This window comes from Nocardia sp. No.11 (assembly GCF_038752175.1).
Lineage (GTDB): Bacteria > Actinomycetota > Actinomycetes > Mycobacteriales > Mycobacteriaceae > Nocardia > Nocardia canadensis.
The window spans coordinates 1-41868 of record NZ_JBCGFB010000050.1 but is presented as its reverse complement, the minus strand read 5'-3'; the positions used below and the strand labels follow the sequence as shown (position 1 = coordinate 41868).

At 66.3% G+C, this 41868-nt stretch carries 38 protein-coding genes and 2 pseudogenes; 17 read left to right on the top strand and 23 right to left on the bottom strand.

The window, feature by feature from the left end:
• The first annotated feature begins 378 nt into the window (after positions 1 to 378).
• On the top strand, positions 379 to 735 hold the full coding sequence (locus V8688_RS17345; RefSeq protein WP_342801230.1) for a hypothetical protein: 357 nt from the start codon (positions 379 to 381) through the stop codon (positions 733 to 735).
• A 622-nt stretch (positions 736 to 1357) separates the two neighbouring features.
• On the opposite strand, the gene V8688_RS17340 is transcribed toward V8688_RS17345, so the two are convergent.
• Positions 1358 to 1639, bottom strand: a complete 282-nt coding sequence (locus tag V8688_RS17340) for a WhiB family transcriptional regulator (RefSeq protein WP_218719542.1) — start codon at positions 1637 to 1639, stop codon at positions 1358 to 1360.
• Between the two features lie 169 nt (positions 1640 to 1808).
• Here V8688_RS17340 and V8688_RS17335 point away from each other — a divergent pair, with 169 nt between their 5' ends.
• Entirely contained in the window at positions 1809 to 2498 is a 690-nt protein-coding gene (locus tag V8688_RS17335; protein WP_342801229.1) for a sigma 54 modulation/S30EA ribosomal C-terminal domain-containing protein, read from the top strand.
• Here the strand turns inward: V8688_RS17335 and V8688_RS17330 are convergent.
• Positions 2479 to 3147, bottom strand: coding sequence for a response regulator transcription factor (locus V8688_RS17330; RefSeq protein ID WP_316576018.1), 669 nt, complete (start codon positions 3145 to 3147; stop codon positions 2479 to 2481). The genes V8688_RS17335 and V8688_RS17330 overlap by 20 nt on opposite strands.
• Positions 3144 to 3650 (bottom strand): sigma 54 modulation/S30EA ribosomal C-terminal domain-containing protein, encoded by a 507-nt coding sequence (locus tag V8688_RS17325; RefSeq protein WP_342801228.1) that lies wholly within the window; start codon positions 3648 to 3650, stop codon positions 3144 to 3146. Before V8688_RS17325 ends, V8688_RS17330 begins: the two co-directional genes overlap by 4 nt.
• An 820-nt stretch (positions 3651 to 4470) precedes the next feature.
• Between V8688_RS17325 and V8688_RS17320 the strand changes: the two genes are divergently transcribed.
• The 4 genes from V8688_RS17320 to V8688_RS17305 all read left to right on the top strand — a co-directional run bounded on the left by V8688_RS17320 (position 4471) and on the right by V8688_RS17305 (position 7998).
• Positions 4471 to 5334: a response regulator transcription factor gene (locus V8688_RS17320; RefSeq protein ID WP_342801227.1), complete on the top strand. Its 864-nt coding sequence runs from the start codon at positions 4471 to 4473 to the stop codon at positions 5332 to 5334.
• A gap of 61 nt (positions 5335 to 5395) precedes the next feature.
• On the top strand, positions 5396 to 6442 hold the full coding sequence (locus V8688_RS17315; RefSeq protein WP_342801226.1) for an AsnC family transcriptional regulator: 1047 nt from the start codon (positions 5396 to 5398) through the stop codon (positions 6440 to 6442).
• Positions 6443 to 6559: 117 nt separating this feature from the next.
• Positions 6560 to 7282 (top strand): hypothetical protein, encoded by a 723-nt coding sequence (locus tag V8688_RS17310; protein WP_342801225.1) that lies wholly within the window; start codon positions 6560 to 6562, stop codon positions 7280 to 7282.
• Positions 7283 to 7299: 17 nt separating this feature from the next.
• Positions 7300 to 7998, top strand: a complete 699-nt coding sequence (locus V8688_RS17305; RefSeq protein ID WP_342801224.1) for a class F sortase — start codon at positions 7300 to 7302, stop codon at positions 7996 to 7998.
• A 46-nt stretch (positions 7999 to 8044) separates the two neighbouring features.
• Here V8688_RS17305 and V8688_RS17300 read toward each other — a convergent pair whose 3' ends face one another.
• Positions 8045 to 8716: a sigma 54 modulation/S30EA ribosomal C-terminal domain-containing protein gene (locus tag V8688_RS17300; protein WP_218719550.1), complete on the bottom strand. Its 672-nt coding sequence runs from the start codon at positions 8714 to 8716 to the stop codon at positions 8045 to 8047.
• Positions 8717 to 9209: 493 nt separating this feature from the next.
• Between V8688_RS17300 and V8688_RS17295 the strand changes: the two genes are divergently transcribed.
• The 3 genes from V8688_RS17295 to V8688_RS17285 all read left to right on the top strand — a co-directional run bounded on the left by V8688_RS17295 (position 9210) and on the right by V8688_RS17285 (position 15057).
• Entirely contained in the window at positions 9210 to 10169 is a 960-nt protein-coding gene (locus V8688_RS17295) for an acyl-ACP desaturase (RefSeq protein WP_342801223.1), read from the top strand.
• A gap of 346 nt (positions 10170 to 10515) precedes the next feature.
• Positions 10516 to 14553 (top strand): hypothetical protein, encoded by a 4038-nt coding sequence (locus V8688_RS17290; RefSeq protein ID WP_342801222.1) that lies wholly within the window; start codon positions 10516 to 10518, stop codon positions 14551 to 14553.
• 240 nt (positions 14554 to 14793) lie between these two features.
• Positions 14794 to 15057 (top strand): hypothetical protein, encoded by a 264-nt coding sequence (locus V8688_RS17285; protein ID WP_342801221.1) that lies wholly within the window; start codon positions 14794 to 14796, stop codon positions 15055 to 15057.
• A 922-nt stretch (positions 15058 to 15979) separates the two neighbouring features.
• Here V8688_RS17285 and V8688_RS17280 read toward each other — a convergent pair.
• The 4 genes and pseudogenes from V8688_RS17280 to V8688_RS17265 form a co-directional block, all read right to left on the bottom strand.
• On the bottom strand, positions 15980 to 16522 hold the full coding sequence (locus V8688_RS17280; RefSeq protein WP_342801220.1) for a hypothetical protein: 543 nt from the start codon (positions 16520 to 16522) through the stop codon (positions 15980 to 15982).
• Between the two features lie 447 nt (positions 16523 to 16969).
• Entirely contained in the window at positions 16970 to 17779 is an 810-nt protein-coding gene (locus V8688_RS17275) for an LLM class flavin-dependent oxidoreductase (RefSeq protein ID WP_342801219.1), read from the bottom strand.
• A gap of 163 nt (positions 17780 to 17942) precedes the next feature.
• Positions 17943 to 18200: pseudogene (locus V8688_RS17270) on the bottom strand (LLM class flavin-dependent oxidoreductase); the annotation flags it as partial.
• Between the two features lie 46 nt (positions 18201 to 18246).
• Positions 18247 to 19440: an FAD-dependent monooxygenase gene (locus tag V8688_RS17265; RefSeq protein ID WP_342801218.1), complete on the bottom strand. Its 1194-nt coding sequence runs from the start codon at positions 19438 to 19440 to the stop codon at positions 18247 to 18249.
• A 114-nt stretch (positions 19441 to 19554) separates the two neighbouring features.
• On the opposite strand from V8688_RS17265, the gene V8688_RS17260 reads away from it, so the two are divergent.
• On the top strand, positions 19555 to 20277 hold the full coding sequence (locus tag V8688_RS17260) for a TetR/AcrR family transcriptional regulator (RefSeq protein ID WP_218719558.1): 723 nt from the start codon (positions 19555 to 19557) through the stop codon (positions 20275 to 20277).
• A gap of 45 nt (positions 20278 to 20322) precedes the next feature.
• On the top strand, positions 20323 to 20742 hold the full coding sequence (locus V8688_RS17255) for a limonene-1,2-epoxide hydrolase family protein (protein WP_218719559.1): 420 nt from the start codon (positions 20323 to 20325) through the stop codon (positions 20740 to 20742).
• Between the two features lie 13 nt (positions 20743 to 20755).
• Here V8688_RS17255 and V8688_RS17250 read toward each other — a convergent pair whose 3' ends face one another.
• Entirely contained in the window at positions 20756 to 21028 is a 273-nt protein-coding gene (locus V8688_RS17250; protein ID WP_218719560.1) for a hypothetical protein, read from the bottom strand.
• A gap of 306 nt (positions 21029 to 21334) precedes the next feature.
• On the opposite strand from V8688_RS17250, the gene V8688_RS17245 reads away from it, so the two are divergent.
• The 3 genes from V8688_RS17245 to V8688_RS17235 all read left to right on the top strand — a co-directional run bounded on the left by V8688_RS17245 (position 21335) and on the right by V8688_RS17235 (position 24452).
• The gene (locus tag V8688_RS17245; protein WP_218719561.1) at positions 21335 to 22708 is read left to right on the top strand and encodes a PhoH family protein; all 1374 of its coding nucleotides are present in this window, start codon (positions 21335 to 21337) and stop codon (positions 22706 to 22708) included.
• Between the two features lie 186 nt (positions 22709 to 22894).
• A complete protein-coding gene (locus tag V8688_RS17240) occupies positions 22895 to 23518 on the top strand; it encodes an esterase (protein ID WP_316576004.1) in 624 nt (207 codons plus the stop codon).
• A 79-nt stretch (positions 23519 to 23597) separates the two neighbouring features.
• A complete protein-coding gene (locus tag V8688_RS17235; RefSeq protein ID WP_308248555.1) occupies positions 23598 to 24452 on the top strand; it encodes an acyl-ACP desaturase in 855 nt (284 codons plus the stop codon).
• Between the two features lie 51 nt (positions 24453 to 24503).
• Here the strand turns inward: V8688_RS17235 and V8688_RS17230 are convergent, their stop codons facing one another.
• From V8688_RS17230 to V8688_RS17210, 5 genes are all read right to left on the bottom strand, one after another.
• On the bottom strand, positions 24504 to 25910 hold the full coding sequence (locus tag V8688_RS17230; RefSeq protein ID WP_342801217.1) for a class II fumarate hydratase: 1407 nt from the start codon (positions 25908 to 25910) through the stop codon (positions 24504 to 24506).
• Positions 25911 to 25991: 81 nt separating this feature from the next.
• Entirely contained in the window at positions 25992 to 26393 is a 402-nt protein-coding gene (locus V8688_RS17225; RefSeq protein WP_342801216.1) for a PIN domain-containing protein, read from the bottom strand.
• Positions 26381 to 26503, bottom strand: a complete 123-nt coding sequence (locus V8688_RS17220) for a hypothetical protein (protein WP_342801215.1) — start codon at positions 26501 to 26503, stop codon at positions 26381 to 26383. The genes V8688_RS17225 and V8688_RS17220 overlap by 13 nt, the downstream gene beginning before the upstream one ends.
• 100 nt (positions 26504 to 26603) lie before the next feature.
• A complete protein-coding gene (locus tag V8688_RS17215; protein ID WP_342801214.1) occupies positions 26604 to 27293 on the bottom strand; it encodes a hypothetical protein in 690 nt (229 codons plus the stop codon).
• A gap of 260 nt (positions 27294 to 27553) precedes the next feature.
• Positions 27554 to 27907, bottom strand: coding sequence for a hypothetical protein (locus V8688_RS17210; protein WP_342801213.1), 354 nt, complete (start codon positions 27905 to 27907; stop codon positions 27554 to 27556).
• 126 nt (positions 27908 to 28033) lie between these two features.
• Here V8688_RS17210 and V8688_RS17205 point away from each other — a divergent pair.
• Positions 28034 to 28114 (top strand): annotated as a pseudogene (locus V8688_RS17205) (IS5/IS1182 family transposase); the annotation flags it as partial.
• Positions 28115 to 28323: 209 nt separating this feature from the next.
• On the opposite strand, the gene V8688_RS17200 reads toward V8688_RS17205, so the two are convergent.
• The 5 genes from V8688_RS17200 to glpX form a co-directional block, all read right to left on the bottom strand.
• Positions 28324 to 28596, bottom strand: coding sequence for a hypothetical protein (locus V8688_RS17200; protein ID WP_342801212.1), 273 nt, complete (start codon positions 28594 to 28596; stop codon positions 28324 to 28326).
• Between the two features lie 8 nt (positions 28597 to 28604).
• Complete coding sequence (locus V8688_RS17195) at positions 28605 to 33920, bottom strand: putative T7SS-secreted protein (RefSeq protein ID WP_342801211.1); 5316 nt, start codon at positions 33918 to 33920, stop codon at positions 28605 to 28607.
• A gap of 3 nt (positions 33921 to 33923) precedes the next feature.
• The gene (locus V8688_RS17190; protein WP_342801210.1) at positions 33924 to 34523 is read right to left on the bottom strand and encodes a hypothetical protein; all 600 of its coding nucleotides are present in this window, start codon (positions 34521 to 34523) and stop codon (positions 33924 to 33926) included.
• Positions 34523 to 34924: a hypothetical protein gene (locus V8688_RS17185; protein ID WP_342801209.1), complete on the bottom strand. Its 402-nt coding sequence runs from the start codon at positions 34922 to 34924 to the stop codon at positions 34523 to 34525. The genes V8688_RS17190 and V8688_RS17185 overlap by 1 nt, the downstream gene beginning before the upstream one ends.
• A 102-nt stretch (positions 34925 to 35026) precedes the next feature.
• Positions 35027 to 36070, bottom strand: coding sequence for a class II fructose-bisphosphatase (glpX, locus tag V8688_RS17180; RefSeq protein ID WP_218719566.1), 1044 nt, complete (start codon positions 36068 to 36070; stop codon positions 35027 to 35029).
• Positions 36071 to 36194: 124 nt separating this feature from the next.
• Between glpX and V8688_RS17175 the strand changes: the two genes are divergently transcribed.
• Positions 36195 to 36761 carry a DUF4245 domain-containing protein gene (locus V8688_RS17175; protein WP_218719567.1) on the top strand — a complete coding sequence of 189 codons (567 nt, stop codon included), beginning with the start codon at positions 36195 to 36197 and terminating at the stop codon, positions 36759 to 36761.
• Position 36762: 1 nt separating this feature from the next.
• Here the strand turns inward: V8688_RS17175 and V8688_RS17170 are convergent, their stop codons facing one another.
• The 4 genes from V8688_RS17170 to V8688_RS17155 form a co-directional block, all read right to left on the bottom strand.
• A complete protein-coding gene (locus tag V8688_RS17170; RefSeq protein ID WP_218719568.1) occupies positions 36763 to 38199 on the bottom strand; it encodes an FAD-binding oxidoreductase in 1437 nt (478 codons plus the stop codon).
• Between the two features lie 83 nt (positions 38200 to 38282).
• Complete coding sequence (locus tag V8688_RS17165) at positions 38283 to 38534, bottom strand: exodeoxyribonuclease VII small subunit (RefSeq protein WP_218719569.1); 252 nt, start codon at positions 38532 to 38534, stop codon at positions 38283 to 38285.
• A complete protein-coding gene (xseA, locus tag V8688_RS17160) occupies positions 38531 to 39835 on the bottom strand; it encodes an exodeoxyribonuclease VII large subunit (protein ID WP_316575998.1) in 1305 nt (434 codons plus the stop codon). The genes V8688_RS17165 and xseA overlap by 4 nt, the downstream gene beginning before the upstream one ends.
• Before the next feature lie 92 nt (positions 39836 to 39927).
• Positions 39928 to 40530, bottom strand: a complete 603-nt coding sequence (locus V8688_RS17155) for a lipid droplet-associated protein (RefSeq protein WP_218719571.1) — start codon at positions 40528 to 40530, stop codon at positions 39928 to 39930.
• 114 nt (positions 40531 to 40644) lie between these two features.
• On the opposite strand from V8688_RS17155, the gene V8688_RS17150 reads away from it, so the two are divergent.
• Complete coding sequence (locus V8688_RS17150) at positions 40645 to 41664, top strand: 4-hydroxy-3-methylbut-2-enyl diphosphate reductase (protein ID WP_218719572.1); 1020 nt, start codon at positions 40645 to 40647, stop codon at positions 41662 to 41664.
• The last annotated feature ends 204 nt before the right edge of the window (positions 41665 to 41868 follow it).

Below are 41868 nucleotides of genomic sequence, written 5' to 3'. Positions count from 1 at the left end.
CCCGCTCTACCAGGGCCTGGAGGACTGGCGCCTGCTCGGCTGAGCACCCACCCGCATCGAAGCCTCCTCGGTGAGCGAGCCACTCGCCCACCGAGGGCGCTTTTCGCGTGCTGGTCAGGCCGCGTGCTGGCCGGATCACGATGGAGACCGTCGGCTGGACGCGCCGGAGCTCGGCACGAACGTCCTGGCTCTCAGTGACATGAGCACCGGCCGGAGCGACCTCGGCGATCAGCTACTGCCGGGTCTTTCGTCCTGAGCGGCCCGGCGACTGTCCCCGTGTGACCGATGAATATGTTCGCGGCTGCGAACGTATTGATAGTTTTCGCTCGGCGCTGTAGACGCCACCGAATTGTCGCCGAATCCGGTCACACGGCCTGGATGGCTATTCATGGAAAGGGTGGTCGCATGGTTATTGCGCGAATGTTGAGGAATTCTGTTGCGATTCTGATCGGTGGGGGAATTTTGCTGTCGGGTGCGGGACCAGCGCTTGCTGCAGCCGACGTCGGCGCATTCGGATCGTCGGAACTCGTGGATGCGGGAACGGGTTCGGCCCGCTCCGGCATATCACTTGGTGCGCAGATCGTGAGCTCGGGCAGTGCGGCGGCATCAGACGCTTCGAAGTTGTTGTCACAGCTTGTCGAGAGCGGGGGCACCGTGGTGTCCGGCGGCAGTTCTGTTGCAGGTTCGATGCTTGAATTACTGGCTTCTTGGGTCGATCTGATCGGCCACCGGTGATCGGGTCCGAAGAAATGACAATTGTCCCTACTTGCCCGGCGAGTGTCCCGTCCGGGCAGGCGGTCCTTTTTTCGGCGCTGAATTGTAGTTAGCGTTCGGCATGTTCATCCGGATATCACACCGGATGTTCGCAAGGCGGCATCGGGGGCTGCTCAGGCGGCCAGGAAACGTGTGTCGTGAAATCCGGTACATCGCAGAGGAGTGGACCATGAAAAGGAAGCGCGTCGGTTGGGTAGCGGTCGCCCTCGCTGTCGGAATGGGTGTTCCCGCGGTGGGTGCCTCGGTGGCGTATGCCGATTCCGGGTCGGGAGGTCCGGCAGCGGCGGAATTGGCCGAAGCGGGTAGTTCGGTCGGTGGCGAGATCTTGGGCACCGGCAGTGGGATCGCGTCGGAGGGGGTGGGCATGCTGCTTCCCGCTGTGGGACTGGGCAGCTCATCCGCGAAGGCGCTGGCAGGACTGCTCAGTTCCGGGAGTACGCGAGCGGACGAGCCGCCCGCGAGTGCGTCGCCGGGGCAAGGGTAGTGAGCGGGACTTGCTGACTCGTTGAGCGTGGGGTGGCGTCGGTCCGATGCGCGGTCGGACCGGCGTCGCGCTGCTGCCCGAGCACGGGCCTGGCGGTGGTCAGCTCGGTGGTCCGCTGTCGTCGGTGCCCGCGATCTGTCTGAGCGCTTCGATTGCGGCCGGTCGCGGATCGGCGCCGTAACCGATCAGGACGCCCGCGTAGATGCCGCATTTTATCTTCTCGTCGAGGACGAATCGCGCGCACTCCTTGATGACTGGGCAGTGCAGGCACACTCCCCGTGTCCGCGCGATGGTGAGCTTTCTTGTCTGCAGGGAAGGGAAGAACATCTCGGGGGGCACGGATCGGCAGTTGGCCTTCTTGATCCACTCATTTCTTGCCATCAAGATTCCATTCTGTTGTGCATCGAAGTCATGTTGATCGAATCATTTGTAATACCAGAGGGGCAGGGGTGGATGTCCCGGAAAAGCTACTTACCTCGAGGGTGATGTTGTGCGAGTGCGTCGAATCAGAGAAGACCCTATCGACATCGAGTGGTGTCGATATACAGACATGCGGATCGTCGTCGCTGCGAAAGCTGCCGCAGTGGATCTTTGTACACATTTGGAAAATGTCGAGCGAGTGCGTATTCGGTTCACCGGCCGAGCCCGGAACGAGACGCTGGCCGAGGCGACGGTTCAATGCGGTGTTCGCGTGCTCCGGGTGCAGCTGGTGGCGGCAACGGACTCGGTCGTCCAGATACTCGTCGGACGTCTCGAGCGGAAGCTTGTCAGCGCTGCGGACGGGATTCCTTCGTGGTGGTCTGGTTCGATAGATCCGCGCCTGACCTGTGCCAGCGACACGAAGCCGATTGTGCGCCGCAAACTGGTTCGCCTGCGCCGATGCGCTCCGTGCGATGCCGCGTGTGATCTCGAAGCGAGTGACTACAGCGCCCGCCTCTTCACCGACTCGGATACGGGCGAGGACGCCGTTGTCTTCCGTCCGGGCAGCCGGTCTGCGGACCCCTCGGCGCTGGTTCTGCAGCGTCGGCGAGCACGACGGCAACCGGTGGATGACCCCGCGCCTTACCTTTTCGTTGTAGCCGCCCCCGCGAGCGTGATGACGGAGGCGGCGGCAATGCGTGAGCTGTGTGAGAAAGGTCTGGCGTCGCTGTTCTTCATCGACGATTGCTGGTCGCGCGGGCGCCTGCTCTACCGCCGGTATGATCAGCGGCTGGGATTGGTCATACCGACCTCCGGATGAGCGGGAAGTCCTCGGCTCCGAGGCCGAGTGCATGGGCGACCACGGCAGCTTGGGTACGGTTACGCAGGTCCAGCCGGGTAAGCAATCCGGAGACCGCGTTGCGGATCGTCTTCTCGCTGAGGAAGAGCCGAGCCGCGATCTGCCGGTTGGTCAATCCGGCTCCGAGCATGGCCAGCAGTTGTCGTTGCCGCTCGGTCAACCTGACCGTCTCGATGTCACGATGGCGGCGGACCTCGCTGATCACGGTTTCGCTGAGCCGGTCATCGAGCAGCGCGCAGGGCGAACCGAGTCGTTCGACGAGTGCGGTCAACTCGGCCATCGTTGCCGACTTGCACAGTACCGCGGTGCGCCCTCTGGACACTGCAGACACCATCGTTCGGTGGCTGGGGTTCTCGGTGAAGATCAGGCAACCGATGTTCGGTGGCAGCGCCGCCAGCGCTGCTGCCGTGCTGACCACTTCGCCGCGCAAAGACTGCGGATCGATCACGACAACGTCCGGCTGGACCCGGTTGATCAGCTCTAGCGCCGCGCTCATGGAACTCGCGACACCCGCGAGCGTAAGATTCGCCGACTGTACGCAGAGGCTGCGGAGCCCTTGCTGCGCGATCGCCCAACCGTCCACCACGACAACTGTGGTCGTCGATGTCATGGGCGATCGTGTGGTTCTAGAACGGCCAGGTACCCGTCGAATCGCCGGTACAGCAGCCGTCCGCGTGCCGTCCGGGGATCGGCGAAGAACAGGAAGGGCAGGCCGTTGCGGCACAGTCGTTCTGCGGCGACGGATTCCGGAACAGCCTCGGCAGCGCTGTTGTCGACAGCGATTCGATACGTATCGGTGCAGGGCAAGCAGGCCCGGGTCCGACGGATCAACCCGACCTGCTGAGCGCCTGTTCGATACACCACGGCGCTGTCGCCGGTGTCCGCGTCGCGGAAGAGGAACGTGGCGAAGTCCATCCGGTACATGACCTCACTGGCCGCGGCCGGGTCCAAAGTCAGCAGCTGGACTGCCTTTCGTCGGACGACAGGCTGCGGCGGTGTAGCTGTGTGCAGAACGCTGTTCTCCGGATAAGGAAGGAACCGGGCGGCTCGACCGGTGCGTACACCGTCGACATGACGGCTGAATCGCTCGACCGCCGCCGACGCTGGTCCCATGATTTGCACTCGGCACGGCCGACCGTTGATATCCGCGTTGGCCTGGTAAAGGACGCCTCGAAGGTGGCGCCGAGAGATGCGCACACACCCGGTGGACGATGCGGATGCCGCCCGTAGCGCTCGGCTGACACCGGCGATCGTGTGCATCATGTCCGCGGCCGGCACTGCCCCGTGCGTGCGAACCACCAAACCCGGCCATGTCTCCCGTGCTGGCGCATCTCGCCACACCATGTCAGACCCACTGTGTCCGCAGCGGGACGTGGGTGCGCTGCGTCCATGGGCGAGCGGGGTGCGCCGTGCGGGTACCGTTGGCGGCGCCGATGTGCGGCGAAGAATTTGTTGCTTTCTGCGGTTCGGAACTCGCGCAAATCTCGAATGTCATATTCAGGACCTTTGATCTCGGGTATCAATTCATCTCCGGCGCATCCGAATCTATTCGGATTCGTCGATTCGAAAAAAGGGCCGGACGTCCTGGTCGGCGTTGTGATGACGGACTCCTCGCCCGGCTTCCAGCTATCGCGGTGAAACCCACCCACGCATTTCAGCTGGGCTCGCCCAGCTGTGAGACCATGGTGGCCAGCCGCGGCGCAACTGTGGGCTGAGTCACGACCGATGAATTCGTGCGAGGATCTCACATTCTGCTCATTCGGCAGGTACTCCGGGTCGCGTACTCGCCGTGGCGGGATGTGTGGTTTTCGTGGTCCAGGTCTGGCGGTTCCCAGCAAATAGCCATCAAATGTGGCGAATCTGAGGCAACTTCTAGCCATCTGGCATCGACATCAGAGACTGGGTTTGCCGGTTCGCTGTGTGCGTCCCGGTCATGACCGACAATTCGCGCCAAGTGGAGAAGAATCAGATGCGATCGAGAACCGAACAAGGCTACCGAGCAGAGCTACCCGGTCCCGGGCAACTGTGCCGTGGCGGGAAGGCCATGGCGATCTCGTCAGGCCACGGTGACGGCACACCGACCGAATCGCGTCGCCGGGGATCCGGTCGAACGTTGGCAGAGCGACTGCCGCGCGGCGAGTCCCCCGCGGCGACCGATATCCGGGTGTTTCTCGTGGACCGTCAGGAGATCGTGCTCCGCGGTCTGAATGTCGCACTCGGCGGCGAGCCCGACATCAGCATCGACGGTGAGGCGGTGAACGTCCTGCAGGCGATGGCGCGAATCCAGGGCGATCACGCGCCGGACGTGGTTATCATCGACCCGGACCTGCCCGACGGCCGTGGCCTGGATCTGTGCCGTCTCCTGCGCACCCGGTTCGACGGGGTGCGGTGCGTCGTCCTCACCGCCAGTACGGACCCCGATCGACTCGCTGAATCGATGGTGGCCGGAGCGAGCGCGTATGTCGTCAAAGATGTCGTCGGTCCCGAACTTGCCGCGACGATCAGAATCGTCGATGCCGGCGGGACTTCGTACGATCCGCGGGTAGTCCGAGAACTGCGAACCAGGGTCGGGCGGACCGCCGTACTGGACCAGCTCAGCCCCCGTGAGTGTCGGATGTTCGCGATGCTGGGCAAAGGCCTGACGAATCGCCAGATGGCCGAAAGATTGTTCATCGCCGAGAAGACGGTTCGCAACTCGCTGACCGTGCTGTTCGCGAAGCTCGGAGTCAGCGGCCGGGTGCAGGCCGCGGCGCTGGCCGTCAAGATCGGCGTTGTGGATACGTCCCTGGCGAGCTGATCGGCGCGTGTCGCGGCTCCGATTGGTTAGAACGTGCGGATCGGTTCGACACAATAGTCTCGTGGAACGAGATCACATGGGCGCCCGCGAGTCGCGCGTACCCGGGTCGCGGTCCGAACCCGTCTTCACCGAGGACGACTTGAACCTGGTGAACGCGCTACAAATCGCGCCTCGGGCGTCGTGGGCGCGCGTCGGCGCTGCTCTCGGGATGGACGCGGCGACGGCAGCCAGACGGTGGCGGCGTCTGACTGCCGAAGGGCTGGCCTGGACGACCGCGTACGCCCCAGAATATTCGCTCTTCGCGATCGTGCAGCTCAAGTGCCGACCGGACCGAATCCGGCAGGTGTCAGAGGCGGTGTGCACTTACCCGTCCATTTACTCTGTGGAGCGAACGACGGGCCACTTCCAGCTCGAACTCTGGGTCGCCGCGGGCGATCTCGGTGCGCTCGACGACTTCGTGACGAGTTCGATCGGTACACTCCCCGGCGTCGTCGAGGTGCGAACCAGTGTTGGTGTGAATGTCTATGCCGACGGCAGCGATTGGCGAGCGGGCTCGCTGGACAAATATGAGCGCGCGGCCCTCGGAGATGCGGATCAACCGGCTGTCCGGCCCAGAGACTCCGGGCGATTGTCGGACCGGCGGTTGGTGGCCGCACTCGGCGCGGATGCCCGTCGCAGTGTCGTCGATCTCGCCCGCGACACCGGAATGAGCGCGACATCGATTCGGCGGCGGTTGACGGAGATGACTCGTGCCGGTCGACTGATTCTCCGAGCGGAAATGTCGCGGCAGGCGGCCGGCTGGCCGATTCTCGTCACCTACAGATTGCGCGTACCACCGGCCGACCTCGATCGTTTCGGCGCTACGACCACGAAATGGAGTGCGGTCCGCGTCTGTGTTCCGATGCTCGGTGGCGAAACGAATCTGCTCATGGTCGCCTGGCTGCCGACGATCGACCGGTCGTTGCGGTTGGAATCCGAGATCGCTCGCAGCTTTCCGCAGGCCGAGATCCGGGAACGTGACCTCACGGCCGCCACCCTGAAGCGTATGGGGCGAGTGCTGGATGGTTACGGCAGGGCAACCGGCTTCGTCCCGATCACCGTCGAGTGACGATTGCCCGGGACATTCGGCTCTTGATGGCACTGCATCGCGGTGTTTTCCTGGACTTGGGAAAAAGAACGCGGACGAGGAATAATGAAGCAAGCATTTGTGCACACGGTGGTTCGAATGAGCAAATTGCCCAATACTGCAGTATGGCGCACGAGAGTTATTCGAGCGCTGCTGATCGTGACGACCCTGTTGACGGTAATACTCATTCTCGCTCAATGCGAGTTCGACGGTGGATTGCTCGACGAGAATTCCGAAGCGAGTCGCGAGAATGCGGAACAGCTCCGCGCGGCAGCCCAGGCCGCAGCCGATCGGGTGTACTTCGCGGAACATAAAGCAGACGTGCATACCGACATGGTCACCTTCGCGGCATCGTTGTGCTCGGCGACCGAGGCGTTCCGTGCGGCTCTTCCGGCGTCGAGCGACGAGACGATGCCCATCGACGCCGCTTTCGGTGCTGTGCGGACAGATCTGGCGGTGATCGGGCATGCCGCACGCGATGCGCACGACTTCGTCGCCGCCGTAGCGGTCCCCGTCACGGATCGAGTGCTGACGCCCGGTACCGACGCGGCGACGTGGGTGAACCTGCGAGATCGAGCCAGTGGTGCCTTCGGCGACGTGGCGAACTCGGTCGACGGTATCGAGGATCGGTTGCACGCGGCGCAGCGCTGGGATGCCGATGCCGCGACGGCGGAACTGCGAGGGGCCAACGACGCCATCGGGTATCAGCTCACGGTGCTAGCCGCGACGGTCAACGATGTCCTGGCTCGGCTACCGATAGCCAACCAGGAAACCCTCGACGCTCTGCACGCCGCCGAAGTATGTGGCCCCGCAGCCGCATGATCAGTGGGGAGGAACCGATGGAGGAACATGCCCACGGCCGACAGAAGTCGGCAAACCGCCGGGGGATCACGGCGTCCGCCGTCCTGTCGCTGCGAGTTGTCGCGGTGTGCCTGCTGGCGATCTCGCTGCTGCTGGTCATATCGAACGTCAGCGGCGACGAAACCGCGGCCGGAGTCGGCGCGGGTTACCCCGCGCACTCCGTGGCTCCGCGACTGTCTGTGCCCCCGCGGATCGACGCCGCCGAGCCGGCGCGACTCGTCGTTCCCGCGCTCGACATCGACGCGCCGATGGCGCCTGCGCCGACGACCGTCGAGTTCGACCCGTTCCTCGGTCGCGAGGTCGAGAGTTTCGGCGTCCCGGTCGATATGGAGTCCACGACCTGGTGGTCGGACGGTCCGCGACCGGGCGAACCGGGCCTGGCGGTCGTTCTCGGGCACACGCAGGTCAACGGTCATGGCGTCTTCGACCACCTCGGTGATCTGGCGCCCGGAGACCACCTCGAGGTGCGCCCGGCATGGTCAGGCTGGGCGGCGGGGTTTCGTGTCCGCGAGGTCATCGCGGGAATTCCCAAGTCAGACTCCGCCGCACTCAGCGGAATTCTGTCCGCGCACCGAGCTGTCTCCGGTCTCGCGTTGATCACCTGCGACGGGCGGTTCGATCAGGTCGTCGGCGCGAGCGAGGCCAACACTGTGGTGATCGCCGAGTCTCTCGGTTGACGGCGAACAACAGCGGACATGCCGACTAGCGACCGTTCCCCTGTGATCATCGGCGCTGATGGTCCGGGGTCGTCGTGACAAGAGCGAGATTCCCGTCGTATCGCCGGTATAGAAGTCGGCCGCGGGCCGTGGCCGGGTCGACGGAAAACAGAAACGGCAAGCCGTTTCGGCACAGTCGTTTCGCTGCCACGCTGTCGGGGATGGTCTGTGTCGGAGTCAGATCGACAGCGATCTGGTTGTCGCGCGCGGCGGGAAGCTCGAGCCGAGTGTGCCGGAGTAGTCGCACGCCGGCTCCAGCGCGGTACACGATGGCGTCCTCGCCGGTATCGCTGTCGCGGAACAGATATGCGTCGTAGTCCATCGTGTCCATGATCGCGCTCGCGGCCGCCGGTGCGAGTACTTGTGCTCGAAATACCTTGCGTCGCGCAATCGGACGTATTTCGGTGATCGCCGCCAGATTTTGTGGCGCGCTGCGCGCCCAAGGGCCGTGTCTGCCCGGCGCCAGAATCTGATCGAGCTGCTGGTCGAACCGATCGATGATTCTGCGCGGCCCCGAGGCGTCGTCGCCGAGAAGCTGCACCCGGCACAGTCTGCCATCGATGCTTGCGTTGATCTGGAACACCGCGACTTCCGTTGCGCCGCAGTACCGGGTGATTCTGAGGTGCGCGATAGCCACGCTGTCGAGGGTGCGCAGCACGCGGCTCGCACCGTAGACCATGCGCGCCACCACTACTGCGGGCACCGGTCCCGTGGTCCGGACTGTCACGCCGCGGTCGATGTCCGCCGCAGTCGATTCCCTCCGGTACATGAACTAGCACGCTCCTCTCGGCGAAGTCGGCCGCGAGACCTCCGCCGTGGCGCAGGCATCGATATCAGTATCGGCAACCGGGTGTCGCGCCGAAGACAGTCGTCCAGCGAGACCGCATCTTGTGCGCATTCTTTCGAATCCTCTCGCTTGGGTATCGGTGAGTTGATTTGCGGCGATTGTGGTTCATCTCCGTGTGTGGTGACAGGGCCGAATGTCCCGGAGTGAGCAACACCCGGCACGGGTCACTGGACACGCGAATCCCGAAAACTCGAACGCGGGAAAGCGGGACATCTGGCACTTCTGTTCGAACGGGACCCGTGGTGTAGTCGGTGAGGTACCAAAGAAATTTCCGGCGTGCGTCGTGGCACGGCCGAGGAAGCGGGCGATGAGAGGTGGCTCGAAGATGAACCGTGAATTGACGCAGCGTGAAATGCTATGTGAGTTGGAGCCAGTGGCAGAAGCGGCGTTGAACAATCACCTCGCTCGCTCGAAGGAGTGGCATCCACACGACTATGTTCCGTGGGAAGAAGGCCAGAACTTCGCATTTCTCGGTGGCAGTGATTGGGAGCCCGGCCAATCCCATCTGGGCGATGTCGCGAAAGCGGCTCTGGTCACGAACCTACTGACCGAGGACAACCTTCCCTCCTACCATCGTGAGATCTCGGAGAGTTTCTCCCGGGATGGTGCATGGGGGACGTGGGTCGGCCGGTGGACAGCTGAGGAACAGCGGCACAGCGTCGTCTTGCGTGACTATCTGGTGGTAACCCGTGGTGTCGATCCCGTGGCGCTGGAGCGGGCACGCATGACCCACATGACAAACGGGTTCAATCCACCTGTGGCCGACTCGGGCGAGCTTCGCGAACAAGGTTTCCTGTACTCGGTGGCGTATGTGAGCTTCCAGGAGCTGGCCACCAGGATAAGCCACCGCAACACCGCCAGATTCTGCGGTGACCCGGTGGCCGACCGAATAATGCAGCAGCTGGCCGCGGACGAGAACCTCCATATGATCTTCTACCGCACGCTGTGCGGTGCGGCCCTCGACCTCGCGCCGGATCAAGCGATCGTCGCCATCGACAACATCGTAGAGAACTTTCGCATGCCAGGTTCCGGCATGCCGGACTTCCGGCGTAACGGAGTGCTGATGGCGAAATACGGCGTCTATGACCTTCGGCAGCACCTCGAGGACGTACTGCAGCCTGTCATGCGGAAGTGGAACATCTTCGGTCGCGAAGACTTCACCGCCCGGGGCGAACAAGCGCGCGAGCGGTTGGATCGGTTTTTGGGGAATCTTCGGGACGTGCAGATTCCTCGTTTCGAGGAACAGCGCGATCGCGCGCTTGCCCGCGATCGCGCCCGGCAGTGAGCGTTCGATTCCGATGGCCTAGGACGCGCTGACGGCCTTTACCTGAGTCCATAGATATACGAAAGGTTCACGATGTCAGCAATTTCACCTCGACAAGCCGACCGTTTACGTCGAACGGCGGTCTGGGTTTTGGTGGCCCTGCTCATCGCCATTCTGGCATCCCGTCCGGTCATGCAGGCATTGATAGCCCTCGGCGTCACGCTCGGCTGGGGTTGATATGAGCGCGACGCTCGCTCGATCCCAGGGAATCGCCTGGACGGGAAAGCAGGGGAGAAGTCCGCCCTGTCACACCCTGTATCAAATCTGCCATCGATGCTGAACAAGATCTGCGAAGGGTGAGAGTTACATGAACGACGTTGCTGATTTCACGACGCGGGAGAGGGGGTGGAAAACAGCGGCCTGGGTGCTGCGCGCGCTCGCCCTGGGTCTGCCGATACTCGGATACTTCCTTGTCGGTGGGGCGGAGGCGGGAGCGCAGATCCCGGATCGTCCAGGGTTCGATCTCGGTGCTGTGGTCGATGCGGTCGGCCCAGCACACCCGAACGGCGTTGAGGCACAGCGAGAACCGATCGGTGATCCGCCGCGGCCCGATCCGGATGTGGTGCCGATATGGCAACAGTTGGAAGATCTTGGAGACAGCGCCGCGGCGGTCTTCGTCGATCGGAATCGCCACGACACCCCGGCACCGGTGAACCAGAGCCCCGCTCCTGACCTGCCGCTGATCGCCGGCGCCATCGATCAGGGGCGAGTCGAACTCGAGACGGTGGTACGGCCCCTGGTCGACAGCGTGATCGGCGGGAGCGACGGCCCGCGTTATGACGCGTCGCCTCGTGGTCCGGATGAACAGGGTGAGGTCGGCCGGCCGCTGCCGTCGCCGCGTTTCGACCTCGGATCACCGGTGCCGGAGCCGAATTCGGCATGTACCGCGGGCGGCTGTGAGAATCACGTCGGCTCCGCTGCGCTGGATCTTGCCCTGTGGGCCGATGCGGCTCTCGGTCGGTTCAGCGAAGACCCGGTGGGCTTCCTGCACGCGGCGATCGACCCCGCGATCGAGAACTTCCGTTCCGATCCCGTCGGCGCGGTTCGTGAAGGCGCGACGGTCGTGCTCGCTCCTGGCAGCCTGATGGTGGCTCCGCGCGAAGCGCTCGTCGCCGCCGCGTCGGCGGTCGGGGGGCCCGCGCTGGCCGCCTGTGTGGAAGTGTTGTTCGATAGTCGGGTCGCTCCAGTCCTCGGCAACCTGGCGTCGGCCGTGGCGGTAGGCGCCGCGGTGCCGGTGGGGACAGCGATGTTCGGCTCGGTTCTCGGCGGCCTGACGATAGGTATCCCCGGTGCGGCCATCGGTGCGCTACTCGGGTTGTCGAATCCCATATCTGCTGTCGTTGGCGGCTCCGTCGGCACGCTGGTCGGTGCAGTCCTCGGTCTGGTGCCGGGCGCCGCTCTCAGCGGCGTGACCGGCGGCGTCGGCGGTGCGCTCATCGGTTGGCTGCTCGCCACCGTCGGTGGTGTCGGAATCGGTGGCGTACTGGGTGGCGTGCTGGGAGCGGTCGGGCCCGCGCTGTTGACCATGGGGAGCGCGGTTCTGCTCGGCGGACTGGTATCGGCACTTGTCCTCGCGCCGGTGCTGGTGCTCGGTGGGCTCGCACTGGCTCTGCTCGCGCTGACCGCGCCGGTGTGGTTGCCGCTGCTGTTGTTGGCGCTACCGCTGATCCTGATTCCACTGATCCCTGCGTTGGCCATCGCGGTGCCGCTGCTGTTGTTGTCACTGGTGAGTGTGCCGCTACTCGCGTTCGGGTACGTTCTGCTGACGAAAATCTGTCTGGGCCTCATCGCTGCGGCAATCGGGATTCCCTTCCTGATCGTCATCTGGCCGGGCCTGGGGTTGGTGCTGGGTGGATTGGTCGTGGCGCTGTTCTTGGCCCCTGTAGAATTCGTTTTCTTCACAGCCATTCTCGCTGCCCTGTTTCTGGCTGTCACCGCGGCGATCGCCGCGGTGGTCTACCTGGGGTCGATGGTCCTCATGCTGCCCGTCGCCGTCCTGGCGGGCCTCGCCTTCGCGCTTTTCGGCGCGATCGGCGGCGCTCTTGCCATCGGGGTACTGCTGGTCGCGGCGCCGCTGCTGCTTCTGGTGGCTGCGCCGGGCATGGTGGTCGGCGGCTTGCTCGCGCTGGCGATTATCCCGTTGGTGGTGTTGATCACCGCCCCGATCGGTGCCGTCATCGGCGCTGTGCTCGGTGCGCTGAACCCGCTGAACCTGATCGGTGCGCTGATCGGTAGCGCGGCTGGTTCGCTGATCGGCCTTCTCGCTGGAGCCACGATCGGCGCAGCGCTCGGTTCGATGATCGGTATGGCAACCGGTGTGCTCGCGGCGCAGCTACTGTCGTCCGTGATGGGAGCGATCGTCGGCTTCGTCGTCGGTGCGATCCCCGGTGCGTTCGTCGGTGGCCTGGCCGCTCTGTTCGCCGGACTGCCGTGGGCGGCCTTGGTCGCATTAGTGGCGGCCATGGTGTTCATCTCGGGCACCGTGTCCGGTTGGGCGAGCCTCACAATCGGTGCGCAGCACCAGCGTGACAGCCTGATCGGTGCCGCCTGGTCGGCGTGGCACCACAGCAACCTGAAGCGGTTGCTCGGCGGCGTCATCGATTGCTACCAGGGGCCGATCGCGAAGGTGGCATCGGTCATCGACGCGTGGTTCCGCGGTCGGCTCGATCCGGTTAACGCCGGTATCGGTGCGGTGGTCGGCTTCGTCGTCGGCGTATTCGTCGCCGGCGGGCTCGGCGCTGTCGTGGGATTCGGTTCGGGACTGCTCAGTCCGTTGAACCTGTTGCCGGGGATTCCCGGCGTGCTCGCGGGCTCGGTCCTGGGGATGCTGGCCGGCGGTATGGTCGGCACTCTGCCCGGCGGAGTGCTGGGTGGCATCCTCACCTACATCGGCACGTCGATCATCGACTCGATAGTCACTGCCACCGCTGGGACGATTCTGGGGCTGGTGACCGGGATCTTGGCATCGGTAGTGACCGGTGGCCTACTCGGGGCCGGTCTCGGTGCCGGGGTCGCCTCGATCCTGAGTGCGCTTGTCGGAGCCGGCGTTGGCGTGGCGGCGGCGCTGGGTTCCTTCGTGGTGACCCTGGGTGTCCTCGGAGTGGCGGTGCTCCTGCCGTTCCTGGCCACTGTCGGCATCGCACTGGTCGCGGGACTCCTGCCTGCATTGATGGCGCTGGTGGCACCGTTGATCATCCCGGCATTGATTATCGGCGCGATCGTGGCTGTCATCGCCATTCCGTTCACGATCATCATGGGGATCCTGGTGGTCATCGGGCTCATCGCTGCGGCGATCGCGGGTCCCTTCGCGGTTCCCGCGATCCTGATCACCCTGGTGATCTACATGGCGGTGGTCGGTGGAATCGCTTTGGCTGTCGGGGCGATCGCGGTCGGATTCATGCTGGTGATCGGCATTCCGCTGGCGATCGCGACCTACCTTGCCTTCGAGGCGCTGGTCGGTCTACCGATCATGGCCATTGCGGGTCTGCTCGCGGTGGTTGGTCTCGGCGCGGCGCTGGTGTCGACACTCTCGGTCGGCGTGGTGGTCGGGGCGGGTGTGATGACGGCGATCGACTTGGTCGCGGCGTTGGTGACGATCCCGGTCGGTGTCGTCGTCGGAGCGGTGCTCGGCGCACTGGCCGGACTGATGGCCGCCCCGTTGGTGGCGATCCCGGCTGCGGTGAGCGGTGGAGTGCTCGGGGCGATGCTGGGGCTGATCAATCCGCTCAACCTGTTCGGGGCGGTTCCCGGCGTGCTCCTAGGCTCGGTAGTCGGATGGATTGTCGGCGCGGTCACGGGCAGTGTCCCGGTCGCGGTGCTCGGCGCGATTCTCTCGATCGTGTCGACCGCGGTCGCGCGAGCCATCTTCCGGTCGTACCTCCTCGGCGTCTTCGCCGCCGGAATCGGAGCGTGGACCGGGCTCGGTGTCGGCATCACCGCGGGAGCGGTCGTGCCGCGCCGAGACGGGCAGATCCCCGAGGTCGATATCGAGGGTGGGCTCGAGGCACTGCACGAGCTGCTCAGCGGTGGCTCCTGTGGCGTGGAGAGTCCGTCCCGACCGGAGGTTCCGGTGCCGGGCGGGTGTGGGTGTGGCCCGCTTCAGCCGGAGAATGCGGTACCGGGTGGGCGTGATTGTGGCCCGCTTCAGCCGGAGGACTCGGGTGTGGGCTCTGCCGACATCACCGAGTACCCGGTGCACGCTGGTACTGGCGGACTCGCTCCGGCGCCTGCTTCCACGGAGGCAGCACCGGTGCCGCTCACCGGACTCAGCATGGCGGCACTCGGGCTGCTGTTGGCGGCGCTGGCCGCCGCGGCGGCGACCAGGCGCGAACGCGTCGACGTGTGACCGTGTGATCCCGATGCCGGTGGTGGCCCCTTCGCTGTCACCGGCATCGGCGTCCGGCTGACAGGCATAATGTGGTCGATACCCCCCGGCCGATCCACTCGGTCGGGGGGCATCGACCGGTACCGTGGTCGATGACGACGAGACCGCAGCGGCCGCACCGGGCGCCGTGGGTTACACCGCTTAGAGCAGGGCCCGATCGACGAACGAGGCGAGCAGGAAGACTCTCACGATCGTCCACCGATGGACGCGCTGATCATTCCAGTCCTGGTGCAGCACGGCCTGCTGTGTGATCTTGTCGGTGAGGACCATGGCCCCGAAGCCGATGGACAGGTGCACGACAACGTCGAGAAGTGGGCCAGCTTCCGGCCCGGCTTGCGCGGGTGTGGGGAACGCGGGAACGTCGAGTCCGCCGCGCAGCACGCGCGTGCACTTCGGTGCGGCATCCGCAATGACATTGTTCGCCAGGTCTGTCCGATCAGGATGGCCGCCCGGGGCGAACAGTGAAGTACCGAAACGCGGTGGTGTGTAGAACAGCGACCGATACGCCAGCTGAGTCCGCGCACCACCGGGCGCCGCGATCAGCCGGCCTTGTCCGGCCGATCGGCGAACCACACGAACTGGTCGTCGGGTCCGAATCGGGCGCGGTCTATTTCGCGACGTCATTGTCCCCGTGATCGCTCCCTGCGCGTCGACGAGGTGGACTCATTCCTGTATACCGTTGCGGCAGTGCTCGATCGACACACCTGCCAGCGGTTCTGCGCTGCGATCCATCGGCGCAGCGAGGTGCGCAGCATGACCAGACCGTCATCGTGAACGGCAGGAAAGCCAGAAACGCGACCATCGCCCGGTTGTCGGCAGTGTGAGCAGCGGATCCGGTCGTCGAATCGCTCACGTCGACGAAATCGACGAAGCGGCATGCAGGCGAACCCGCAGCGCGAACAGCCATGCGCGCGCCGTCGTCCATACCAATGTCCACAGGGTCGCGGGCGTACGCCACGCACGTGGCAGACCCGCTCCGGAATCGGTCATAGCGCGAGGGCGAATTCGTGCTCGACGACCGAGGCGGACGTCATCGAGGTCAGTGCGACATCATCGGCCGAAACTCGGCCCCGCAGGCCACATCGGCGGTCGACTACACCGCGGTCGTGATCCGATCGCCGTCCTCGGAGACGCCAGTATGCGCGTCGCGGTCGTCGGAGGATCTTTCGGTGGTCAGTTCGGCGGTAGTCAGCCGGGGGATTCCGAGTGCGGCCACGGTCGACCCCCGACAGGGGGGGCAGCCACGACGTCACCGGAGGCCGCCCAGAGCGGCATGCTGCTCGATGGCGCAGTAGCAGGAGTTGTTGGTGCGCAGCCCGGTCAGCATATCCGCGATGGCCTACGGCGCCTCGGCGAGTTGTCGGCCACCTCGGCCGATTCGCCGGAGTCACGAATGTGAGTAGGCGGTAGCTCGTGAAAGCCACCCGGCAGTACTGCCGAAATCGATGCCGCCGTCGGTGTGGCGTGCACTGTCAAACCCGATCCCGGTGGGGGCGTCGATCGATGTGTGCGAGGCGCCGGTCATTCGCTGCGGTTTCGCGAGCGCGGTGGCCGGACTCGCCTGCATGAAGGGTTTACCCTTTGCGCCGGTGAGCTGCCGCACTGAGCGCATACCGGTGGTGGCGCCGGAAGACGCGAGCAAGGCATCGGCTCCTGCCGCCAGCGAGCCCAGCGCGATCGCGCTGATCGGAGGCGGAGTGACGAGCGTCAGGATGCCGCCGATCGTTGCCGTGGTCGACAGGACCTCGTGGATTGCTTCGCGGTTCTCGTCGATTCCGTCACCCGGCTTGTCCCAGATGCGCTTGCCCGGAAGGTAGCGGCCACCGCGGTAGCCGCCTTGGCGGCGTAAAAGCTGGAAGTGCTTGGCGGAGGTCATGGTCGCGTCGATCGCGCTCTGGCAGTTGGTGACGGCGGTCGTCGCCGAGGACACCTGGGCGGTAGTGGCATTGTGCCGGGACTGGGCGTCGGCAAGTGGACGGCAATCACATCGGTGTGCCACCTACCGACCACAGTCCTCACCTGCTGCAGTGATGCTCAGGCAGAGGCGAGATCCAGGGGCGGAAGCTGGCGCGGAAGGCGTCACCCACCCCGTCATGCCATACCTCGTCGTTGCTGTTGCGAAGGCGGGTCAGGAGGGACTTCGCCTCGGTGACGGCGTCAGTCGCGGCCCTGACTCTCGTACGGAGGGTGTCGGCTTGGGCTGTATCGCCGGGTATCGGGTCGAAGCCGAGGATAAGGAACTCGGTCGTCTACGCTCCTCGGTTCCGGCCGATTCGGTTCCATCGGAGCCGGGTCGCCACAGACCGGACACTGATCGGACGGGTGGTGCCGGTAGGTGGGGCACCCGGCCGGCAACCACCGGCACCGCGGCCTGAACTCAGCCGACCAGGGGCTTCAGCGCCCGGCCCGCCGCTTCGATGACCCCGGGCTCGTGCCCGTTGGTGATCATGTTGACGATGACACCGTCGATGCCGTGGTCGAGGACACGGGTCTGGATCTGTTCGGCGACTTCGTCCGGGGTGCCGACGAATTGGCGGTCGGCGGGACTGTTGCGGATTTCCTCGGGTGACAGCGCGGACAGGTCGATGCCGGCGCGGGCGAGCATATCGGACTGGAGTTTGCGGGCGCGGTCGCCGTCTTCGTCGGCGATGACGAAGGCGAGGAAGCTGGTCTCGAGGGTGGCCGGGTCGCGGTCGGCCTCGGCGCAGCGCTGGTGCAGGGCGGCGATCTTCTGGGGCAGCAGCGAGGCGTTGCTGATGATGTTGAGGTGGTCGGCGAAGCGGGCCGCCAGCGCGAAGGTCTTCTTCTCGCCGCCGCCGCCGAGCATGATCGGCAGGTCGTCGCGCACGCGCGGCTCGTTCATGGCGTTCTCGGTGTGGTACCAGGCGCCGTCGACGGTGGGGCGCTGTCCGTGCAGCATCGGGGAGATGATGCGCAGCGCTTCCTCCAGCCGCTGGAAGCGCTCGGTGAAGGTGCCGAACTCGAAGCCGTACTGCTGGTGTTCGAGCTCGAACCAGCCCGCGCCGATGCCGAGCACGGCCCGCCCGCCGCTGACCACGTCGAGGGTGGTGACGGTCTTGGCGAGCAGGGCCGGATTGCGGTAGGTGTTGCCGGTGACCAAGGCGGACAACTNTCCCCGTTTCCTCGTTCTGTTGATTGGACGCACGAAGCGACGATTCGGTTCCATTGCGTTGCGGCGACGGACCGACGGGTCACGTGATCCAGGGAGTCAACATAGCGGGAACCCGCGGTACCGGGATTCGCTCGGTCGCGGTGGCCAGCGCGCCGAGCGCCGTGTAGGCCTCCAGCATCGGCTCGTCCGGGGCGCCGATGCCGGGTAGCTGGTANTAGGTGTTGCCGGTGACCAAGGCGGACAACTGGATTCGCTCGGTCGCGGTGGCCAGCGCGCCGAGCGCCGTGTAGGCCTCCAGCATCGGCTCGTCCGGGGCGCCGATGCCGGGGAGCTGGTAGAAGTGGTCCATCACGAACGCGGCGTCGAAGCCGGCCGCTTCCGCCGCTCTGGCCTGCGCGATCACCGTGGGAAACAGCTCGCGCACCGAGGACGTGTTGCTGAAATTGGGCATCTGGTAACCGAGACGAATGCTCATAGCAGCGACGATAGGACTTGGAGTGCACTCCAAGTCAAGGCCGGATTCAGGACGTCTCGGCGACCGCCACCCGCGCCGGGTAGTCGATCAGATCGATGTCGTTGGCGGCCTTGTCGCCGTACTTCAGCATCAGCGAAAAGGCACGTGAACCGAGGAACCGGTTGCGGACCCCGATGCCGAGCGCGGTCTTCGGGGCGAGGAACGGCCCGGCATTGCTGTTACCCGCGATCTTGGCGTAGCGCTTCATGATTCGGTCGTAGGCGGCGAACGCGGTGACATGGTCGCCGTCGGCGAGGGCCAGTTCACCGGCGAGCACGTACGCGCCGACGACGGCCAGGCCGGTGCCGAATCCGCCGAGGGTGTTGCCGTAGGCGGAGTCGCCGACCAGGGCGACGCGGCCGCGTGTGTAGGCGCCCTTCATCCGCACCTGGCTGATCGAGTCGAGGTAGATGTCGTCGAAGTCGGCCAGCTCGGCCAGCATGCGGGGAACGTGCCAGCCGAGGCCGGCGTAGGTCTGCTCGATGATGCGCCGCTGGGCGGCGGTGTCCTCGCGGGAGTAGGCCAGCGGCGCGGACGCGAACATGTACAACTGCTGGGCCTTGGAGCCGCCGTCGATCGCGAGCTTGCCGGGGGAGTTGTACGCGACACCGCGGGCTCGCTCGCGCGGACGGTCGACATCGCTCCACGGACTCGCCCCCGCCACGCAGTAGTAGTAGCCGAGATGGCGGACGAACTCGGCCTCGGGACCGAACGCCAATTTCCTTACCCGCGAATGGATTCCGTCGGCACCCAGGACGAGATCGAAGGTGCGCGGCGCCGCGTGCTCGAACTCCACCCGTACGCCGTCGGCGGTGTCGGTGAGCGCGGTGACGGTGTCGCCGAAGACGTATTCGCAGTGCTGCTCGGTCCGCCGGTAGATGACCTCGGCCAGGTCGCCGCGCAGGATCTCGATGTCGCCGCCGGTGAAGTCGCCGGACAGGAAGGCCAGTTCGCGTTCGTGCTCGTCGACGAAGGCGACATCGGTGGTGCCGGTGCGGCGGGCGCGCACCTCGTCGAGGATGCCCATCCGCTCGAGCACGGCCAGATGTGTCGCGCCCTTGAAGTCGACGGCCTGGCCGCCGGGACGCAGCGCGGGTGCGCGCTCGACCACGGTGACGGTGAAGCCGTAGTGATGCAGCCAGTAGGCCAGCGCGGGGCCCGCGATGCTCGCGCCGGAGATGAGAACGGTCTGGTTGCGCATGGTCTGCTCCTCGGATCGGAATCTGTGTCCGGCGGAATCTGTATCCGATGGACACGAATAAGAGTATGGTAGACACAGTTCTGCGTCAACCGGAATTCTCGAGAGGATGGACCGATGCCGCCGCCGACCACCGTCGAACTGTTGTGGGGCACCGCCCAGCGCCCCAAGCGCGGCCCCAAGCCGGCGCTCACCCTGGACGGGATCGTCGCCGAGGCGATCGCGCTGGCCGACGCCGAAGGGCTGTCCGCGCTGTCGATGCAGCGGCTGGCCGAACGGTTGGGCTTCACCAAGATGTCGCTGTACCGGTACGTGCCGGGAAAAGAGCAGCTCACGGCTCTGATGCTCGACGCGGCGATGGGTGACCCGCCCGCGCCGGGCGCCGCGCCGGCGCACTGGCGCACCGGCTTACGCGCCTGGGTGGAGGCCATCTTCGAGCGCTACCGCGCCCATCCCTGGGCCATCGAACTGACCCTGGGTGTCCGGCCGATCGGCCCCAACGAGATGAGCTGGACCGAGGCCGCGCTCACCGCCCTCGACGGCACCGGGCTGACCGGCCCCGAGCGGCTCGACACCATCGTGCTGCTCAACGGGCACGCGCGCAGCCTGGCGCAGCTGGTCGAATCGGTCGGCGGCGAGGCGGCGCAGCGGTTCACCGACCAGTTCACCGCCATGATGTCCGCCGCGGGTGATCGCTTCCCCGCCGTCACGACGGCCTTCGCCGAGGAAGTCGCGACGGGCGCCGGTGCCTCGGCCGCGCCCGGTGCCGCCTTCGAATACGGCGTCGACCGCATCCTCGACGGCCTCGAAGTGCTCATCGCGCAGCGGATCGATCGGTAGCGCCGGGGTCTGGTCCGGGAACCGCGAACCCCCTAGGCTCGCCTCATGACCGACGAACCGGGACTGCCGGACAATGCTGTCACCGTCGTGCGCGAGTTCTTCGGCGCGCTCGAACTCGACGCCGTCGACGAGGCGCTCGAGCTGCTCGATCCGGCGATCGTCTGGAAGAACACCGGCCTGCCGTCGGTCCGCGGCAAGGACCGGGTCGCCGCGGTATTGCGTGGCCTGAGCCGGCCGCAGCTGGGGTTCTCGGCGGACATGCACCACATCGCCGCGGACGGTGACATCGTGCTCACCGACCGCACCGACTACCTGCGCGCCGGACCGGTGAAGATCGGCTTCTGGGTGAGCGGCACCTTCGAACTGCGCGCGGGCCGGATCGTGCTGTGGGACGACCACTTCAGCATGGGCAACGTGCTGCGCGGCACTGTCGTCGGCGCGGCGCGGGCGGTGCTGCGCCGCTGAGTCCCACCCGGGGCTACCCGTGCTTGCTCAGGTAGTCCAGGTAGGTCGGGCGCAAAACGTCGGCCAGTTTGCCGTCGCCCGCGTGGATGTAGTCGTCGATCATCGGCAGCACGTACTTGATGTCGGCCTCGCTCTCGCCGAGGTCGCCCGCTTCGGCCTGGGCCGCCGGGATCGACTTGAGCAGGTTCCACAGGAACTTCACGTCGCCGCGCCGCACGGCCGTCTTCACCGCGCGATCGTGCAGTTCCTTCGACGACAGTTTCTCCAGATCCTGGTCTTCGGCCATGTCTCGACTCTAGCGCTCGGCGACTCACCTGGCGCGGATCCGTCGCGTCGGTGCCGGTTAACGACAAATTCACGGACACGTCCGGCTGTCCGGCAGCGCGGCCGGGAGTTGGACGGTAGCGTCGGTGATGCGGGTCGCGTCGGTGTGACTCGTACGGGAGGTCCTGACCGTGACTGAGCAACTCAGTGCGAGAGGGCCGGCACCCGGCCCTCGTGGCGGTTGACCAGCGCGTCACCGCCTACCAGGACGGACCGGTCCAGCGAGATCGTTCGCGCGGGTGCCGTGCGAACACATAAGGAGCCCACCGTGACTGCTGCACGCTCCGTTTCCGCCCCCGCGATGCACACGGCCTCGGCCTCGAAGAAGGGGGTCCGCCCCTCGCGTTCCGGTCGCAAGACTTTCATCGTCGACACCTCGGTTCTGCTCTCGGATCCCTGGGCCGTCACCAGGTTCGGCGAACACAAGGTGGTTCTACCGCTGGTCGTGATCAGTGAATTGGAGGCCAAGCGACACCACCACGAACTCGGCTGGTTCGCCAGGGAAGCTCTGCGGATGCTCGACGACCTGCGGGTCAACCACGGCAGGCTCGACCAGGCACTGCCGATCGGCACCGAGGGCGGCACCCTGCAGGTGGAGCTCAACCACACCGATCCGTCGGTGTTGCCCGCCGGATTCCGTTCGGAAACCAACGATTCCCGCATCCTGGCCTGCGCGCTGAACTTCTCGGCCGAGGGCGAGGACGTGGTGCTGGTGTCCAAGGACATCCCGCTGCGGGTCAAGGCCAGCGCGGTCGGCCTGTCCGCCGACGAGTACCACGCCCAGGACGTGGTGACCTCGGGGTGGAGCGGCATGGTCGAACTCGACGTCGCGGGCTCCCAGATCGACCAGCTCTACGCCGATTCGGTGATCGACCTGGACGAGGCGCGGGAACTGCCCTGCCACACCGGGATCCGGCTGTTGGGCAGCAGCTCCAGCGCGCTGGGCCGGGTCACCGCCGACAAGCGGGTCCAGCTGGTCCGTGAGCGAGAGGCTTTCGGCCTGCACGGCCGCTCGGCCGAACAGCGGATCGCGCTCGATCTGCTGCTCGACGAGAGCATCGGCATCGTGTCGATGGGCGGCCGGGCGGGCACCGGCAAGTCGGCGCTGGCGCTGACCGCCGGTCTGGAGGCCGTGCTGGAGCGGCGGACCCAGCGCAAGGTGGTCGTGTTCCGGCCGCTGTACGCGGTGGGCGGCCAGGAACTGGGGTACCTGCCCGGTTCGGAGAGCGAGAAGATGGGCCCGTGGGCTCAGGCCGTCTTCGACACGCTCGACGGGTTGGCCAGCCGCGAGGTGATGGAGGAGGTGCTCAGCCGCGACATGCTCGAAGTGTTGCCGCTGACCCACATCCGGGGGCGCTCGCTGCACGATTCCTTCGTGATCGTCGACGAGGCGCAGTCGCTCGAGCGCAACGTGCTGCTGACGGTGCTGAGCCGGCTGGGCACCGGTTCGCGCGTCGTGCTCACCCACGATGTCGCCCAGCGCGACAACCTGCGGGTCGGCAGGCACGACGGCGTCGCCGCGGTGATCGAGAAGCTCAAGGGACACCCGCTTTTCGCGCACATCACGCTCACCCGTTCCGAGCGCTCGCCGATCGCGGCGCTGGTGACCGAGATGCTCGAGGAGTACGGACCGAACGCCTGATCCGCCGGCAATCGGGCCGCGTCACGGCCTGAATCCGTTTGATTACGGCGAACTGTGGGTATTATCCGCGGCGACACCAATCCAGCAACGGCTCGGCGAACAATGTTCCGCCGGGCCGTTGCGGATGTCGGCCAGGCTCCATTCCGGGGGCGTGCCCCCGGGGGGGCCACTCGCGAGAGGATGGATATGAACCACTTCGCTCGACGTACTGCCGCCGGAAGCGCCGCGATCCTCGCCGCCGCCGGACTGTTGCTCGCCGCGGGTTGCAGCGACGACGACAAGGACAAGGCCAACGACACCGTCGGCACCGTGACCTCGGTCATGGGCGGCGCCGGGACGACCACCACCGCCGGGGAAGGCGGGATGACCACCACGCCCGGCGAAGGCGGGATGACCACGACGCCCGAGGCGGGCTCGCCCAGCACCTCCGCGACGGCTGCCGGTGGCTCGACCACCATCTCCACCCCGAACGGCGACATCACCGTCTCCGGCGAGGTCTACAAGAAGTATGTCGCCGCGGGCGGCGCGAGCAGCCCGCTCGGGATGCCGGAAGAAGCCCAGGAGAGCGGCCCGAACGGCGGCCAGTACCAGGACTTCACCGGTGGCACGATCTACTGGAGCAGCGACTCCGGCGCCCACATCGTCTGGGGCGACATCCGGGAGACCTGGGAGGACGAGGGCGGCGCCAACGGTCCGCTCGGCTACCCGACCACCGACGAGACCAACACCGCCAACGGCGGCAAGCAGAGCGAGTTCACCGGTGGCACCATCGTCTGGGTCAACGGTGAGACCACGGTGACCAAGAAGTAGCTCGTGCGTCCGGCCCGGCGTGGGGACCCGATCGCCCCGTAGGTCCCCGCGCCGACGGCCGAACCACTATGTTGTCGGGGTGCAGAAAACTTTGACCGACCGTGAGCTGCTGGATTCGCTCGCGGACGTGGTGGAAACCAACCTGGCGCGGCACATCGAGGCGGCCGAGGGCTGGCAGCCGCACGACATGGTGCCCTGGGCGGACGGCCGCAACTTCGCCTTCCTCGGCGGCACCGACTGGACCCCCGAGCAGTCCGAGCTGAGCGACACCGCCAAGCTCGCGCTGACGGTGAGCGTCCTGGTCGCCGACAACCTGCCGTCCTACCACCGGGAGCTCGGCAAGCATCTGCGCACCGGTCCGTGGTGGCGCTGGGTCGGCCGGTGGACGGCCGAGGAGAACCGCCACGAGATCCTGATCCGCAACTACCTGATGGTGACTCGCGCGGTGGACCCGGTCGCGCTCGAGCGGGCCCGCATGGCGCACATGACCGAGGGATTCAACCGCCCGCCGCTGCACCTGATCGAGGTGCTGGCCACCTGCGCGTTCGAAGAGCTCGCCGCCGCCGTCCGGCACCGCAACACCGCCGCGCTCGGCGAGAACCCGATCGTCACCGCGCTGGCCGAGAAGCTGGCCGCCGACGACGAACTGCAGGCCGAGTTCTTCGCCGTCCTCGTCGGCGCCGCCCTCGACCTGGTCCCCGACCAGGGCGTGCGCGCGATCGCCGACCAGGTCGCCGCCTTCCGGGTCCCGCACGTCGACCTGCCCGGCGGCGGTTCCAGCGACGAAGCGCTGGCCGAAGCGGGCATCTACGATCCCGCCAAGGAAGGCGAGCTGGTGTTCAAGCCGCTGCTGCAGCGCTGGAGCATCTTCACCCGCACCGACTTGAGCGAAGAAGGCGAGAAGGCCCGCGCCGAACTGGCGCACCTGGCCTGATCTTTCGGACGAAGGGCCGTCACCTCGACGAGGTGACGGCCCTTCGCCGTGTCAGGAGTCGCGATCCACGTTGGCCATCGCCAGCACGTCGAGCTTGCTGTCGAGTTCCTCGACCGAGAGCTTGTCCGGCGTCAGGCCGCGGTCGATGACGGTCTGGCGGATCGTCTTCTTCTCGCGCAGCGCCTGTTTGGCGACGGCGGCGGCCTCCTCGTAGCCGATGGCCGAGTTGAGCGGGGTGACGATCGACGGGGACGATTCGGCCAGGGTGCGCAGGTGCTCCTCGTTCGCGACCAGGCCGACGACGCACTTGTCGGCGAACAACCGAGAGACGTTGGCCAGCAGGCGAATCGACTCCAGCAGGTTGCGCGCCATCACCGGGATGTAGACATTGAGCTCGAAGGCGCCGCTCGCGCCGCCGAAGGCGATGGCGGCATCGTTGCCGACGACCTGCACCGCGACCTGCGTCACCGCCTCGGGCAGCACGGGATTCACCTTGCCGGGCATGATCGAGCTACCGGGCTGCAGGTCCGGCAGCTGGAGTTCGCCGAGCCCGGTCAGCGGACCCGACCCCATCCAGCGGATGTCGTTGGCGATCTTGGTCAGGCTGACCGCGATGGTGCGCAGCGCGCCGGAGGCCTCGACCAGCCCGTCGCGCGCCGCCTGCGCCTCGAAGTGGTCCTTCGCCTCCCGCAGGGCGTCGATTCCGGTGCTGCGCACCAGTTCCGCGACCACCTTCGCGCCGAAACCGGCGGGCGCGTTGAGCCCGGTGCCGACCGCGGTACCGCCGATCGGCAATTCGCCCAGCCGTGGCAGTGTGGCCAGCGCCCGCTCGATCCCCGCCTCGATCTGCCGGGTGTACCCGCCGAACTCCTGCCCCAGCGTCACCGGCACCGCGTCCATCAGATGCGTGCGGCCCGACTTCACCACCGTGCGCCACTGATCCGACTTGTCCAGCAGCGCCAGCCGCAGATGCTCCAGCGCGGGCACGAGATCGGTGATGACGGCCTCGGTGGCGGCCAGATGCGTGGCGGTGGGGAAGGTGTCGTTGGACGACTGCGACATGTTCACGTCGTCGTTGGGGTGCACGGTCACCCCGTTGCGCGCCGCGATCGAGGCGATCACCTCGTTGGCGTTCATATTGGAACTGGTCCCCGACCCCGTCTGGAACACATCGATCGGGAACTGATCATCGTGGCGCCCCGCGGCGATCTCGTTCGCCGCCGCGATGATCGCCTCCGCCTTCCCCGGATCCAGCAACCCCAGATCCTTGTTGACCTGCGCACAAGCGGCCTTCAACAGCCCCAGCGCCCGGATCTGCGCCCGCTCCAACCCCCGCCCACTGATCGGGAAGTTCTCCACGGCCCGCTGCGTCTGCGCCCGCCACAGCGCGTCGACCGGAACCCGAACCTCACCCATCGTGTCGTGCTCGATGCGGTACTGCACGTCGTCATCAGCCATGCCTCGACCCTAGGACGATCTCGCCCCGAGTGGGGTTCTCACACCACCGCAAAATCCCACACTCCGGTGGGGAATATGTCATCACCCGACCAGGCGGACATCCACCCCGGGAAGTCCGCCGAAATCGGCGCGTTTGCCGGTGTGGACGGTGCGACCCGTCGCGCGCGCAGTCGCCGCGAGGATCAGATCGTGTGCACCTCGGGGTGAACCCGTACGCCGGACGTGGGTCAGTAGCTCAGCATGATGCTCGGCGACCGTGTCGTCGTAAGGGATGCTCGACACGATGGCCCGGAACTCGGTGGGGAAGGCTCGCGCGCTCGCTTGTTTCGCCGGGTTCGTCTGACCAGCCGGCCCGGCGAGGTACTCCACGATGACGATCGCCGCGACAGCGACGTTGTCGTCATCGGCGATGACGACAGGAAGGGCGACCGTGCCACGATCGATGGCGATCAGAATGCCGGTATCAAGGATCAGCTTTCCCATGGATCGCTGTCCGCGTCGGCGCTCGCATGCCGGTCGATCGACTCGACCGCAGCTTCGAACTCCGCATCCAAACCGATGTTGCCGGCCCACCGCTTTGCCAGCTTGTTCAAGCTCTTACCGTTCGCCCGTGGCGCCGGAACGAGGCGCGCCACGCACACGCCCGCGCGGGTGATGACGAACTCTTCCCCAGTCGAATTGGCGTTGGAAGGCTTATTCGGCGGAATCCGGGGGGCAGATGTCTTCCAATTCGGTATCCGAAACGGTTGGTCGCAGTGATTCATCCAGGCAGTTGGTCACTTCTCTTGCTGCGGATATCGGTCGGTCATATATTTGGTGCAGGACTTTTGCCACCGCTATCTTCAACTGGGGTATGTTTTCGTCAGCTCGGAAGGTTCTCAGTATTTCCGAAATGGTTGCCGACTCGACAGGGGGCCAAGCCGTCATATCTATCCAGGTTTGCCGAGGGGTTTCTGGGTAATCTCCTGTTACAAGCCAATGGCCATCCTCCTCTCCGGTTACCCCGCAGTAGTGTTCGCCGTTCAGCGAACGGGACACGAATTCCAATCTGCCGCGACTGTCGGCGATCCTCGCCAGATCGACCGACTCTGTCACTCGAACCGCGGCCCATTCTGCTTTGCTGATCACATGGGCACTGTTCACGGCAATAAGGAATATTCCTTCATTTGATGGTATGCCCCTTCTTCTGAGAGCTCTTATCCATGGATCCGTGACTGCTCCCGCGCCTTCATCGAATGGCACAATTACATCTGGTTCGACGCCGACGGTCGAGACCAGTTGCCAAGTCTGGAGAACGCTGGGATCGAGCGATGTCAAGTCGACAGAAATAGGTATCATTCCGGCCGATTTCAGGAGGCCGGACGTTGAATTCTTGTCATTCATGTGCATCCTCGCTATTCTTCGTCCCGAAGCTGCGCAGGAAGCGCATCGGACGTGACGCTTCCTCTCGGTCGAAGAAAGTTGCCCAGGCTATGTGGACTGCTGCCGACCTCAATTCCCCCAAATCGTTCAATGTAGCTTCAGGTGGGTTACAGTAGGTCAATCGGGGGCGTCACCAGGGGTTGCGTCGGGAAATATTTCGAATAGAACACATAAGAGTTGATCCGGCTCAACATTTTGAGCGCAACAGTTTCCATCTTCTTCTATTTGGGTGTGGTATTTCCTGCGCCGAACATCCTCATCCAATGAAGGATTTCGAGTGTTTCATGGTCGGCGAGAAGGAAAGTGTAGTAGCCATCCTGGCCGTCCACGTCTATCATTAGGAGCTCATCCGTTGGATGGGATTCCAAGAAGTGCACCAATTCCTCGGTCAATTTCAGAAGGACGGGATCTCCGCGAGTGCATTTCATCCTTCGCGTGTAGATGCGAAGCAGATTCGTTCTGGATGCGGGATGTGTATTGATTTTTGATTTGCGTACTCGGGCAAGCAGGCTTTCATCGGCAATGCCGCGTGGAATTGCTGCCGCTACTAATCGTTCCAGCTGCTTTCGGTCCATGTGGGTCAGCCCTCCGTGTTGTCACTTATGATCGGGCGGGGTTCTCGGCGGTCGAGCCTGCCCCGGTCCACGACCTGACCCCCGACCCCTGGCAGCCTCCACGACGTGTTGGGCGGTTTGTACTGGGCGGCAGTACATTTGAACCTTCCCGCCTTGGCCGATGGTGGTTACGAAGGTGCCGGTATCGGCGTGCACACCCCGATCAAAGCACCACCGGATGGGGCATGCTCGATATCGATACCCGCACCCGCAACGCCCTGCTGCGGGACATGTGTTGCCTGGGCGAGTGCTGGTTCCGCGTACCCGCCCTGTCCAGGGCTGTCAGGTTCTGCTCGGACAACATGTCCGCGTCCGCGACCGCCACGATGGCCTCGATCCGGAGGCGTATCACGAACCTCCTGATGATCTGAATCAGACTATTTCGCATAAGGTAGTCTGATTCCAGCAGATTTCATCATCTCTTCATACGACTCCTGCATTCCGGCCAGGCGAAGCTTCAGGTCGGTCAGGGCGAATTTGGCCTCGTCTATTTCACCATCGTCAAGTAGATCCTGCGACTCGCTCAGTATGGAGACGAGGATGCTCAATGTATCTCCCTGAACCAGGAGTCCGGGAAATTTTCTTCCAGACCATCTTACTAATGAATAATCACCTTGAGTGGCAACTAGTTCAGCGGCGGAATGCTCCATTTACCCTCCTAGTTCGGGTAGAATGTGATGTACGGTTCTCCATCGACCAGTCGTCCTGTGAAGATATCTATGCGGCGCCCATACCCCAGCTCTGACGATCCAATAGGTAGTGATCCTTGAATCCTACTACGCATGCGGGAGTTGATGTCTGATATTACATAGTCCCAGTCTGAGTATGCGTGAGACGTGCCCGCGGCGCGGCTTCCGACTACATTGATCTCCACTCCGCGAAGGTTCGCGGCATTTTGGATGCGTCGAGCATCGTTAGGAGAGATATTATCAATATGCCCACCGTTGCCGTAAGTGGGCTGCCTATATTCTGGCATCAGCCCGAGTGGATCAGACCATCTATTCGGGTTCCGCGGGTAGAGATACGGGTTTGGGGCGGGCCCGAGACCAAGGGGGTCCGAGGTGAGATATCGGGCGGTCTCGGGATCGTAGGTCCGGTAGTTATTGTAGTGTAGGTCGATTTCAGAGTCATGGTATTGGCCGGGATATCGGATGGGAATAGATGTGCCGACCCAATTGGTATGGCCCCAGAGGTGGTGAGTGGCGGTACCCTGTCGGTCTGCCGTGGTCGGGTCGATGAGTTGGATAGGCACACCAGAGATGTCGGTGACGATTACGGAGTAGACTGCCTCGGTCGGTGTTCGGGTGATCTGGGCTATGGCGCTGTGCGTGTTCGAAAGATATAGCCAGCGTGCGTATTCGTTGGTTGAGTTATCGTGTTGTTCGACGAGGTTACTTGCGTCGTAGGTGAATTCCGTACGCCGGATCTTCGTACGGGTGATGGCATCGTAGAGTTGTTTGGTAGTGCGGCGGCCGTTCGCATGGTAGGTGTAGATCCACCATTCGCCCTGAGGTGTGTAGACGTCGGTCAGTTGGTCGAACGCGTTGTAGCGATAATGCCAGACGTCTGGGTGGCGGGAGGTTCGCGTGGTTACCTTGCGGATCAGGCGGCCGGCGGGGTCGTAGTAGTAGTGGTTGCGCCCGTCGCGGACAAGGAGGTTGTTGTGATATTCGCGGCGGTCGATGCTGGCGATGGCCGTAGCTGAGGGTGGGGTGCTAGGGGAAGGGACTGGTGGGGTGAGGGCGGAGGTGATATTGGAGAGGGCGTCGTAGGTGTAGGCCTCGGAGAGGGCACCGTTGTCGGTGATGGTGGCGACGCGGCCGACCGGGTCGAGGTCATAGCGGCGGTGGTTGGGCGCGGTGTTGGGGCGGGTGGTGCTGTGGGTGGCCAGGAAGCCGTCCGGGCGGTAGGCGTATTCGTCGTGGCGGATGACGAAGGGATCTGGTCGTGGGGGTGTGTTGCCGAGGTCGAGGTTCAGGCCCATGGAGGGGAAGCCGGTGACGGTTTGGGTGGCGAGGTGGTTGGTGGGGGTGAAGGTGCGGTCGATCTGTACTTCGCCGATCCGCCAGCCGGTGAGGCGGCTGGTCGGGTCGTAGCTGAAGGTGATGCGTTCGCCGTCGGCGTCGAGGCTGGCGACGCGGTTGAGGGTGTCGTGGTTCCAGGTGGTGACGGCGCCGCTGGGGGTGGTTCGGCGGATGCGGCGGCTGCGGTGGTCGTAGTCGTTGCGCATCGGGGGCTGGTCGTCTAGTTGTTCGGTCGCGACCTGGCCGGTGGGGGTGTAGGTGAAGCGGAGGGTGTGGGTGATGGCTTCGGCGGTGCCGTTGACGGCGGTGAGGACGCGGCCCGCGGGGTCGTAGGTGTTGCGGATGTATTCGCCGGTGTCGGCGGTGATGTCGAGGAGGTTGCCGAGGTTGTCGTAGGTGTGGTGGCGGGTGACGCCGGTGGCCGGGGTGACCGTCGCGACCCGGCCCGTGGGGGTGTACGTGTAGCGGGTGGTGGCGCCGGTGTAGTCGGTTTCGGCTTCGAGGCGGCCGGCGAGGTCGTACTCGTAGGTCCAGCGTTGGCCGAGGGGGTTGATGACGGCGGTGAGGGCTCGTTCGGTGTTGTAGAGGTAGCGGTGGACCGAGCCGTCGGGGTCGGTGCGGGTGGCTACCTTGTCGAAGCCGCCGTAGGTGTATGACGTGACGTGGCCGGCTCGGTTGGTGTGGGTGAGGAGGTTGTTCTCTCCGTCGTAGGTCCAGGATTCGGAGTAGCCGTCGGGGTCGATGCGGCGGGCGGGCCGGCCCTCGGGTGTCCATTCGTAGCGGGTGACGGCGCCGAGCTGGTCGGTGACCTGGATGGGGCGGCCGAAGGCGTCACGGTGGATTTCGGTGGATGCGCCGTAGGGGTCGGTCACCTTGATCGGCAGGCCCGCGGGGTCGACGTCGATCTGGGTGCGGGCACCGTCGGGGTCGCGGATTTCGGCGACCGCGCCGCCTTCGTGGTGGCGGTACTCGGTTCGCGCGCCGGCGGGGTCGATGACCGCGACGAGGTTGCCTGCCTTGTCCCACTCGCGGTGCTGTGTCGTGCCGTCGGCGTTGGTGATGGTCGACGGGCGGTTGGGGTAGGCGTACTCGATGGTGATCTGGCGGCCGTCGGGGCGAATGATGGCCGCTACATCGCCGTCGGAGGTGTAGTTGTAAGTGGTTGTCGCGCCGTCCGGTTCGGTCACCGAGAGCGGCTTTCGGGCCGCGTTGTAGTCGATGTGCCGGTGGCCGCCGTCTGGTGCGCGGAGATCGCGCAGACGGAGGTCGCGGTCGAATCCGTAGCCCGTGACCGCGCCTCGGGAGTCGGTCATGCGGGTCAGACGGCCGGTGCCGTTGCCGAATTCCAGGTATTCGTATTCGGCGTCGAAGACTCCGTTGGTGCCGCGCTGGGAGACCACCCGACCGAATTCGTCGTAGGTGTTGGTGACCCAACTGCCGTTGGAATCGGTCCACGACAGCATGCGGTGCTCGTCGTCGTAGTCGAAGCGGGTGACGCCACCGATGCCGTTGGTGACGGTGGTCAGGTCGCCGTTGTCGTACGCGAATTCGCGGACCAGAGTCGAGCTTTCGACGCCGTCGAGCTCGCCGACGACGGACATCGCGGTGACCCTGCCATCGGCGGAGTCGAGGGCGACGCGATAGCCGCCGGAGTGGGTGACCTCGACCGGCTCGCCATTGTCGTTGTAGTGGAAGCGGATCCGGTTGTGGTGACGGTCGGTGATCGCGGAGATGGCGAAATTGCCGAGCAGCGTATCGAGACCGTCGAGCGTGGGTTCGGGGGCGAAATGCCAGACCAGTTCGCGATCCGGATCCCAGAGCCGGTACCCGCCGGTGTCGGTGCGCGTGAGTTTCCAGCGCTGTCCACCGGTGATCGGTTCGACCCCGACGCCGACTTCCGCGTGCGGATAGGCGAGCAGCATGCCGTCTTCGAAAACGACCGTGACGCAGTCGTCGTCGACGACGACGCGCATGTCCAGAGTGGCGGACCACGAAGGGCCGAACCAGCGGCCGAACCGGTAGTTGGAGTGGTGTGCTCGTTTGAGGGCCAGCCGCAGAACACCGGGGAGATCGATGTCTGTCAAGGGGAGGAGGAAATCGCCGGTGGCGATCTTGACCGGGTCGCCGGCCTTCGGTGTCTGGTCGTCGGTGGCGGTCTTCGCGGGTCCGTCGGTCTGGGCGTCGTCGCCCACACTCGGCTTTCCCTCTCCGCCTCGGTCATTGCCGTCCCGGTCGATCAGGGTGTCGGAATTGTGCGGGGCGCCGCCGTCGGGACCATTGTGCGCACCGGGCTGGGTATCGCCGTCGGTGTCACCCGGACGATTTCCTGCGTCGTCGGGGTGGGGGGCCGCGTTGTCGGGATCCGGGGATGTCGCTCCCGGCGAATCCGAATCGGGCTTGGGACCGTTGTCCGCATCGCCGTTGTGCGGAGTGCCATCCTCGCGCACGGGCGGCGCGTCGGGGTTCGTCCCAGCTCCCGGGTTATCCGGCGACGTCGCGGGTGACTCGGGTGAGCCGTCGCGGGGTACGGGCGCGCTGTCGTCGAGTTTCGGGGAATCCGGATCGTCGGCGCGCAGGTTGTCCGGTGATTCGGGACTGGCAGGGCCGGCCGGGTCGCCGTCTCGTGCAGGCACATCCGGGTCACCGCCGTGCCCGGCGGGGTTGGTCGGTGCTTCCGGGCCGGGGTTCGCCGCCGGGGCGTCGTTCGCCGGAGCCGCGGGGTTCTCGGGGGCATGGGCCGCGGGCTGGGTCTTGGGTGACTCTGCAACGTTGTGCGGCGCGTTTCGGGAAGCAGCACCGGCGGTGTCGTCGATGACATTGCGGCCCGCATTGCCGAGGCGCGCGGCCTCGGAAGCCTTGTCGACCACACTCGCGCCGGCTTTGGCGGCACCGCCGGCACCACCCGTCGCGACGGTCATCAGCGCGTCACCGGTCAGTGCGCCCAGCGCTTCGGACGGGTTGGTCTTGAACCCGGACAGCATGGCCGAGGCGGTCGCTTTGGGGTCGGCGGCGGCCAGCACCATGCCGGTGCCCAGGTCCGACATCTTCGACAGGTACTCGGCGGGATGGGTGACGTTGTAGGCGTCGATCGGTGAGATCGATCGCACGAACTGGACCATGCCGGTCAGTGAGGTCAGCAGGCCGGACGAGAAGTTCAGTTTCGCCTGGTCCAGTGCCGCGCCGAGGTCCTCGAAATTGCTGCCCCAGCGGGACAGGAATGGTGGTTCGGTGGGCGCGGTCTCGGTCGCCGCGGCGATCGCGGTCACGGCGGTGTTCGCGGCGTTGTCGCGTTGGGTGCGGGCGCCGGTCAGGATCGCGCGGGCCTCGTTGCGGAGATCGGTCCAGGTGTCGGTGAGGTTCTTGCCCTTGCGGTCCTCGTCGGATTTCGCGTTCCACTCGTTCTTGCGGTCGCGTTCCTCGCGGTCGGCGGCTTCCCACTTCGCGATGGCGTCGGAGGCTTTGGCTTGCGCGGCGGTGACCTCGGCCGACCAGGCGGCCAACGCGGTCTTGGCCTTGCCCATCGCGTCCGCGCCGTCCCACCACAACTTGGGCTGCTTGGAGTATTCGTCGTGGAAGGCGGAGGCCGCCGAACCCGACCAGTCGGCGACATCGATCTTGCGCAGCGCGTCGCCGGTCTGATCGATCGCGGTGCCGATGGTGCCAAGATGCTCGGCGACCTCGTTGATCTTGGCTACATCACCGCGGATCAGCTCCTTGGGATCGGTGGTCTCGCCGAGTTCCTTCTCGGGTACCGCCCCGCCGGTCGCATCGACGATCTTGTCGCCCAAGTCGTCGAGGAAGTTCGACAACCCATCGGCGCCAACGGCTTTCGCGACCTTGGACTCGGCATCGAGGACGGTGTTGTAGGCCTGGCCGGCCTTCTCGGTCGCGGTCTCCAGCCCGTCTTCGATCTTGTCGCCGAGGTCGTTGAGGAAATCCCCGATACCCATGAACTACTGCCCCCCGGCCTTCTGCCTGTCTTCGTTGATCTGGGTGACCTCGGCCGCCACGCCCGTGTCGAGGGAGTACGCCTTGTCCGGATTGGTCGCCAGATACTGCCCGACCTGGCCCAATGTCGATACGTTGTCACCCATGTGGGAAAACGCTTCGGAGAACGAGGCTCCGCTGTAGTTGGGATCGGCGGCGAGGTTCCAGGTGTTCTCGCTGAGGACCTGGTCCCAGGACTTCTTGTCGATCTCCTCATCGGTGAGGTGTGGATTACCGGCGAGGTGGGTGAACATCTCTTTGAGCGTGTTCGAGGCCTGCTGGTCCATCAGGTAGTAGCGGCCCGCGGACAGGTCGAGAACCTCGGCGATCGCGTTGCCGGATTGCACCAGCGCGCGGATGCCCCACGACCAGCGCTCGGTGAAGGTCTCGAACGTGGCCTGCACGTTCGCTTTTCCCGCTTCCATGGCCGACATCGTCAACTGCGAGAATCCTCGGCCGACCGCGCCGGTCTCGCCGACGCCCAGTTCCGAGAGCTCGCTGATGATGCTCGTGATGCCGGCCGCGGCCTGGTTCAACAGGGCCGGATCGACATTCAGGTCCGACATCAGCCGTGCCCGTGCCGGGTCGTCGATTCTTCGGATGCCGGCGGCGGGAAGACCATGGGTGCCGCGGAGAGCATGTCGATCGCGACGCCGGTCGGGGCCGTTCGAGCTGCGGCGAAATCACGCAGGCGGCTGCCGAGGAAAGTATGGAATCGGTATTCCTGCTCGGCGAGGACGCCGCGAGTCGTCAGGAAATGCGCGTATTCGGCGACGCCGGTGAAGGCGCACAACCACTGCAACCCACCGGATTCGAGTGTGTAGACCCGATCGTCGGGGCCGATCAACGGCACGAGCAGGGCCGAGGATTCGAAGGCTGCCGTCAGCTCGGCCGGTGCCCCGAAACCGGCGTAGAACGCGGCGATCTCCGAGCGTAATCGCCCCGAATCCACGTCGATGACACTCATGTCGGTTCCCCCATCCCCTGGTACCCCTGCGAGCCACCGTAGTGAACCGTGCAGGGATCGATCAAGGACGGGGCCGCGCACCGGGGTGCGCGGCCCGTCACATCACGGGAGGGGCGGGTTGGCGCTGTCGTCGCCGTCGAAGTCGACGGAGGAGTACTCGCGGAGCTTGGTGAGGCGGTGGTAGGCGTCGATCATGCGGACGGTGCCGGACTTGGAGCGCATGACGATCGACTGGGTGGAGGCGCCGCCGCCGAAGTAGCGGACGCCGCGCAGGAGGTCGCCGTCGGTGACGCCGGTGGCGCAGAAGAAGACGTTCTCGCCCGCGACCAGGTCGGTGGTGGACAGGACGCGGTCCAGGTCGTGGCCGGCGTCGATGGCCTTCTGGCGCTCCTCGTCGTCCTTGGGGGCGAGCATGCCCTGGAGTTCACCGCCGAGGCAGCGCAGCGCGGCGGCGGCGATGATGCCCTCGGGGGTGCCGCCGATGCCGACCAGGATGTCGACGCCGGACTCGGGGCGCGCGGCCGCGATGGCGCCGGCGACGTCACCGTCGGAGATGAGCCGGATGCGGGCGCCCGCGTCGCGGGTCTGCTGGATGATCTCGGCGTGGCGGGGGCGGTCCAGGATGCAGACCGTGAGGTCGGAGACCGAGGACCGCTTGGCCTTGGCGACGCGGCGGATGTTCTCGCCGATCGGGGCGGTGATGTCGATCGAACCGGCGGCGTCGGGGCCGACGGCGATCTTGTGCATGTAGAACACGGCCGACGGGTCGAACATCGCGCCGCGCTCGGCGACCGCGAGCACCGAGATGGCGCCGGGGGAGCCCTTCGACATCAGCGTGGTGCCGTCGATCGGGTCGACGGCGAAGTCGACGTCGGGACCGGTGCCGTCACCGACCGCCTCGCCGTTGTACAGCATCGGCGCTTCGTCCTTCTCGCCTTCGCCGATGACGACGACGCCCTTCATGGAGACGGAGCTGACGAGCTGGCGCATGGCGTCGACGGCCGCGCCGTCGCCACCTTCCTTGTCTCCGCGGCCGACCCAGCGGCCCGCTGCCATCGCGCCTGCCTCGGTGACTCGGACCAGCTCGAGTGCGAGGTTACGGTCGGGTGCCTCGCGGCGGCTGGGGGCGGGCGATGATGCCGTCATTGCGAAGTGCCTCCTTGGGCGTTGGTGTACGGGGGCAATTGTCGCATTAGGATCGGCACGCCCGTGCACGACCTGCGCTGCCCCGTCGGCGGCCTGGTCAGAGCCCGAGTGGATACTGGTAGCCGTGGCCCAGCAGAAGCACCGGATCTTCAACGACTACCGCGACCTGTTCTGGTCGCTGATTCCGCTGGTGCTGATCGCGATCGTGCTGGCGGGCGCGGCGAGCCAGTGCACGGTCGCGACGAATGGTCCGACGCAAGGTCAGGTGCCGCATTTCGACGTCGACGCGGCGCTGAAGTCCGATGCCAAGACCCTGCCGTTCGCGATCCGCAAGCCGGACCTGCCGCAGGACTGGGTGTCCAACTCGGGCAGCCGCGACACGATCGTCACCGCGGGCGGCGGCCCGGTCAGCACCGTCGGCTTCCTGACCCCGCAGGGCGCCTACATGCGGTACTCGCAGACCTCCGCTTCCGAGGAAGCCCTGTCCCGGCATGTGCTCGGCTCGCGCTACGCCACCGGCACCCAGGACGTCGACGGGCAGAAGTGGGTCGTCTACACCGAGCCGACCGAGGAGACCGCCTGGATCACCGATCTGGGCGGCGTCCGGATCCTGATCACCGGCGCGGGCAACGAGGCCGCGTTCACCACGCTGGCGCGGGCCATCACCGCCGCGCAGCCGCTGTCGAAGTAGCTCAGCGGCGGGAGGTGTCGCTGAGCCGATAGGTCCAGCCGGAGGTGGGCAGGGCCGTCGAGGTCGTGATGACATCGGTGGCGAGCACGTCGTCGACCTTGCCCTGGGCGAGCAGGCCGTGCGGGTCGAAGGCGCGTTTGGTCGCGATCTCCCGCGGTCCCCACGGCTTCATGCCGCCCGCGCCGAGCACCGGCGTGTGCGGGTTGGCGATCGAGAGCCCGGCCCGTTGCAACCGCTCGGTGATCGCGGCGAGTTGCGCCCGGCTCTCGTACTCGAACACCGGCGAGCCCTGGCAGGACAGGCCGCCGTCGATCCGCTTCATCTCCACGTGCAGCGGTCCGAGGTCGGCGAACTCGCGGTGCACCCGCACGATCGATTCGTAGAGGTCCGCGGGCGGGAACAGCGCCATCAACCCGGTGAGCTTCGGGTTGCGGCGCTGGTAGTGCAGCATCGAATGGCCCCAGGTGAACTCGTAGAGCGGCACGCCGTAGACGCCCTTGCCCTCGAGGCAGCGGTAGCGGATCTGCCCGCCGCACGCGTGCACCAGATCCTCCACGTTCGGCACCGACTGCACCGCGGCCAGCACCAGCACCATCGCCGCGCCGTCGGGGACCAGCCCGGCCAGGCCGGGGAAGTACTGCGGGAGCGGGTGCGCGTGCGGGGAGACGACCTTCTTGAGCACGCCGTCGCTGGTGCCCAGGTCGACCGAGAACCGGGCGGCCTGCTCGAATTCCGGGAACGAGATCACCAGCTCGTGCCATTCCCAGGCGGGCGCGACGGGAAGTTCGACCTCGGTGATGATGCCGTTGGCGCCGTAGGCGTGGTGCACGGTGTTGACCTCGCGGCCACGCAGCTCGACCAGTCGAGGCTGTTCCTCCACCGTCATCACCTCGAGCGCGGTGATATTGCCCGCGTCGCGCAGGATGCCCCACTGGCAGCTGCCGACACCCGCGTGGCCGCCGGCGATGTAGCCGCCGATCGTGGCCTGCTGGGCGGTCGACGGGTGCATGCGCAGCTCCCAGCCGGATGGGCGGATCGTCGCGTCGATGTCGGCGACGACGGTGCCCGTCAGCGCGCGCACGCTGCGGGGTGGCTGCCTGGCCCGGTCACCGTGCCAGCCGACGACACCGGCGATGGCGGTCACATCGATCACCGCGCCGCCGGACAGCGGCACGCCCTGACCGAACTGGCCCGATCCCGCGCCGCGCACCGTGATCGGGACCCGATGCCGCGCGCACGCCGCGACGGCGACGCGCAGTTCCTCCTTGGTGCGCGGGGCGATGAAGATCTCGGCATTGCGCCCGCGCAGCAGATCCCGCAGGACCGGGCTCTGGGCGAACCGGTCCCGGCTCTTGGTGCGCAGCCTGCGCGTGTCGACGGAATGGTCGACCGCGCCGAGTTCGGTGCGCAGTCGGGCCAGCGCTTCGGTGCGTGACATCGCGGTGCCTCCCAGTGCTGTCGAGACGTGCGCACCAGGGTGCCCGCACCGTGTTTCGTCGCCGTAAAGGCGGCGTTGCCCGGCTACTCGCTCGCGTCGTCGGCGTGCGAGATGGCGTCTTCGACGCGCTTGCGGGCGCCGGCCAGGTGCTGTTCGCAGCGGGTGGCCAGGGCCTCGCCGCGCTCCCAGAGGGCGAGTGAGTCGTCGAGATCGAGACCGCCCTGCTCGAGCATCTTGACCACGTTGACGAGTTCGTCTCGGGCGCGTTCGTAGCCGAAGGCGGCGATCTCGGCGAGGGTGTCGGTGGGCTCGGTTCCGGCGTCGGGCACGATCATTTCCCCTTGTCGTCGGTGGCGGGTGTCAGGCGCTGGGTGCCGAGCGCGGCGGCGGTGACCGCGCCGTCGGCGACGCGGATGCGGAGCTGGCTGCCCGCGGGGGCGTCCTCGATCGCGCGAACCACGTGACGTTCCGGTCCGGCGACGCGTTGCACGACAGCGTAGCCACGGGCCAGCGTCGCGGCCGGGCCGACGGCGGTGAGCTTCTCGCGCAGGTGCGCGGTGGCGGTCGACTCGGTGCGCAGCGTCTGCTCGACGGTTCGCCGGGCCGCGACCCGCAGCCGCTCCACCTCGTCGTGGCGGTGCCGCAGCTCGCGCAGGGGATCGGCGAGCACCGGCCGCGAACGCAACTGGGCGATGATGTGGGTCTCGCGTTGCACCCAGCCGCGCAGCGCGGCGGCCGAGCGGGCCCGCATCTCGCGCACACCGGCGAGTTCGGCGGCGGCGTCGGGGACGATCCGCTTGGCGGCGTCGGTCGGGGTCGCGGCGCGCACGTCGGCGACGAGATCGCTCAGCGGAGCGTCGGGTTCGTGCCCGATCGCGCTCACGATCGGGGTCTTCGCGGCCGCGATGGCCCGGCACAGCGCCTCGTCGGAGAACGGCAGCAGGTCCTCGGTGCTGCCACCGCCGCGGGCGAGCACGATCACGTCGACGGCCGGATCGCGATCCAGGGCGGCCAGCGCCTCCAGCATCTGCGGTACCGCCGTCGGCCCCTGCACCGCCGTGTTCTTCACGACGAAACGCACTGCGGGCCAGCGGGTCTGGGCGACGGTCAGCACATCGCGTTCGGCCGCGCTCGCGCGCCCGGTGATCAGCCCGACGGTGCCGGGCAGAAACGGCAACGGCCGCTTGAGTCGGGGATCGAAGAGCCCCTCGGCCGACAGCAGCGCCTTGAGTCGCTCGATCCGGGCGAGCAGTTCGCCGATGCCGACCGGCCGGATCTCGGTGACCCGCAGCGACAGCGTGCCCCGCCCGGTGAAGAACTGCAGCTTGCCGTAGACCACCACCCGGCTGCCCTCGGTGAGCGGAACGGGACTGCGCCGCAACAACTCCGGATCACACGTCACCGACAGCGACATATCCGCCGAGGTGTCGCGCAGCACCAGGAACGCTGTCCGGGTGCCGGGGCGCAGGCTGATCTGGGTGACCTGGCCCTCCACCCACACGCTGCCGAGCCGGTCGATCCACTGGGCGACCTTCACCGCGATCGAGCGCACCGGCCAGGGCTGGTCGGCCGAACTGCCCGGTGCGCCCTCGGCGGAGCCCGCCGGAGCGGAAGCGCCGGAGCCGTCCTCAGTCATACGTCAGGTATACGCGGCGCTACCGACACAAACAAAAGCGACCGCAACCGGCGCGTCGGCGCGGATTGCGGTCGCTGCGGAGGCGGGAGCGGCTACTGGGCCTGGACCGTCGCGATCCGGTTGGTCAGCATGGTGACGAACGGGGCGCGGGCGCGGGTCTGCTGCTCGAACGCCAGCAGCTGGGCCAGTTCCTCGACGGTCAGCATGCGCAGCCGGGCGCGCAGCTGGGCCAGCGTCATCGCCGGGTAGTCGTAGCGGATGGCGACCTCGGGGGCCTGCACCTCCGCGGGCTCCGGCTCGGCCGCGGGCTCCTCGGCGGGTTCCTCGGACTCGAGCACCAGCAGCGACGCGGGCGTGACCTTGCCGTTGGCCTGCTCGGCCGGGAGCTCCTCGGCGAACAGATCGAAGCGGCTGGCGTGGCCGTTGGTGGCCACGGTCGGCTCGGGCGCGACGTCCTCGTCGAAGGTGGCCCACGCGGGCTGCTCCTGCGGGGCCGAACCCAGACGTTCGAACAGGCCGTCGCCCTTGAGCGCGAGGCTGGTGACGAACTGCTGCACGTGCATGGTGGTCTGCAGCACGCGGCTCAGCGCGGTGATCGGGAAGTTGACCGCGGCGACGGGCAGCCGCCGGGTCTCTTCTAAGGCGTAGACAGCGGCACCGGCGGCGACCCGGGCCAGGTACGGAGGACGGAACATGGTCCCAGCCTGCCGCAAACCGCCTGTGATGCAAAGGTCCAGACCGCCCTGATGTGACTTTCGCCCCTCCATCCGCCCTGATCCCGCCCGCGCGGCGCACGTAAGCTGTGGACTATGACCTCGGCAATTCCCTTGAACGTCGGTATCACGCGCTCCGCGGGCGCGTCCGCTGCCGGTGGCAAGCGCGTGCTGCTGGCCGAGCCGCGCGGCTACTGCGCAGGCGTCGACCGCGCCGTCGAGACCGTGGAGAAGGCGCTGGAAAAGCACGGCGCGCCGATCTACGTACGCAAGGAGATCGTGCACAACCGGCACGTGGTGGAGACGCTACGTGAGCGCGGCGTCGTCTTCGTCGACGAGACCGACGAGGTGCCCGAGGGCGCGCTGGTCGTGTTCTCCGCCCACGGTGTCGCGCCGATCGTGCACGAGACCGCCGCCGAGCGGAACCTGCGGACCATCGACGCCACCTGCCCGCTGGTCACCAAGGTGCACCAGGAGGCCAAGCGCTTCGCCCGCGACGACTACGACATCCTGCTGATCGGCCACGAAGGCCACGAGGAGGTCGAGGGCACCGCGGGCGAGGCACCCGAGCACGTGCAGCTGGTCGACGGTCCCGACTCGGTGGACAAGGTCACCGTGCGTGATCCGTCGAAGGTGATCTGGCTCTCGCAGACCACGCTGTCGGTCGACGAGACCATGGAGACGGTCCAGCGGCTGCGCGAACGCTTCCCGACGCTGCAGGATCCGCCCAGCGACGACATCTGCTACGCCACCTCCAACCGGCAGACCGCGGTGAAAGCGATGGCGCCCGAATGCGATCTGGTGATCGTGGTCGGCTCGCGCAACTCCTCCAACTCGGTGCGGCTGGTCGAGGTCGCCCTCGGCGCCGGCGCGCGGGCCGCGTACCTGGTCGACTACGCCCGCGAGGTCGACCTCGCCTGGCTCGAGGGTGTGCGCACGATCGGCATCACCTCGGGCGCGTCGGTCCCGGAGATCCTGGTGACCGGTGTCCTCGATCTGCTGGCCGAGCACGGCTTCGGCGAGGTGCAGCCGGTGACCACGGCCAACGAGACCCTGGTGTTCGCGCTGCCGCGTGAGCTGCGCGCGTCGCGTCGCGACGCCGCGACCCAGGGCTGACCCGAGGACCGATAGACAAAAGGAATCCCCCGTCGCGTGGTCGCGGCGGGGGATTCCTCTCTACTCACACGTTGTCGGGCCTGCGCCGTTCGGTGCGGCCGGTGTCGGCGCGATCGCGGTAGCGCACCGTGGGCTGGGGGTGCGGCTGCGGGTCGGGCCTGCGTCGGGGGGTGCGCGCGGGTTCGGCCTCGCGCGGGGCGGCGT

Coding starts and splice junctions, on each gene's coding strand:
- V8688_RS17345 (WP_342801230.1), top strand. CDS start 379: ATGGCTATTCATGGAAAGGGTGGTCGCATGGTTATTGCGCGAATGTTG.
- V8688_RS17340 (WP_218719542.1), bottom strand. CDS start 1,639: ATGGCAAGAAATGAGTGGATCAAGAAGGCCAACTGCCGATCCGTGCCC.
- V8688_RS17335 (WP_342801229.1), top strand. CDS start 1,809: ATGCGGATCGTCGTCGCTGCGAAAGCTGCCGCAGTGGATCTTTGTACA.
- V8688_RS17330 (WP_316576018.1), bottom strand. CDS start 3,147: ATGACATCGACGACCACAGTTGTCGTGGTGGACGGTTGGGCGATCGCG.
- V8688_RS17325 (WP_342801228.1), bottom strand. CDS start 3,650: ATGGGACCAGCGTCGGCGGCGGTCGAGCGATTCAGCCGTCATGTCGAC.
- V8688_RS17320 (WP_342801227.1), top strand. CDS start 4,471: ATGACCGACAATTCGCGCCAAGTGGAGAAGAATCAGATGCGATCGAGA.
- V8688_RS17310 (WP_342801225.1), top strand. CDS start 6,560: ATGAGCAAATTGCCCAATACTGCAGTATGGCGCACGAGAGTTATTCGA.
- V8688_RS17305 (WP_342801224.1), top strand. CDS start 7,300: ATGGAGGAACATGCCCACGGCCGACAGAAGTCGGCAAACCGCCGGGGG.
- V8688_RS17300 (WP_218719550.1), bottom strand. CDS start 8,716: ATGGTCTACGGTGCGAGCCGCGTGCTGCGCACCCTCGACAGCGTGGCT.
- V8688_RS17295 (WP_342801223.1), top strand. CDS start 9,210: ATGAACCGTGAATTGACGCAGCGTGAAATGCTATGTGAGTTGGAGCCA.
- V8688_RS17290 (WP_342801222.1), top strand. CDS start 10,516: ATGAACGACGTTGCTGATTTCACGACGCGGGAGAGGGGGTGGAAAACA.
- V8688_RS17285 (WP_342801221.1), top strand. CDS start 14,794: ATGGACGCGCTGATCATTCCAGTCCTGGTGCAGCACGGCCTGCTGTGT.
- V8688_RS17265 (WP_342801218.1), bottom strand. CDS start 19,440: ATGCGCAACCAGACCGTTCTCATCTCCGGCGCGAGCATCGCGGGCCCC.
- V8688_RS17260 (WP_218719558.1), top strand. CDS start 19,555: ATGCCGCCGCCGACCACCGTCGAACTGTTGTGGGGCACCGCCCAGCGC.
- V8688_RS17255 (WP_218719559.1), top strand. CDS start 20,323: ATGACCGACGAACCGGGACTGCCGGACAATGCTGTCACCGTCGTGCGC.
- V8688_RS17250 (WP_218719560.1), bottom strand. CDS start 21,028: ATGGCCGAAGACCAGGATCTGGAGAAACTGTCGTCGAAGGAACTGCAC.
- V8688_RS17240 (WP_316576004.1), top strand. CDS start 22,895: ATGAACCACTTCGCTCGACGTACTGCCGCCGGAAGCGCCGCGATCCTC.
- V8688_RS17230 (WP_342801217.1), bottom strand. CDS start 25,910: ATGGCTGATGACGACGTGCAGTACCGCATCGAGCACGACACGATGGGT.
- V8688_RS17225 (WP_342801216.1), bottom strand. CDS start 26,393: ATGGGAAAGCTGATCCTTGATACCGGCATTCTGATCGCCATCGATCGT.
- V8688_RS17215 (WP_342801214.1), bottom strand. CDS start 27,293: ATGAATGACAAGAATTCAACGTCCGGCCTCCTGAAATCGGCCGGAATG.
- V8688_RS17210 (WP_342801213.1), bottom strand. CDS start 27,907: ATGGACCGAAAGCAGCTGGAACGATTAGTAGCGGCAGCAATTCCACGC.
- V8688_RS17200 (WP_342801212.1), bottom strand. CDS start 28,596: ATGGAGCATTCCGCCGCTGAACTAGTTGCCACTCAAGGTGATTATTCA.
- V8688_RS17195 (WP_342801211.1), bottom strand. CDS start 33,920: ATGGGTATCGGGGATTTCCTCAACGACCTCGGCGACAAGATCGAAGAC.
- V8688_RS17190 (WP_342801210.1), bottom strand. CDS start 34,523: ATGTCGGACCTGAATGTCGATCCGGCCCTGTTGAACCAGGCCGCGGCC.
- V8688_RS17185 (WP_342801209.1), bottom strand. CDS start 34,924: ATGAGTGTCATCGACGTGGATTCGGGGCGATTACGCTCGGAGATCGCC.
- glpX (WP_218719566.1), bottom strand. CDS start 36,070: ATGACGGCATCATCGCCCGCCCCCAGCCGCCGCGAGGCACCCGACCGT.
- V8688_RS17170 (WP_218719568.1), bottom strand. CDS start 38,199: ATGTCACGCACCGAAGCGCTGGCCCGACTGCGCACCGAACTCGGCGCG.
- V8688_RS17165 (WP_218719569.1), bottom strand. CDS start 38,534: ATGATCGTGCCCGACGCCGGAACCGAGCCCACCGACACCCTCGCCGAG.
- xseA (WP_316575998.1), bottom strand. CDS start 39,835: ATGACTGAGGACGGCTCCGGCGCTTCCGCTCCGGCGGGCTCCGCCGAG.
- V8688_RS17155 (WP_218719571.1), bottom strand. CDS start 40,530: ATGTTCCGTCCTCCGTACCTGGCCCGGGTCGCCGCCGGTGCCGCTGTC.
- V8688_RS17150 (WP_218719572.1), top strand. CDS start 40,645: ATGACCTCGGCAATTCCCTTGAACGTCGGTATCACGCGCTCCGCGGGC.